The organism is Agitococcus lubricus (genome assembly GCF_003051055.1).
GTDB lineage: Bacteria > Pseudomonadota > Gammaproteobacteria > Pseudomonadales > Moraxellaceae > Agitococcus > Agitococcus lubricus.
In genome coordinates this window covers 57,672-115,342 of record NZ_QAON01000009.1, presented here as the reverse complement: position 1 = coordinate 115,342, position 57,671 = coordinate 57,672, and the positions used below count along the sequence as shown (strand labels likewise).

The following is a 57,671-nucleotide window of genomic DNA, read 5'->3' as shown; positions in this document are numbered from 1 at the left end:
AGAAACTTGACTTAACAAAACAGGATAAGCAGCTGGTGTTAATATAGTACCAGCAACAGGGGGAGCAGTGTTACTTGACGCTGTAGGACTATTGAATAATTTATCTAGAAAGCCTGCGTGGGCAGGCGCCCACGCAAGGATAACTGACACTAACAATAAACGAAGAGATTGTTGCATAAGTCAGAAGCTCAGACTCAAGTTATAAACTGATTTGAGCACCTACACTCATTACGTTACGTTTTGTATCGTATATCTGAACATCTGAACTACGGTCAGTAGCCTGAATGGACGCATTCCAAATCAACCAGCGACGCATTTGATAGTTAACGGATACACCATACTGAGACGAGTCATCAGTACGATTTTTCACACCAGCAGGTGCCTCATAGTCATCCGTTGAGAACCCCAGAGACACAACTGTATTCAGACGCTCAGCCCAATCATGCTTCCAACTTACACCATAATGTGTATTTTCCAAAGAAACATACGGCAAGGTAGCGTCAGATAAACGGTTACCACTATTTAAGTTAATAGAATCAAATTGTCTTGGCTGCCAGATAACATCAACATCCCAGCTGAATTTAGATTTGTCATCTAGGCCATCCACTTCACGTTTACTCTGACCTAAACGTAATTTACCTGTCGTTTGAGCAGTCCCTTTCCACTCAATACCCGCAAAAATACGGTTATCCGTTGAGTCTGGAGAACCACTTGAACTTTCATATTCAGTAGTTGCATGCTCAATATCAATTAAAAACTGGGTTTTAGGCATAAGACGTGCACGCAGACCAACGGAAGCAGACATACTGTCATTATCACGGGCTTTTGCAACTAACTCACGATCATAACGCTTTTGACTAGTACTCACATCGGCACGCAGTAAACCACGAGCATCTTTAGCACCATACTCAACCCCAGCACTTAAGGTTGCTAAATCAAACTTATCCACCTCACCGTAGGCGTATAGCTCAGTCAAACTAGAACCACTAGTAAAACCAACGCCACGCGCATCATGGGTCATCGCATAATTTGCACCCAAATCAAAACGTAAACGCGCGTTTGATTCAATATGTGCTTTCAAATCAAACAACTGATCAGCATAGCTATCATCGCTATCGTTTGCATAACTTGCTGCATTGATAGCATAAGTAGCAGAATACACATTCAAGCGATCTTGTGCGATAAAAGCAAAGGATGGGTTTAACGTTTGATAAAATGAACTGACTTCATCAGTATGGGTATTATAAACATTATCGTCATACACTGTTTGCGTAACGAGTGCTGGAACCAATACAAAGGAGCCAAATGGAATTGCTTGTGGTTGTACAGCCACTTGTGCCATTGCACCTTGTGCACCTAATAACAGGGCTAATCCTAAACCGGAAACACCCACACTCTTTTTGCTTTCCATATTTTTCCCTCGGATAGACTCAATCAGATAAGCGTTAATCAATCAAAACAATACGCGTTTTGACTGCTATGTAGCCAGATTCAGGGCGATTCTAGCATTATGACGAGTCAAAAGTCACCACTGAATACGCACATCTAGTATTCATGATTGGTCTACTTCCGAACAATCGTCATTTACACCTAATGATGATTTATATCATACCGAACAAGACGACCCTCAATAACTGTCTGACAATCTGACTTATAATTTGTATAATTTCTTCGTTAACTGTTGTTAACTGCTCGTTTATTAACCCTTTATCACGATTTAAGGCTTTTATTTTTTCTCAGCAGTGATAGTATATGCGCCCTGTGCGGAGAGTTGACCGAGAGGCCGAAGGTGCTCCCCTGCTAAGGGAGTATGGGCCAAAAGCCCATCGAGGGTTCGAATCCCTCACTCTCCGCCATTATTTTCTGTGGCTATTTTGTAACAGTCTACAAATGCAAAATAATCTCAGAAAATTACTTGACAGGCTAGCGAAAAACTATATAATTCGCCGCCTCATCAGCGCGCCCGTAGCTCAGTTGGATAGAGCACCAGGCTACGAACTTGGGGGTCGGGAGTTCGAATCTCTCCGGGCGCGCCACTTAAATCCAAAATAATACTCTCCTGCTTACGTTAAGCTAATATTCAAACTCTTTTCCAAAGAAGAATATTTTTTATGTATCTTACTAGACTAGATTAAAATGCTGCGCCTCTTGCAAATTGTAAAACAGACAGCAGCATCCCTTAATACTTAATACTTAATACTTAATACTTAATACTTAATACTTAATACTAGTTACTACATAAACGCAATATTATCGCGATGTATTAACTCCTCGTCACTCATGTAGCCTAGCAATACACTGATTTGCTCAGAGGATTGCCCTTTGATTTTTTCTACTTCTTCTGCGCTATAATTAATCAAACCGACTGCAATTTGTTTGCCTTGCTCATCCATACAGGCAATCACCTCGCCGCGTCCAAATTGTCCCTCTACCGCTTTGATACCCACAGGTAACAGACTACGCCCTTGCTCAACCAACGCTTTGACTGCGCCTGCATCTAAAATGACTTTACCAGCCGTTTGTAAATGCGCGGCCAGCCATTGCTTGCGTGCCGTGAATCGGTCATCATCGGGTAATAGTAAAGTTCCTAAACTTTCCCCCATTGCTAAACGCTGTAAAACTTGTGGACTTTGGCCACTAGCAATCACCGTAGCACAGCCCGAACGGGCAGCAAAACGGGCAGCACGGACTTTGGTAATCATGCCGCCACGCCCTAAGGCACCACCGCCGCCCGCCATCGCAAATAACGACTCATCCATCGCTCGCACTTCGGGTAACAGCGCGGCATCTGCGTTATAGCGTGGGTCTCGGTCAAACATGCCTTCTTGGTCAGTCAATATGACAAGAATTTCTGCTTCGACTAAGTTTGCGACTAAGGCTGCTAGGGTATCATTATCACCAAAGCGAATTTCATCTGTGGCGACAGTGTCGTTTTCATTGATGACAGGAATGACACGCCAATCAATTAACGTAGTTAATGTTGAGCGCGCATTCAAGTAGCGCTGTCGGTCAGCTAAATCTTCATGCGTGAGTAAAATTTGCGCTGTTTTACAATTGAACTCTCGAAAATGCGATTCGTAGGCTTGCACCAATCCCATTTGTCCTATGGCAGCACAGGCTTGTAGGTCATGTAAGGATTCAGGTCGACCATTTAGACCCATTCTGACCATGCCTTCCGCAACCGCGCCCGAAGACACCAAGACCAATTCAATACCTTGTTGCGCTAAGGCAGCCATTTGTGCGACCCATGATTTCATGGCTGCTTGGTCTAAGCCTTGGCCATTGGCCGTCAATAAGGCCGAACCAATCTTAATCACCCATCGGCGGGCTTGTCTTAATTTTTGGCGATTATCCGTCATGCTCTCAACCCTACTGTTATTTAACGCTGGTAGATGACTTCCATATCGCCATCATCATCGTCATCCCAATCTTCATCATCATCAAAGCCCGCTTCTTTACGAGCTAAGTATTGCGCCCGTTGCTGTGCTCGTAAATTTTGAATTTGTTCACGCGTTTCTGCTTCTAACAAACGGCGTTTTTCGGCTTCTGCTTCGGCAAACTCAGGATTTTCGGCCTCTAAAACCCTTTGTTCTTCAATGGTATCCATTAATTTATAACACACCTGCATGGCTCCCTCGCGGGTTAAGCCCGAGGTTCTAAAAACAGGCCCTTGCCATGCGAGGCGCTGAATAATATCTTGGCAAATCTCGTCTGCCTCTTCGGGAAATACTTGGTCAATTTTATTTAAGACTAACCAGCGCGGTAACATTGCCAACGCAGGTGAAAATTTTGCCAATTCTTCGGCAATCGCTTGTACATTTTGCACAGGGTCAGAACCATCAATCGGTGCGATATCGACTAAGTGCAATAAAATGCGTGTTCTTGCTAAATGCTTAAGAAAACGTACGCCAAGACCTGCACCACTGGCTGCCCCTTCAATCAAACCAGGAATGTCGGCCATCACAAAAGAACGATGCCTATCGACATCAACTACGCCTAAATTGGGGACAAGGGTTGTAAATGGATAATCAGCGACTTTGGGTTTTGCCGCCGATACCGCACGAATAAAGGTAGATTTGCCCGCATTTGGCAAGCCCAATAATCCGACATCCGCCAATACCTTTAGCTCTAAACGTAAATTGCGTGCTTCACCCGCATAACCAGAAGTCGCCTTTTGTGGTGAACGATTAGTCGAGCTTTTGAAGTGAATATTTCCCAAACCTCCTCGCCCGCCCTTGGCGACCAATAATTGCTGAAACGGCTCGACTAAATCACCGAGCACCTCTTGGGTATCCTCATCAACAATCGTGGTACCAACAGGAACCTTTAGAATAATATCTGCGCCGCTTTTGCCACTACAATTGGCACCACGACCGCCTTGACCACGCTCGGCGCGAAATTTGCGCGTATAACGATAATCGACTAAGGTATTGGCATCAGGATGCGCCTCAATAATGACACTTCCACCACGTCCACCATCGCCTCCATCAGGCCCACCAAATGGAATAAATTTTTCACGACGAAAGCTAGCGCAGCCATTACCACCTGTACCTGCTTCAACATAAATAATCGCTTCATCTACAAAACGCATGACGCTTTCGCCTTTTCCAATATTCAGTCAAGCATGTATTTGAGCCGTATATGCAATGGGCTGACAAACCGTTGCATCATGACAATACACTCAAGACATGGCATTGCTTTTCAGCAAACCCATAAATTCATAAAACAAAAAGCCCCGCATAAAACGGGGCTTTTGGGATTCACTTTGGTTTTTGCACAGTTGATGTGTGTATTTACATACAAGCACGTGTCATAGACCACGCAAATCCTGTCGATAAAGCACTAACCTTAGGCAGCCACTTCAACAACCGCATATTGACGGTTGAATGGGCCTTTAGTTACAAACTTTAATACGCCATCAGCTTTAGCAAATAACGTATGGTCGCGCCCCATACCTACATTCTCACCAGGCCAGAACTGTGTGCCACGTTGACGAACGATGATGTTACCTGCAACAATTTGTTGGCTGCCGTAGACTTTTACACCTAAACGTTTGGCCTGTGAGTCGCGGCCGTTACGGGTAGAACCACCCGCTTTTTTGTGTGCCATGACGTATATCCCCCATTAAGCACTGATAGCAGTAATTTTCAACTCGGTAAACCATTGACGGTGACCTTGTTGCTTACGGTAGTGCTTACGGCGGCGCATTTTAATAATACGCACTTTATCATGACGACCATGACCAAGCACTTCTGCTGTAACTTTAGCTCCAGCTACTACTGGAGTACCAATTTGAATGTTGTCGCCATTCACTACCATTAAAATATCTTCAAGAGTAATGCTTTGGCCTGGCTCTGCGTTTAATAACTCAACTTTGAGCTTTTCGCCTTCAACAACGCGATGTTGTTTGCCGCCACTTTTAATAACCGCGTACATAGTCGCCGACTCCGTAAATCTGCGGAGCTTCTTCTAAGCCCACAGTGATAAATTCGCAAGGTGCGAGATTGTATGCAAAATGCCCTCAGAGTGCAAGCATCTATTACGTTGTTATGCAGTTATCGCTAATTTGTGCACAATTCTGTTCGCTGACTGCTGAGTTAATTGCGAAATCCTCGCGTTGTACGATTGTGAATGGGCGTAATTCACAATATGCTTTCAATCATCAAAAAAAGATTACTTTTGGTTATCTATTTGGTTCAATACGTGTTCTCTAAAATATCTTAGGGCGTGTTGATTTTTTTGCGCCTGCTTATTTAGAGCGTGAGATAATCTAATTAAGATATTTTCAATACAAATATGGCTATTACATTATGAACTTCCAAGACATTTTGGCCACGGTCGCCACAGATTTTACGGCAGTTGACGACTTTATTTTGAATCATTTGGATTCGCGTGTGCCCTTAATTATGCAAGTAGGGCATTATTTAGTAGAGGGTGGGGGGAAACGTTTACGTCCATTAGTATGCTTATTGGCGGCTAAAGCAGCAGGCTATCAAGGCTCACAACATATTCCTGCGGCGGCAATTATTGAAATGCTACATACAGCGACGTTGATTCATGATGATGTTGTCGATGAGTCCGACTTACGAAGAGGTCGTGCCACCGTCAACTCGGCGTGGAATAATGCCACTGCGGTGCTCGTCGGTGACTTTTTGATTTCGCGTGCGTTTCAGTTAATTGTCAGTCTGAAAAACCAAACCATCTCTGAAATTATGTCTGATAGCACCTGTATTATTGCTGAAGGCGAAGTATTACAACTGATTAATCAGCGCGACCCTGATACGACCGAAGCACGTTATATGGATGTCATTTACGGTAAAACCGCACAGCTATTTGTGGCTGCCACCGAGACAGGTGCCGTTTTAGGCAATGAGTCTTATCGTGAAGCCTTAAAAAAGTATGCCATTCATTTTGGTGCCGCCTTCCAAATTATTGACGATGTGATGGACTACACCAGCTCTGCGGACATTATGGGCAAAAACTTAGGTGATGACTTGGCCGAAGGCAAACCCACCCTCCCCTTAATTCAAGCCATCAAAATGGCTGCTCCCGAACAAGCCGAACAAATTCGTAATGCCATTAAAACGGGTGGCTTAGCACATTTAGCGGCAATTATTGAGACGGTTAAAACCACAGGTGCGTTAGTTTATTGTCGCCAACGTGCTACAGAAGAATCTCAATTAGCCATTGCTGCGTTGGCTGACTTACCTGAGTCTATTTATAAACAAGCCTTAGTCGGGTTAGCCGAGTTAGCCCTTAACCGTGTCAGTTAACGACGTCTATCAGGCGGGATATAATCATTTGTTCCCGCCTCGCCACCGTTAGCATAACGGTATAAACGTGAACGTTGGTCACAATAATCCCCTCGCCCAATACCCTTGAGATAATGGTCATTTAACATGTGACCTTTTTTATTGGGAATGACAAAAATCGCGCCCGAGGTATCATGGTAATGGGCTAGTACACCAACACGCGCAAAAAAGTCTTTACCATTGGCAAAATGTTCAACATACGGCACGCTACGGCCGTATTGTGCTGTTAAGTTATGGTCAATGTGTAGGCTATCAGCGGCTCCACCAATACAATACACCTCTAACTTATGTGCATGTAAGCGTAGAATGGGGTCTTTTAGGACTTTACGGACTATATAACTCGCCACAATAGTGCCTTGAGAATACGTCGTTAATACGACTTTTTCATGACTTAACAAGGCATTTTTGACAATATTAAATGCAGGGCGAGATAAACGGCCATCTTTGCGCAAGGTTCTGGCGGTAATCGCCCCCCATAAATCACGAACTACGCCTGCTGTTGGCGTATGAATGAGATGAATAGGCCGCTGAAACGTGGCAACCATTTCACGCGCCTCCAGCAGTGCCATCGCTGGACTCGTACAAATACCATTAATAAAGAACCATTTACTTTGTTTTTTTTCTTCTGGCCATACATAGTCATGGGGAATTACCGCCAAAGTACCATAGGACACAGACTTACGTTCTGTTGGCACAACCATTTGTGCAATCACAGAAAAATAGTCTAAATAACTGGGATAACTCGAAGGCAAGAGCTCGGGATGTACATCTTTTTCTGTTTTTAACGGAAAAAATAACCAAGGTAATTCTGAGGCATGGGTTAAGACCAAACGTAGGTCTCGTAATAGGGGTTTACGCTGACGAACGATACGGTTTGCAACCACTGTGCTTTGAACAAAGACATTCTGTTTAGCGGTTATAGGGACAACCGTTTGATATTGGCTCATGTTTGTCTTCCCTTGGTTGATGTGGCCAGTTTAAAACATTACACAAATACGCAGGACGCATAATTGTCAAACAATACGGGGAGACAGACATCAACTTTAGCACACGTTATAAAATATATAACAAGGTCACTACGGTCATCATCATGACTAGCAATAATATAGCTAGCAAGAGGACATCCTCATGTGGCACATCGGCTGCAACCATGACATGCGGATTGACAATAGTTGGACTGGGTGCTAAAAACGGAGGGACTGCGGGTATGTTCGGCAGTGTTGCACGAGCGGCACTGACCACGCGTTTTGTTGAGTTGACCGATTCACTGGCTAGCCAGTCTTTACCTTGTAATAAAGACTCAATAATAGTACGGCGCTCTTTACGCCATGCTTCGTGGCTAACTTCTCCATCAGCCCAACTTTTTGCTACCTCGGCCAAACGGGCATTAGCTTTTGGATAGTCTGTTTTCATTTTACGCCTACGCCTCTGTTACTTTGATGATAATCAAAGAAACGTTATCTAGTGCTCCATGTGCTAGGGCTTTTTCCATCAGAATACGCACGGATTCCTCAGGTGTCTCTTGGACAATCAAGCTTGTCATCACATCTTCGCTAACTTCATTATAGAAGCCATCACTACACAATAAATACCAATCACCAGCTTGGACGGTAAATACACGGACTTCAGGATATAACTTTTCACCACCACCAACTGCGCGCGTAATCACATTTCGATGCGGATGGTAACTGGCTTGCTCATTGGTAATCATACCCGCATCTATCATTTCTTGAACTGCTGAATGGTCATGCGAAATACGGGAAAGCTGTCCTGCTCTTAATACATAAGCACGCGAATCCCCTGCCCAAATGCAAGCCCCCATCGTATCCGTAAAAAATAAACTGACGACCGTTGTGCCTAGTGTCCGCCCTCCAAGTGCTTCTTGACCATGACGTCTTAACTGATGGTTGACCAATAACAATTTATCTTCCATCGCATCGACAAAGTCTGCAAGGTCTTGATTCGGCTTAAGCTGCGATAAGGCGTTGACGACCGCTTGACTAGCCATATCGCCTGCTGCATGGCCTCCCATACCGTCTGCAACGACCCATAAGCCAATATCTACACGCGATAAGATGGAGTCTTCATTAATTTTTCGTTTTGCACCGACATCGGTTGCTTCTGCAGAAATCCACTTTAGCAAAATAGCATTCTCTTTATATAAACCGCTGATAAAACTATATCCACTAATAAGAAAACCTATAGGCTGACGCTGTTGGCCTTCCAGCATGTTGGCCAACCACGGTGCAATGCGTGAGCGCTATACTTATTAGGCCAAACAACCACTAAATTTACGGTATTTAATGATTGTTTGGATTTAGTAGCGTCGATAATCAGTGTCGCCGCAGTGGCCTCTATTTATCAAAACTACTTGAATGACACCCTAATGTTGTTAATTGTTTTGCTCTGTAATAACTGTAGTCGGTTTTTAGTTAGCTTGCCAAAACTACCGTTTTTTTGTCTAAAATGTAGCCATTCATTTGGTTTATAGCACATATTGACACGATAAATCTTCGTTTAGTACGCCATCTACCATTATTTATACAAGATGTATCATCTTAAACGATAGTAGATTTTGACTCTTTTTTTGCAGACTCAATAGCAAAACGTGAGACCACACCGTGTGCTTAACCTTAACAGGCTTCGTTATTTGTCTGTTATTTTTCAGATATACGATGCCTGTTTACCGTTATATGCACAAATCCTGTTATTTTTCGGGCTATCGTACCCCATAAATCATCTTTCGCTAAGCCAGCTCCGCTATTTTCGTTTTACACATTCTCCGACTCTGTACAGGCTGAGGCTGCATCTGGCATTTGCCGTGTTTTATTTAACTCGACGTAGCGCGACAATACCCCAACACATACTGATAATGATGGGAACTGACGCCGCAATCAAGGGCGAGAATTGATAAATCAAACTAGCATAGCCAGAAAAGTCTTGTAAATAGCGAAAGCCTAAGCCCGTTAAAATCCCTAAAATAATTCTCAGTCCCATCGTGACCGAACGTAATGGGCCAAAAATAAAAGAGCAAGCCACGAACACCATCGACATGGCGGCCAAAGGTGCTAATATTTTTTTCCAAAACTCTAAAAAATAGGAGCTTGCTGCCAAGCCTTGCCCTTCCAAATAATGTGCATATTGGTATAAACGACTGGGAGGGAGGTATTCGGGTGATACCGTCACTAACGCCAAAAAGTCGGGCGTTAACTCGCTACGCCAAATGCTATTAGTGAGATGCTGTTGTGTTGCTGAGCCGTTTGCAGCAAATTGGGCTTGACTGATTGATTGTAGTTGCCAACGCTGTTGCCCCAAATAATAGGCCTGCGCTGCAACTTGTGTTTGTACCAATTGACCTTGGGTATTCAGTTGGTAAAAACTAATATCACGTAATTGCCCCTTGATGTTTGCCTGCCGAATATGAACAAAGGTATTGTCTTGTTTTTGCCAATAACCTGTCAGTTCATCTTGATTATAATGATGGCCTAAGGCCTGTGCTTTATTCATTTCAGCCAATTGTTGGCAACGCGGTACGACATATTCCGTCATCGCAACACTCAGAATGACTAATAACATAATCGGTTGTAATACCCATGCGACAATTCGCCAGACGCTCACCCCTGCCGCTCGCATCACGGTTAGTTCGGAATGATTCGCCAATAACCCCAAACCGACAATGCCACCAATTAAAGACGCAACGGGCATCATGTCACACAGACGCCACGGTAAAGACAGCAAGGAATACCAAAGCGCTTGCGGTGCTTGATAATTCTGTTTTAATTCTTCTAATTCTGCCAAAAAGGTAAATACGAGGTCTAAACCCGTCAACAATAACAGAACAATTAAGGTCGCACTGAGCACGACACGGCTGACATAACGACTTAAGCGGCTCATGCTGTTGCTCCTTGTCGCCATAACTGATAACGCGCTTTCAAGTCATCCCATGTTAATAACAGCAGCGCCAGTAAAAAATAGGCCATATGCACCGTCCAAACGGCCATTTCGCCCACCTTGGCTTTATCAACTTTATTGCGCATCGCGCCAATAAACACCACAAAACTGATATATAACAAAATTGCGGGCAACAACTTGAGATAACGGCCTTGTCGAGGATTGACTTTGGCTAACGGTAAGGCCAACAACACGCCAATCGGTGCAATCAAGGGCATGGACCAACGCCATAACCATTCACCCAAAGCTAGGCTATCGTTGGCTTGTTGGCGTTGATAAATCGTTTGACTATCAAAAGCGCGAGCGCGGTCTATTTCTGGCTCGGTATTGGTTAACTGTAAGCGCATTTTATAACGACTAAACTGCAAACGACTGTATTGCACTTGGCCTGCCAACAACTCGTAACGATATCCATCAGTCAACGCAATATAAGTCTGCCCCGTTTGTGCATCAAAATAACGCGTTGCTGTTTTTGCCTGTAACCACACAGGCTTTTTGTTGGGATTACTGGGCTGACTGTAAAGCGTGACATCAAATAATTGGGTTTTATCTGAAGAGAGCGCACGGGCATATAACATATTGTCACCGATACGCTGAAATTGTTCGGGCTTTATGAGGTCAAAGGTATTACGATTGGCCTGTTGCTTAAATAAACGCTCATATTCCCAGTTGCCTTTAGGGGTTAAATAAAAGCTAAAACTAGCGATGATGAGGGTGACAACGAGCACTGTTGGACTGATAAAACCGAGCATTTGCCAACGGCTAATGCCACTCGCGGACATCACTGCCATTTCGTTATCAATATACAAACGGCCAAACGTCAGTAACACGGCAATAAATAAACTCAGCGGAATAATTAGCTCTAAAAAACCCGGCAGACGATATAATAAAACAGCAGATAACAGCTCGACGTCTAATTTGCCTTGGGCGGCCATGCCAAAAAATTTAATGACGCGCCCTCCCATCAGGATGAAGGTCAATAAAAGGGTAATAGCCACGGTGGTTATTAACAATTGCCCTGCTAAATAGCGACGAATAATCACTGTTTTCCTGCCTTGTCTGCTGTTAAAAACATTGCTAATCGGTAAACTAGTACCATAACACCAATATGATTCACTGATTAACTGAGGTTAGAATGGAATTTGCACTACTCCCTGCGGTGAACGCCGCACTTGTTAGCACCGACACCTTAATTATCGCCATGACCACAGACGGTCTGACGGCTACGGGTCAAGCCATTGATTTAATCAGTGGGGGTGCCTTAACATCCACCGTAAAGGCGGCGAATTTTGAAGCAAAATTAGGGCAAACGCTATCAGTCTATCACTTAAATCACATCAGTAGCCCTATTGTTTTAGTCGTTGGTGCGGGCGATAGCAAAGATTTTAATGGCCGTGCCTTACAAAAAGTCGCAAGCAGTGCCTATAAAGCACTCAATAAGCAAGTACAAAGTGCTTATAGCTTTTTGGCAGAATTGTCCGTTTTAGACCGTAGCCCTAGCCAAGTATTGAGCGAATTAAGCAAATCAACTTTAGAAGCTAGCTATCAATTTCAGACTTTCAAAAGCAAAAAAACCAGTAACAGTATTGAAAAAATGACTTTTGTGGTCGACGAATCTTTAGCCAACACCGCAGGTCAACAGGCCTTAGCATGGGGAGAAGCCGTTGCTTTAGGTCAAAATTTTGCCCGCGATTTAGGTAATTTACCCCCCAATGTTTGTCATCCAAGCTATTTAGCCGAACAAGCCACCCTGCTTGCCAAAGGCCAACGTAAATTAAGCGTTGAGATTTTAGGCGAAAAAGAGATGGAAAAATTAGGCATGGGCGCATTTTTAGCGGTGTCTAAAGGTTCAGAGCAAGAAGGCAAATTGATTGTGATGAATTACACAGGTGGCAAAAAAGGCGAAAAACCTGTGGTATTAGTTGGCAAAGGCATTACGTTTGATACAGGTGGCATTTCGATTAAACCTGCGGCTGGCATGGATGAAATGAAGTTTGATATGTGTGGTGCAGCTTCGGTTTTTGGTGTAATGAAAGGCATTTTAGCCGCTAAATTACCCATTAACGTGGTTTGTGTGGTCGCTGCTGCCGAAAACATGCCCTCTGGTCGTGCGACGCGTCCTAGTGATATTGTTACCACGATGTCTGGCCAAACTGTTGAAATTTTAAATACCGATGCCGAAGGTCGTTTGGTGTTGTGTGATGCCCTTACCTACGTTAAAAAATATGATCCTGCGATTGTGATTGATATTGCCACGTTAACAGGTGCTTGTGTGGTGGCTTTGGGTAAAGTGGTGTCAGGCCTATTTAGCCCCAGTGATGAACTCGCCAACGATATTTTACAAGCGGGTGAACAAAGTAATGACCGCGCATGGCGTATGCCTGTATTGCCTGACTACCAAGAATTACTCGACTCCCCCTTTGCGGATATTGGTAATATTGGTGGGCCTAATGGCGGTGCAATCACGGCGGCCTGCTTTTTAGCACGTTTTACCAAAGACTATACATGGGCGCATTTGGATATTGCTGGCACAGCGTGGTTATCTGGCGCGCAAAAAGGCGCGACTGGCCGTCCCGTTCCTTTGTTAATGCACTATTTGTCTCATCGTGCTAAAAGTTGATTTTTATTTGTTAACGCAAGCGAGTGTCGATGCTCGCTTGTTGACGACCTGCCGCTTAACCGCAAAAGCCTTAAGTGCAGGTCATCGTTTATTTATTCAAGCCGAAAATGAGGCCGATGCACTGGCCTGCGATGAATGGTTATGGACATTTAAACCCGAAACTTTTGTACCACATCACCGTATAGGGGATGGACAATTTATCCTTGCACCTGTTTTAATTGGCTTAAAAACACCACCCGAAGCGGATGGGATTCTGATTAACCTAAGCCAACGTCAGCCGCAAGGTCTTGCTCAATTTCAGCGTATCCTTGAAATCATAGGGCACGATGAAACAAGCAAACAAGCTGGCAGACAACGCTGGCAATTTTATAAACAACAAGGCTTTAGCCTAGATAAACATACCCTGTGAGTCCTTTATGGCTGTCGAATTAGGTAATAACTTTCCGCAACGCTGGCAGCGCGCGCCGATGGATTTTCGTCAAACCGTCTTTGACGAACTACAAGCGATTTGCCAATCACTGGGCGGTCAAATCAGTGAACGTATTATTGCTAACCCTCCCGTCAATAGTCCTTTACCACGGTCTGCTGCGTCTAATTTACCACCTGCCTCGCAGATTGAGCAGGAGCTAAAAAAACGCTTTCTACAAAATGCAGATGACTTAATTGAGCAACATCTCGATAAAGTAAGGATAGACTTACGTCGTTGGTTGCATGGTGAAATGAATCAACTATTAAGCGATAGCTTAAGCAAAACGAATCATTCATGATGGGCTATAGGCTGACTCGGCGTCCACACCTTGCGCTCATCGCGTTGAGCTTATGGCTGATACCTTGTGCAGCCGAGAGTGTTGATGAATCAGCCGCCCGTAAAGCAGGTGAAGCTGCTGTTAAGAGCGTTATTCCACGCAAAATCGACTACCACAAACTCAAATTTAGCTTGGTACCTTTTGGTGTTAAAGTTAAAGAGATTACCCTCTCCGAAAACGAACGTTTTGCCAACCATCCTTTACGCACATGGCCATTTTTTGCTCGCGCACAAGATGTGAGTTTAACGGCTGATTTATTACCATTATTTATTGGTCGGATTTCGGTCAATGACCTTGCGATTCAACACTTTCAAGCCAATATCTTAGTTGATAAAGATTATTCACTGAATATTGGCGATTTGTTGCAACAAAAGCGTGGCCCATTAATGAATTGGCTACGCATTAAAAACTTTCATGCCACTGATGGCTCGATCAATATTGTTGATGCTACGGCTGCACAAGGTGCCGCTAAATTAAGTTTTGATAATATTGATGCCCGTTTTACGGGTTTTGCTGTGAAAGAAAAATTTAATATGGACATTAGTTTGCGTACCCCACAAGCGACACAAAGCAATGTCAGCTTACGCGGCATGGCAGGCCCATTAAATAGTGTTAAAAGTAATCAAATGCCCATTGATGGGGTGTTAACCGTCAACGATGCCCCAATTTTACCCTTCTTAGCGTATGCACCCAAAAACCTAACCGCCTACCCTGTCAGTGGTGTGGCCTCCATGAAATTACAACTCAAAGGCAACACATGGGATGGCATGAGCTCTCAAGGTGGCATTCAATTTGAAAATATGGTGTTAGCCGCACCTGATGGTAAACAACGCGGCAAAGCCTTTAGTATGGGTTTGGATATTGGTCATAATGTTTTTAGCTTAAAACGCAATAGTTTAGACATCAACAACATGGCCATGACCATTCATGGCAACAAAATGACGGTTAATGGTGTGGTGCGTGGCATTCCTAAACAACCTGTGATGGATATTAATTTACGCGCTAACGGCTTAGAACCGACCAAAATGGAAGAAGTTTATCCTTTTGTGCGCGCCTATTTACCAAAAAACTTAAGTTATAGTGGCACAACTAATCTCAATATTGATGCCCAAGGTGATACCAATAATTTAACCGCGACTGGTTTGTTAGATTCGAGTGCTTTAGGGGTATTGTTGCCAGAAGTGTTTGAAAAGAAACAAGGCTCTAAATTAAAAGTCGATTTTAGTGCCAAACTTGTGCCTTCTCAATTTACCATTAAAGCCAGTGCCAAAGTCCAAGGCGAAGATATTAAAATGCTTAATGCGCGTTTGTTTAAAGATGGTTTACGTGCGGTATTGGCGAATCGTTTAACCACTAAACAGTTAGATAATGTCTTCAAAACCACCGAGCAACTGGCTATTAGTACGGTTGAAGGCGTGATGAATTATGAAAATAATTATATCCGTTTAGACAATATGCAACTAAAACAACTCACTGATAATCAAGGCATTGTCGCTGATGCAACAGTGACTGGCTCGCTGGCAGTAAATAGTTTGTTAGTGCGTTGGGATGTGAATGCACGATTGAGTAAAGAGCGCTCGCAACAGCTAGTTAAAATCGCTCCAAATTTAGCAACACTTACTGATAATGAAGGACGTATTCCTTTTGCTTTTAAAGTTGAAGGTTATTTGGATAAAGAGTTGGTAGTGTCTTTGCGGTAGATTTGGAGAGTTACCAAGATATGTTGAGCACACAAAACAATCATTTACTATATAGATTGAGTTTCGTACTTCAAGCCAATCGACATTCAGAGGAATTACATCATGCAATCACCTCACACTATTAGCCAAGCGATTTATTACCTACAATCTCTTTCACCCGAAAAAGCACAAGAAGCAATTGATTTTATAGAGTTTTTATACCAAAAAGAGTATAAAAACGTTCCAATAGCGCCAAAAAGCAATGAATGGGACTGGCTTAAAAACTTGCAACCTTTTGATAATAATTTTGAACAGGCGATTTCTGAAAAGCTGTGTATTCAACAACGTCCTAATCTTGATGATTTGTTTAGATGAAATTTTTCTTGATACTAATGCCATCATAGCCATGCACAAACATCAGGCTTTTAGAGACAGGCTTCAACAATATCATGTTCACGAATAGCGATTTCTGTGATTACACAATATGAACTTTACTATGGTGCTTTTAATGGTAGCCCACAGCATTTGCATCATAACTTACAAAAAATAGCGCAAATTCCTTTTGCCGTTTTAGATTTTACCCCTAATGATGCCAAACAAGCGGCTCAAATTAGACAAGCAACAAAAAATCAACCGATTGGTGCTTATGACCTACTCATTGCCACTCAAGCGATAGAACGTCAATTGGTATTAATTACCCATAATACTCGCGAGTTTATCCGCGTACCAAACCTACAACTTGATGATTGGTTGTAAAGTTTTTGAAATCATATAAACCCTGTCCATATAGAAAACCATAGTTATTGTATTGGCCGTTCACCCTGAGCTTGTCGAAGGACTTTCTGCCAATGGTTCGACAGGCTCACCATAAATCGGAGAAACGACACTCAAAAATAGCGCCATCCCTTGAGTCTCAGGCACTATTCTTCGTCCCAACCAAAGCTTTCTCCCATCTGCTCTGCCAGCTCTTGTTCAATGGTTTTAACTTGCGCCAAACTCAAGGTGCGGATTTCTATTATAGGGGTATTGAGTAGCTCATTAATCGCCAATAAAGCTGCTAAAAAGGCCTCTTCATCATGACCGCCTTTGAGCGTTAAACGCATATTAGATTCATCATATTTTGCAATTTTACTATGCCCTTTGATGACTTGTGTCAATAACATCGGTTGTGGGCTTAAGGCATCTAACGCCCCTGTTAAGACAATTTTTTCATTATCGAACTCATACATTAAATAACCCAGCTCTGCTATCAAGGCATCTTTGGAGGCGGCATATACTAAGGTCGTGGCAAACTCATCATATTGAATATAGTAGCTTTCTTTGTGTGGCAACCACACAGCAAAAAAGGCAGGCTCTTGCTCAAATGTCACTAATTGATACGCATGACAGCCCGCACGCTGGATAAACTCAAAGGTATCCTCATCGTTTAATTTATCGGTCAGCGTGTCTTGACTGAGCCAACCGTCGCCCAAAATATGTTCGCCACAACGTTCAAATACGAACTGGTCTAAAGCTTGCAAATCCTCCTCACTGGCATTAAATAGCGCATCTAACTCATGCAAAGGAAACTCACGGGCAGCATCTATTTCTAAACGTTTATAGGCCGCTTCTGCCTGTGCTTTATCATGGAAGACCTGCTGAATACGACTGCCAGACACATAAAAAGTTTCATCGTTATAGCCAAAAAAGTAAGCACGAATAACATAAGTAGGTTGACGCATTTGTTTTCTCCTTAACGAACATGAACTCGGTGTTGATATAATTTCTGAGCGCTCGGAGGTGGACTCATCGCATTATCCATCCACAACTCAAAACGCATGGCATTAAAAAATGTACTTGGGCTTAAATCAAAGTCGGCTATGACGGGATTGGTATGAAATATTTTGGGCAAAATATCATTCATAAACCAACTGTTATGGGTAATTAACAACGACTTTAGCTGTCCCGTTGACGATAATGGCGACAGCATGAGAGCAGATATTTGATTGTCTTGTATGTAATCTTGGTGAAACTTTTCGATGCGTTGACCTAAGTTTTTAATATCTACATCATCAATGGCAGCAACAAAATCGCCTAAAGTTGGAATGTATTTATTGTGAAAATCGACCAATAAATGGTCACGTTCGCACATATCCTTGATATCCACTGACTTTCCATCACTATTGATTAAGGTATGACCAAAAACAGGCACAATAATATGTTTTACTGCCCACATAGTATGAAAAATACGATGCCGCGAGTCAGGACATAACGCCTTGGTGCAATCAATAAAATCATGAATCGCGTAGTAATCTTCGGGTTGACCGCCCCAACGTTTTTGGGAAACACGACAATGTTGAATAGCATTCATAATCGGCTCGACTATCCATAAACAATTTATTTTGCAAATTATTTTTGTTTTATAACATGAATAGATGACGGTTGTGTGGGGCCGTTCACAGCAATACGTCATAGCATGACGTTGTATTTAGCCCATGCAAAATCTGTTACTATTACGCCAATTTTTAGATTTAAGTAGCCTGCTTAATAACACGGTATTAGCATAATCAACATTTAATCCCGTATTTCGCTACGCTACATACTGGCTACAACTACGTCCTTATTCTTTCGTTTTAATTCACGGTAATGTTATGACGCTCGACGCTACGTTTAATCCAAAAGACAGCGAAACTCGCTGGTATCAACAATGGGAAACTAACGGCTATTTTGCCCCATCAGGCCAAGGCAGCCCCTACTGTATTATGATTCCACCGCCTAATGTCACAGGTTCTTTGCACATGGGTCATGGTTTTAACAATACCATTATGGATAGCTTAATTCGCTATCGTCGTATGCAGGGTTACAACACCTTATGGCAACCGGGTACAGACCACGCAGGTATTGCCACACAAATGGTAGTTGAACGCCAATTAGCCGCACAAAACATCAGCCGTCATGATTTAGGCCGTGACAAATTTTTAGAAAAAGTCTGGCAATGGAAAGAACAATCAGGCGGCACGATTACTCGTCAAATTCGCCGTTTAGGTTCATCAGTAGATTGGACACGCGAACGTTTTACCATGGACGAGGGCTTGTCTAATGCCGTTAAAGAAGCTTTTGTACGTTTGTATCAAGATGGTTTAATTTATCGTGGTAAACGTTTGGTTAACTGGGATCCCAAGTTACACACCGCCATTTCTGACTTAGAAGTGATTAGCGAAGAAGAAAATGGCTCATTGTGGCATTTCAAATATTTCTTGGAAGATGGCAGTAACCATTTAGTCGTCGCCACTACCCGCCCCGAAACCTTATTGGGTGATACAGCCGTTGCGGTTAACCCTGAAGATGACCGCTATCAAGCGTTGATTGGCAAAAAAGTTCGTTTGCCAATTACTGGCCGTTTAGTGCCGATTGTAGCGGACAGTTATGTTGATAAAGAATTTGGGACAGGTTGCGTCAAAATTACCCCTGCCCACGACTTTAACGACTTCCAATTAGGCAAGCGTCACGACCTGCCCTTAATCAACATCTTTGATAAAGATGCCAACATTTTGGCGAATTTTGAGGTGATGGCCGCAGGCACTTTTGCTGATTTAGGTCAAGAAGCTGCACCCAGCGAATATGCAGGCTTAGAGCGTTTTGTTGCCCGTAAAAAATTGGTTAAAGAAGCCGAAGAAAACGGTTGGTTGGATAAGATTGAACCATACAAACTCAAAGCTCCTCGTGGTGACCGCTCTGGCGTGATTGTTGAACCGTGGTTGACTGACCAATGGTATGTTAAAGCCTCGGTATTAGCCAAACCTGCGATTGAAGCCGTTGAAGATGGTCGCGTAAAGTTTGTGCCTGAACAATACCAAAATATGTATTTTGCGTGGATGCGTGACATTCAAGACTGGTGTATTTCGCGTCAATTATGGTGGGGTCATCGTATTCCTGCTTGGTATGATGACAACGGCAATGTCTATGTCGGTCGCCATGAAGCCGAAGTACGTCAACAGTATCAGTTAGCGGACAACGTTGCCTTACGTCAAGATGAAGACGTTTTAGATACGTGGTTCTCCTCTGCTTTATGGACATTCTCCACCTTGGGTTGGCCAGAAGATACTCAAGCCTTACGCACTTTCCATCCAACCGATGTGTTGGTGACTGGTTTTGATATTATCTTCTTCTGGGTCGCACGGATGATGATGATGACCATGCACTTTATGAAGAATGAAGATGGCACACCACAAATTCCGTTTAAGACCGTGTATGTTCATGGTTTAGTGCGTGATGCTGACGGTCAAAAAATGTCGAAATCTAAAGGCAATGTGTTAGACCCTTTAGATATTATTGATGGTATTGATTTAGAGTCCTTAGTTGGCAAACGCACAACAGGCTTAATGAAGCCACAAGACGCGCCAAAAATCGAAAAAAATACCCGCAAAGAGTACCCAGAAGGCATTAACGCTTATGGTACAGATGCTTTACGTTTTACCTTTGCCTCATTAGCGTCAACAGGCCGTGACATTAACTGGGATATGAAACGTTTAGAAGGCTATCGTAACTTTTGCAATAAGTTATGGAATGCCGCGCGTTTTGTGTTAAGCAACTGCGAAGGCCAAGATGTTGCGGTTGACCACGACAATGTTGAACTTAGCGTTGCCGACAAATGGATTATTAGCCGCTTGCAGCAAGCCGAACAAAACGTGATTAATGCGTTAGATAACTTCCGTTTTGACCAAGCCGCCCAAGCGATTTATGAGTTTGTATGGAATGAATACTGTGACTGGTATTTAGAGCTGACCAAACCTGTGTTAAATGGCGATAGCAGCCCTGCCGCCAAAGCAGGCACACGCCGTACCTTGTTGCGTGTTTTAGAAACCATGTTGCGCTTAATGCACCCCATTATGCCTTATATCACCGAAGAAATTTGGCAGCGTGTGAAAGGTTTAGTGGGCAAAACAGGCGACAGCATTATGCTCCAAGCCTATCCACAACCTGATTTAAGCAAAATTGATGAACAAGCAGAAGCTGATGTGGAATGGATTAAAGGCGTGATTGCTGGTATTCGTAATATCCGTGGTGAAATGAATATTTCGCCAAGCAAGCCTTTACCGATTTTATGTCATAACGTCAGTGCGGCTGATGCCACACGTCTACAAGCTTATGAATCTCAACTACGCTTTTTAGCACGTTTGGACAGCTTAACGTTATTGGCGGCTGATGCCGAATTACCGCCTGCGGCCACTGCATTAGTGGGTGATATGGCAGTATTAGTACCGCTTAAAGGCTTTATTGATAAAGATGCCGAAGCTGCACGTCTCAACAAAGAAATTGCCCGTTTAGAGCAAGAAGTGGCGCGGATTGGTGGCAAACTCAGTAACGAAAGTTTTACTGCCAAAGCCCCTGCGGCAGTGATTGCTCAAGAGCAAAAGAAGCTCAACGATGCCAAAACAGCGCAAGCTAAATTGCAAGAACAGTTAGAAAAACTGAAAAACTTGTAATTATCAAAGAGCGGATTGAGTCCGCTCTTTTTTCTGTACACAGGACAAAAACAAATGATTAAATCGGTCAAAATAGAAAACTATAAGTCTATTCAGTCTTTAGAGGTCGATGTTGGTCGATTTAATGTCATTATTGGCGAAAACGGTGCAGGTAAAAGTAATTTTTTAGAAGCGTTGGTTTTATTTGGCGCAGCCGAAGCCAATAAATTAGATAATGAGTTTTTAGTATCTAGAGGAGTTAGAGCAACTTTAATGGTTTCTCAGTTTACTCAAAATATAGAGGCAATCAACTTATATATCTCTAACCAAGATAACAAATCACGCAGTACCTCTCTTATTTATACACAAGACCATTACCCTCATCAACTCACCATCAAACGCAATTTAGTACCTGATCTATCAATATTAAACAATGATATTAGAGAAAACATTCGAAATGTAATATTACAATTACCAGAAAACATTAAGGAACAATTCATTTTTACATCAGAAGAAAAAGAAACACTATTAAACAATATGATGATTAAACTGGCAAAAGATGTCGAAAATATCAACAGTTATTTTTATAGTATTCGCCAATTCATATTATACTCCCCCGAAAACACAGCCCTTCGTAACTTTTATCGTGAAGGTCAAATCGAGCCGTTAGGCATTAATGGTGAAGGTTTATTAAAACTCTTAAAAGTGATGCAAGAAAGTGAGCCTACTGCTTTTCAAGATGTATTAACCTGCCTTGAATTATTTGATTGGTTTGAGCAAATTGACGTACCCAAAGATTTAACTAGCTTAGAAGATAAAGTAAACATTAAAGACAAATATTTATCAGTCATGTTTGACCAACGCAGTGCTAATGAAGGTTTTTTATTTGTTTTATTTTATGCGGCCTTATTTTGCTCCCAATACACCCCTAAAATTTTTGCCATTGATAATATTGATGCCTCTTTTAACCCAAAGCTATGCACCGCAATTATCAAAAAATTAGTTGAATTAGCCAAAAAATATGACAAACAAGTGTTTGTAACCACACATAATCCTGCCATTTTAGATGGGATTGACTTAGGCGATGAAGAGCAAAAACTATTTGTTGCCTCTCGAAACAAACAAGGTCACACACGTTTTAAAACTCTCACTATCGCAGATAAGCCAAAATCATCAACAGGTGAACCCATTCGTTTATCAGAAGCCTTTTTACGTGGTTATTTGGGCGGCTTACCCAAAAACTTCTAGGAAGAAAGCAGCATGAAAATAGGCTTAATTTGTGAGGGAATCACCGACTATATTGTCTTAGAGAATTTACTTTGCAATTATTTAACCATTGATGATGAAGATATTAAACAACTACAACCTTTATTAGACGAAACTGACAAAAAACAGGCAAACTTTGGTGGTTGGGAACACGTTTTAGTATATTTACAGTCAACTGATTTTGTGAATGCCGTTGAAAATCATGATTATTTAATTGTTCAAATAGATACTGATGTTTGTGAACACAAAAACTTTGGTGTTAGTCCCATTTCTTTAGCCGACAGTAATCAAGCACAGTTTTATGAGTTGATTAAACAACGCCTCATTAGTCAAACTAATCAACGATATAGCAATAATTTTGAAAAATATGCGCAAAAAATTATTTTTTGTATTTGTATTCACTCTTTAGAATGTTGGCTGTTAATTCATTATCAAACAACACAAACCAAACAAGAAAAAATTACAGGTTGCGAAAATGCGCTAAATAATACACTTAATAAGCAAAATCTTGCCTACAAAAAAGACTATGCCCACTACAATAAACTCAGTCAAAAAATAAAACCTAAAGACATCGAATTAATGGCTAAACATTCATTTAGTTTTGGGCAGTTTTTGCGGCAAATTCAATTATTAAAAATAATCATGGTAGGTGATTAAATTATTACAGTTAACGATAAATATGGCACTGTTTACTTCTACATACTTCCTCCATAATTCTTCCTTAATATCAGCACTGTTTCGCCTTTTGTTTACATGGAGCGTCTATGCACACAAAACTCACACCGTTAAGCCTGATGCTGATGACGCCTTATTGTTTGGCCGCCGATACGCATACTCATACTGCCCCTGCGAATGAATCGTCTGTCTTTATCATAGACAGTCCTCTTGAGCCGATGGCTAACATCCCGCCTAGTCAACGGACTCAATTAGACGTGTATATCCGCGATGAACGCGATGACAACATGAATAATCAACAAGGTCGTTTGAGTCTTAATGTACCTCTGTCTGCTGAATGGTCAATACGCGGTGAATACATTCAAGGCTTACAAGCATTAAGCCACGAGCAAAAGGAAAATAATGCCCAACTTGCGCGTGTTGGCGTCAATTATGCATTAGGGCAACATCATCTTGGTTTAGCTATACATCAAGGCGAAGGTCAAGACCGTTATTATGGTGCAACACTCAGCGAACGCTATTGGTATTCGCGGGCACTGAGCCTAGAAACACAAATTGCTTATCGTGACTTTGTGCGAGAATCACCAGATTTGCAGTATTTGGGGACTCAAGACCAATTATTATTCAGCCTACGTTGGCAACAAAGTCGCTATCGTTTGCACGGTCAAGCGCAAATCACTGGTTTTTATAGTCAATCCGATAGCCATCTACGTTTAGGTCATGGTGATGGCATACGTGTTGAGGTCGCATATCAACTGTTTACTAACAATCCTCAGCATTGGTTGAGTCTTAGCACCCGTTTTGCTGACTATGACCAAGAACATGGCTTAAAACTTGGCTCAACACCGCTCCCCCCGATAGGGACTAAACCACCAGTCGGTAGCAAACCACCGCCACCCCCACCTGCGCCGTTATTAGTGCCTAAAGACGCCAAAGAGGTGGCACTGATTTGGAGTTATGGCCTGAATAACTCGCCACCACAAAAAATGCCAAATAAATGGCAACCTATTGCAAAAGTAGGGATTAGTACCAATGACGGGAAAGAGGGTTATTTATATAGTCTGGGTTGTGAAGGCTTTGTCATCGGTGATGATAAATTGACCTTAAGTTATGGTGAACGTAAAAACAGTGCCAGTGGTGAACTCAATCAAACAGAAGACCAAACCATACAACAAGTCGAGTTGCGCTATCAAAAACTGTTTTGATAGCACAAAACGGGGTACGTTTGCTGGACGTTGATTACAGCCTGACTCAGACTTGCCAATTGAACCAAATCCCTGTCGCCACCCCGACCATGATGACAATCGCAAAGAGCCAAATCAACCAAGTGGGCATAAATAAGGCTTCTGTCGACTGTTCTGTCTCCGTTAGCAGTGCAGGCATATTGGTTTTGGTGGGATTTTTTACGCTTTTAGGGCTAGGCTGTGCGTTTTTTGCACTGAACTCTAAACGAATATTACGATGTGTTTGCTGTTCGTTTGCGGTACGGCAAATTTCTTGCTCCGAGCTATAACGCGATGCCTTACAAATCACCATAAAGGCAGGCTCTAACTGCTGTAACAGTAAGGGAATACTGAGCTGCTGCGCTTTTTTGAACACATTCTCACTCACGCCCAACAACAGCATAAAATGTTTAATCGGTCGTGAGCTGGCATCGCAGTGATGAGGGTCAAAAAAGGCTAAGGCTAAGGCTTTACCCCCCTCGTAGTTAATTTCGACATGGCGCAAACCATGCCCACCAATTTCAAAGTTCGGAAACGCCCCTTCCAATAAATCCACCCATGTCTTACCAATCGCGGGGGGGGCTAATAACACTTGATAACCTGCATCAACACCACAGGTCATCCAAACTAATTGGGTGTCTAAGGCGATATTTTCAGTCCGAGCACTCATTAAGGACTCACTCTCAATAACGGCACATAAAAATATTTACGGTTTTCGGGCTTACTCAGCGCTAATTTCAAAATGGCTTCTGCGGCTTGTAAGCTATGGCCTTGCTGTTGTTGACTATCCATTTCTTTTTGTAAATCCGTAGCTTGACCATTGAGCCACGTTTCGGCTTTGGCAAATAATAAATCTGCTAACTCACGGCTAGAACGGTCTGGCCATTTAGCCAAAAATTGACGTAAGACACTAAAAATAGCCTGTAATGCACCACGGTCGGCACTGCCAGCAAAAATACGCTTTAATACCGCCGATTTTTCGATTTGCTGTAATTCTTTTTCTAAAATAGTACGTAAGGCTAAGGGGGCAATTAAATCCAAACCAATATATTTATTGATATCAATAATTTTTTGCCCCGAACCCAATACCGAAGAAAACAACAAATAATTCATACCAAATGAAGGACAACCCGCCTCACCCAAACGCTGACGGAGGGTATCGAGTTGGTCACCCGCATAACGATTGACAAAATCAGCAAAGTCGGCGGCTGTTAAGTTGTTTTCTAATAAATCTGCTTTACTCAACGCCATCACCCACACCATGTCACGTAATTGTTGATTACGTTTTTTTCGACCTGCGGTTTGCCTGAGTAAATTTGCAATCTCATTGGTCATGTGGGCTAAGTGAGCGCGTAGGTATTTTTCTCCGTGTTTATTCAGCTCTGCGCCATCAATCACCAAAAAACAAACTTGGCTAGTGACCATCCGTTTTAGACATTCATCACGCTGTTTGCGCTCTTTGGCATCCGCAGGCTCTCGCTCCCACCACTCTCCAGGATAATCTAACCATTGAATTTCTAAGGGTACGCCTGCACAGTCTTGAACGTGCATGTGAAAACGATAGGCAGAGGCACGTTTGATGGTTGCTTCAGGAAAAAATCCTTCACATAAGCCTTGATATAAGGCATTTAAGCGTTTGGAGTCGGCAGAATCAGGCGTACCTAAATAGTATTGATGTTCTTTTTGCCAGCGGCTGCTTGCCATGTGTCCTAAGTAGCTCGCGAGTAATGTCGTTTTACCGCTACCACGTCCACCTAAAAACGCCACCTTTAGCGTTTGTAGGGGTTTATTTTGTCTGGCCATTATATGTACAGCCTAAAAGATACTAAAAGTCAACGATGGGAGTCTGATAGCCAATTGCGTACATGGCGTATCGCTAGAGGGAGTAATTTGCCTAATTGTGGGTCAGGACGCAAGCATTAGCGAACACTATCGCCCCTATAGCGCAACAAAAAAATTACGAATCTGTGTCTTTGTGACCAAAATGCTCCTCACTGTCTACATTTTGCACATGGATTCTCCCTCAAATCTCGTGTTATGGTAGATAAAATTTAATCTAGAAAAATCGTTTGTGCCAAGGAGTGCGGTCGTGACCATCCCTTTTTACCAAGTTGATGCCTTTACTGATGAACGCTTTAAGGGCAATCCTGCCGCTATTTGCGTGTTAGATAAATGGCCAACAAGGTCTTGCTTACAAGCCATTGCTGCCGAAAACAATCTTTCTGAAACAGCCTTTATTTGCGCACAATCTGCTGGGTATGCAATTCGCTGGTTTACCCCTACTACCGAAGTCGATTTATGTGGCCATGCGACGTTAGCGGCCGCTTATGTGGTGTTCAATCACTTAAACCCTCAGCTGAGCCGTGTTGACTTTAACAGCCGTAGTGGCCTATTAACGGTTTATAAAGACGAATCAGGCTGGTTGACGATGAACTTTCCGAGTCGACCTGCGCAAGTTTGTGCACCGCCACCTGCACTTATTGCAGGGCTTGGTCATAGTCCAGACCTCACATTAGTTGCTGACGATTATTTGGCCGTGTTTGAAGACGAAGCCACGATACGTGCATTACAGCCCGACTTTGAGCTATTAAAACAATTGGATAAACGTGGAGTGATTGTCACGGCACGGGGCACAGATTGCGATGTGGTAAGTCGTTTTTTTGCCCCCAATTATGGGATTAACGAAGACCCTGTGACGGGCTCCGCACATTGTACATTAACGCCTTATTGGTGTGAGCAACTGCACACTAATGACCTTGTCGCCAAACAAATATCTGCTAGAACTGGTAGTATACGTTGTGAATTACGCGATAATCGCGTCTGGTTATCAGGACAAGCAGTGCTTGTCATCGAAGGAGTCTTGCATTATGGATAATATGCACTATAAAACCCATTTACCTTTATCTGCTATCGGTGCTTTAGCACTGGGTCAAAAAATTCAAGCCATTAAAATTGTACGCCAAGAAACGGCCTTAGACTTAAAAACAGCGAAAGAGCTTGTTGAGGCTTATGAGCGTGAACACCCAGACATTCGTCCCGTTCATCAACACACGCAAAGTCAATCATTAATCTGGTTGTGGCTGTCTTTGATATTATTGTTGTGTGGTGTAGCAAGCTGGTTTTGGTTGAGTCACTAAACATAAGGCTGCTTGGCAAAAGGCATTGTCTGTCCAGACAATGCCACTCTCTGCCACACTCAGAGCGTCAAAATCGTGGCGACTTCTTCAGAAGCATAAAAAGACGCTAAATGTCGTCTAATGATGGGTTCTAAAAGCTGCTTTTCTTGTAACATAGCCAAAATAGGCGGGGCAAAACGAATCGCATCGTCAACCAACATATCGCGTTTAATACCAACCTCTTCGAGTAAAACATCTAAGGTTGTATTGCCATAGCGGTTAAAAAAGGCATCAATCCCTGCATCTATCAACACTCTAAAATACTCACTGTCTCTAAAATCGCGCCAAAACTCATAAAACAAGACACATATTTCTTCGACATCTAAACTGGTCAATAGTTGTTGATAGGTACTGATGGGTTGCGTTTTTAGGCTATCCCAAATATCCAATATGCTATCGCGTAGTCGTTGTGTATCGATATGAGCCAACACAGTTTCACTTTCCGATAAAATACCACTCACCGCTTTATGCACATACTGACGTAAATTTAATTCAATTTGATATTCAAGCTCAGGCGGCATTTTGGTCAGCAGTTGTTTACTCCAAGACCACACGCTACGTGCCGACCTCCCCCCTACACTTTGCTGTAAATAATCACGCAGACCAAAAAACAAAATATCGGAGGCCAATGCGGCATAAACAGGGTTAATCAGTAATTCGTGTAACAGGTGATGACGCAAGCTATCCAATTCTAATAATTTATCCAACAGTTGCTCAAAATGCCTATCGGGCATAATGTCATTTAAGCAAGTATATTGATGAATGCTGTGGCCATGTAAGGTACGGGCAATATCGCCAATAATATCAAAGACACCCGCGCCTAAATCCAATTCAATGGCATAACGGTGTACTGTTTCTTTAATCATGTCCGCAGTCACACACTCTGCTAAGGTCAGGGCAGCCGCATGACTCAGAAAAAAGTCAATTTCAGCCTGTACAACAACGGCAAACTCCTGACTGTGTAAACGTTTGAGGGTAAAGGCGACTTGGGCATCTAATAAGGCTTGAGCTTTGGGATGAATGGTGACTGTCATTATTGAATTCCATGCAAGTAAAGGTCGTCTAGACTAATCATAACCCAGTCCTTATCAATAGCGTGACAATTCACAAAGTTTTCTATCGTTAGCAAGCCGTCGATGCTTTAAGCATATTCGTTTAGCTTTTGTCCCTTGCTAAGTGTTAGCAAGCATAGTATGTTAGTAACAGATACCCCTCTCTGTATGACTTTCAGTGTTTAAGCGCTATCCACCACCCTAGGGATAACTTGACACTGCAACTCGGCTTTCAGTCAGTTGTCCCCCACAACGGGAAAAGCAACGAACGATAGCAACACAAAAATGCCCTGCCCAGCCTACTGTTGTGTAGATAAGCTATTTTGTGTCGCCACAACAGCATGCGTTTAGACCAAACGTATGTAAAATCTAGACCGCTATACACTATTCTATGTTGGTAAACAGTCGCTCTGCACTAAGACAGTGCTGATTTAGCTGCGTTATTGCTGTTATCCGATTATCTTTGTGTTTGGCGTCTATTGACAAATCATGCGTTTAGTACTTTTCTAGCGCATCAAATTTTCAGAAAGTTATGTGTCACTACCAGCACTATTTTAGGGCTCAACATCACCGCCCTAAATGGCTTTGTTGATACATACCATTCTGTCTTAACTGTATTTGGACGAATAATCTACTCCCTATAGGTTATTGGTGATTTTATTGTTGTAATGCTGACGGCATTACATTTAATTGATGATGAGGCTTGCTATCAGCAAGAAAAACTATGGATGAGGCATTACGTAAAGCCGCTTTAGATTATCATGAGTTTCCACACCCTGGTAAAATTTGGGTAACTCCCAGCAAACAATTAACGAATCAACGCGATTTGGCCTTGGCTTATTCGCCCGGTGTGGCTGCACCGTGTTTAGAAATCGAAAAAGACCCAAGCACCGTCTCGCGTTACACCGCACGCGGTAATTTGGTTGCGGTCATTAGTAATGGTACCGCCGTTTTAGGTTTGGGTGATATTGGCCCACTCGCCTCTAAACCTGTCATGGAAGGCAAAGGCGTTTTATTTAAAAAATTTGCAGGGGTTGATGTTTTCGACATCGAAATTGATGAACGTGACCCTGACAAATTAGTCGAGATTATTGCCTCTTTAGAGCCAACGTTTGGCGGTATTAACTTAGAAGATATTAAAGCACCTGAATGTTTTTATATCGAAAAGAAACTCCGCGAACGGATGAAAATTCCTGTATTCCATGACGACCAACACGGTACCTCTATTATTGTGGGTGCAGGCCTATTAAACGCCTTAAAACTGGTTAACAAAAAAATCGAAGACATTAAAATTGTTTGCTCTGGCGCAGGTGCAGCAGCGATTTCTTGTTTAGATTTATTGTGTGCGATTGGCGCGCGCCGTGAAAATATTTATGTGGCTGACTCTAAAGGCGTTTTACACTTTGGTCGTCAAATGGACGAGAGTAAAGCCAAATATGCCCAAGAAACCGAGGCTCGTACTTTAGGCGACATTCTTAACGGCGCAGATATGTTTTTGGGCTTGTCCACCGCAGGTTTAGTGACACGCGATATGGTCGCCAGTATGGCCGATAAGCCTATTATTTTTGCTTTGGCTAACCCTACGCCCGAAATTATGCCCGAAGAAGTCAAAGCGGTGCGTTCGGATGCCATTATTGCGACGGGTCGTTCTGACTATCCCAACCAAGTCAACAACGCGCTATGTTTCCCCTATATTTTTCGTGGCGCATTAGATGTAGGCGCAACCACGATTAACGAAGCGATGAAAATTGCCAGTGTCCACGCGATTGCGCGTATGGCACACGTTGAGCGTGATGAAGTGGCGTATGGTGAACCCAACAGTTTTGGTGCGGAATACATTATTCCTAAAGCATTAGACCAACGTTTGATTATGGAAATCGCGCCTGCGGTTGCTAAAGCGGCGATGGATTCTGGTATTGCCACTCGCCCCATCAAAGACTTTACCGCTTATCGTCAACGTTTGTCTGAGTTTGTGTATAACTCTGCCTTTATTATGAAGTCTGTTTTTGCTCAAGCAAAAGCTGCACCAAGCAAACGTATTGTGTTTTGTGAAGGTGAAGATGAGCGTGTATTACGTGCCGTACAAATTACCGTTGATGAAGGTTTGGCGCATCCACTATTAGTGGGTCGTGCGAGCGTAATTGACAGCCAAATTGAAAAATTAGGTCTACGTATTCGTGCAGGCAGCGACTTTACCTTAATTGACCAAGACAACTTGCCCCACTACGAAAAATTCTGGAACTATTATTACGACTTAATGTGTCGTCGTGGCATGGGTGTAGAATTAGCGATGCGTGAAGTGCGTCGTCGTAGTACTTTAATTGGCGCATTGTTAGTTCAATTTGGCGAAGCCGATGGCATGATTTGCGGTACGTTTGGTCACTATCATCTGCATTTAGATTATATTGAGCAAATTATTGGCTTAAATGCCAATGCCCAAAACTTTTATGCGATGAATGTGTTAATGACCGAAGACCGCAATTTATTTATTGCTGATACTTACGTTAACCCAGAACCCACTAGCCAACAAATTGCTGAAATGACCTTATTGGCTGCCGAAGAAGTACGCCGTTTTGGGATTGTGCCTAAAGCCGCTTTGTTGTCACATTCTAACTTTGGCACAGAAAACACCGCCAGTGCCATTAAGATGCGTCAGGCTTATGCCTTGATTCGTGCCAATGCGCCAGACCTCGAAGTCGATGGCGAAATGCACGGTGATGCGGCCTTAAACGAAGAAATTCGTAAGGCCACTTTCCCTAAATCTAATTTAACAGGTAATGCTAATTTATTAGTGATGCCAACCTTAGATGCAGCCAATATTGCCTTTAACTTATTAAAGACAGCATCTGGTAGTGGTGTCACCATTGGTCCCATTTTGTTGGGGGCGGCTAAACCTGTTCATGTGTTAACACCATCGGCTACAGTACGCCGTATTGTCAATATGGTGGCGTTAACCGTGGCGGAAATTATCGCTAAAGAAGCCTAAACACCCTATCAGCAAGGTAGCAAACGCTACCTTGCTATTCTGACTGTTAGCTCACACAATTTTAGTCTATTATCCTAAAGCCGTTCGCTATACTGTAAGCAGTGTCTCAGTAGACAGGATAATCTAAAAGCAGAGCTGATTATGACTAAACAAGGTATGTCAGAAGCCATTAGCCCCGCATATACTCAGGACGAGTTGTTAGAGCGCATCGCCTCATTGGAGCACGAAAATGCGCAGCTCCGCTCACGTCTACGTACCACAGAAACCATCATCGACAATATCCCCGTTGCGGTTTTTGCCAAAGATGCCCGTGACAACTTCAAAATCACGTTATGGAATAAAGCCGCAGAGCACTTATTTTCGGTTGCCGCAACCACGGTTTTAGGTAAAACCACACAGGAGTTATGGCCACACGATGCCGAGCTATTTGCCATTGATGATATCCGAGTTGCTATCGAACAAACGGCCATTAATGTGCCTGTTGAGCCATGTATCACGCCACGTGGTACGCTCCTACTGCATACCCAAAAAGTGCCTATTATTAATCCTGAAGATGGAAAAACAGACCTCACCTTAGGCATTTGCGAAGACATTACCGAACAACAATTCAGTAAATTAGAAAATGAAGCTCGCTCTGACATTTTAGCGATGATATTAATGGATGCGCCGCTCAATGATATTTTAGCCGCACTGGTTAAACATGTAGAGCAACAGCATAGCCCCATTTTATGCAGTATCTTGTTACTTGATGACACAGGCAAACACTTACATTTAGGCGCAGCACCCTCTTTGCCGTATTGTTACTTAGAGGCGGTTGAAGGTGCGCCGATTGGCGCAACGGTGGCTTCATGTGGCACAGCCGCGTATTTGAAAAAACGGATTATTGTCTCAGATACCCAACACGACCCCTTATGGGCAGACTATCGTGAATTAGCTAAGCAAGCAAATATCAATGCGTGCTGGTCAGAGCCGATTTTAAATAGCAGTGGCAAAGTCTTGGGTACGTTTGCCATGTCACACCATGAGGTTTACATCCCGTCTGTTGCAGATATCAAAACTATTGTCAGTGCCGCCCAGCTCGCTGCCCTCGCGATAGAACGTAAACAACACGAGATGCGTCTTAAAGAAAGTGAAGAACGCTTTCGCATGTTATGGGAAACCACGACCGATGTGGTCTTAGTGTTAGATGCTCAAGGTCAGATTTTATATTCTAACCCTGCTATTAGTACGGTATTTGGTTATCATCCTTTACATGTCTTACACGAAAATATCAGCCTGCTACAACCTCCGCATTTACGTAAAGCCCATTTTCAAGGCTTTAAACACTACTTAGATACAGGCCAACGTAAACTGGATTGGCGTACCGTGGAGTCGTTAGGCCTACATCAAGATGGCCGACAATTTCCTATAGAAATTGCCTTTAGCCATGTAGTGATTGATAAACGCTCACTATTTGCAGGTTTCATTCGGGATATTAGTGCCCGTAAAGAAGCCGAGCAGTTATTGGCAGAACGTACCGAGCAATTACAGCTATCTAATGCACAACTGCAACAACTCACCGTAGAACTTGAGGCAAAAGTCGCGGCTCGTACTGCGGAGCTAGAGCAAGCCCTTGCCAATGCTAACGCAGCGACACAAGCGAAAAGCCAATTTTTAGCGATGATGAGCCATGAAATCCGTACACCTGTCAACGGCATTATCGGCATGGCACAACTATTGGCCATGACGCCAATTAACGAAGAACAAGGTATTTTTTTACAAACTATTCAAAGCAGTAGTCATGCTTTATCGTTACTGATTAATGACATTTTAGATTTATCTAAAATTGAAGCAGGCAAATTGGAGTTAGAACAACGTGCCTTTGCGCTTCTAGACGAACTAAACAGTATTTTATTGTTATACAAGCCCTTAGCCGACAAAAAAGGCCTCTCTTTACAGGCAAAATGGTCTGCTACGCTGCCTGCTGTGATTATCGGCGACCACTTACGGCTACGGCAAATTGTCTCTAATTTATTAGCGAATGCCATTAAATTTACGCCCGAAGGGCAAATTATCGTGTATGCAGAAGCCGATACCCGCTCATCTCCCCCACGTTTATTAATGCGAGTGCAAGATTCAGGGATTGGTATTCCTGTTGAACGCCAACATCGTCTATTTCAAGTATTTTCACAGATAGACTCCTCAACCACACGACAGTATGGCGGAACAGGTTTAGGTTTGGCCATCTGCGCCCGTCTTGTTGAAGCGATGGGTGGCAGTATTCAGGTACAAAGTGAGTTACATTACGGGTCTAGCTTTAGTTTTGATATGCCGTATCAAGAAGGCTCTTTAGAACCGACAAATAACGATGAGACGATTGAAGAAGTGCCCGACTATATCCCAACCGTGTTAATTGTGGATGACAACCATACGAATCAACTGATTATGAATGGCTTTTTGCGTAAGTTGCATATTGAAGCCGATGTCGCCAACAACGGCATTGAGGCGATTGCTAAGTTTAAGCAGCATTTATTTGATATCGTGTTTATGGATATTCAAATGCCCGATATGGATGGGATTACGGCGACACAACATATTCGTAGCATGCCTCTAGAAAAACAGCCTTATATTGTGGCATTAACCGCTAATGCGTTTGCCAGCGATAAAGCACACTGCTTAGCGATGGGGATGGATGACTTTTTAGCTAAACCATTTTTATTTGAACAAATCAAAACGAAGATTCAACATGTGCAAGCGGCTAACATAAAAGGCACTAGCCGCTAAATTTTAGCCTTTTCCCTATCCGTCCAATCTCATGGCACTAGGTCTATTACTCATGACTTTATAGGGGCAGGCTTTTCAATAAACGGCAGTAAAAATAAGACACTTAAAATGAGTATTGACAATAACAAGGTCACATCATTAAAGGCTAAGGTAGTAGCTTGTGTCGTTAATTTCTGCTGCAACAACGATAATGCCGCTTGCGAGCGCTGCTCACCTAAATCGCTTGCGATTGCCATGCTGCTTGCTTCTAAAAAATGCTGTACTGCTGGCCGAGCGGGGTCGGTAAAACTGGCTAACTGCTGCCAATGAAAGGCAAAACGCCAGTCCATAATGGTATTAATTGCTGCCAAACCTATGGCGCCCCCCATATTACGCGTCAGATTAAATAACGCACTGCCATTTTTTAACTCTGTGACGGCTAAGGTACTTAATGCCAACTGCGACATGACAATCATGGCGCACATCAACCCCACACCACGCATAATTTGTGGCCAAAACAATTGCTCCATGCCTGCCAAAGACGTTAAATGCGAATTCAACCATACCCCACTGGCCGCAGTGACTAAACCCATACCGACAAGGATACGTGTATCCATTTTTGCCGACAGTCGGCCAATATGGGGGGCTGTTAAAAACATCGCAATGCCCATGACCATCATAATTTCGCCAATTTGCAAACTATTGAAGCCTCGCACTTTACCTAAAAACATGGGGATCAAATACACCATGCCATATAAGCTGACACCGACAACAAAGGAAATGACCGAGCCAACAGCAAAATTTCGATTGGCAAATACACGTAAATTCACTATCGGGTTAGTATGGGTCAAACTACGCCAAAAAAAGATAACGCCCGACACAAGGGCAAAGATGGCACTCATTAGCACGGCTTGTTCATTAAACCAATCATGGCGCGGGCCTTCGTCTAAGGTATATTCTAAGCTCCCTAAAAACAGAGCCATCGCTGATAAACCTAGCCAATCCATGTTGTGCCATAACGACCAATCGGGCTTATCGATATCCAAGTAAGACCAAACGATACTGGCAATGATGAGAGCAGGCGCAAGATTGATTAAAAACATCCAATGCCAAGAAAAATAATTCGTTAAAAAGCCACCCAGCGTTGGGCCAACCGCAGGGGCTAAGGTAGAGGCCATACTCACTAAAACGATAGGCGTGGTACGTTTGTCTGGCGGGAATAATAAAAATAATGCCGCCATCGTGGTTGGAATCATGCCGCCCCCCAAAAAGCCTTGGAGCGCTCTAAAGACAAGTAATGAACCCAGATTCCATGCAAAAGCGCAAGCCAAACTTGCTAAGGCAAACCCCACCGCACTGATGACAAAATAGACACGGGTTGATAACAATCGAGACAAATAACTGGATAAAGGAATCGCAATGACTTCTGCAATCAAATAACTGGTTTGCACCCACGCTATTTCGCTTTGACTGGCACTCATGCCTGCCTGTAATTCGTTGAGCGAACTTGCCACAATTTGAATGTCAAGTATCGCCATAAAATTGCCAAAAATTAAGGCACAAAAAGCAATCCAAGCCCGCCGATAGGCCACTGTACTGGATACTGTGGCGCTCATTTGAGGCTCACCGTCACTTGTGCAGACATACCAGACTTTAATAATAGTCCGTCGTTTGGCTGGTCAAGTAAAATCTTAACCGATAAGCGCTGCACTATTTTATTAAAATTACCCGTCGCATTATCGGGTGGCAACAAGGCAAACTCAGCACCAGAGGCAGGAGCAATACTGTCAACATGGCCTGTAAATATTTTATCCTGATAGGCATCGACGCTAATTTGGGCGCGTTGTCCGACTTGCATGTGCGTGAGTTGGGTTTCTTTGAAGTTTGCTTCTACAAACACATCGGCCACGGGCACAATCGCCAATAAACGTGAACCTACCGCCACACGACTACCTAAACGCGCGCCTAAATCCCCCACGACGCCCGCAATAGGCGCTTTAATTTCCGTCGCGGCCAAGTCTAACTCGGCTAAGGCTAAACTGGCTTTTGCCGCCTCTATTTCCGCCAAGGCTTGCTCTCGACCCGTCCCCACAGCAGCTTGTTGGGCTTGTGCCGCAATAATCGCCGCTTGACTACGCTCGGCATTGGCTAAGGCACTTTGATAGGCGGCATTGGCATTATCTAAACGCTGCTTGGTAGCCACGCCCTCTGCTACCAATGTTTTTGCCCGTTCTAGTTCTAATGCTAAACGTGTGACCTCTGTTTTTGCGGCACGTAAATTGGCCTGTGCTTCCTGAGTCAAGGCCTTTTGCATCTGATTTTGCTGATAATTTATGCCTAAAGCGGCCTGTTTCATCGCTAATAGTGCGCGGGCATTTTCTACTTTTGCTTTGTAGTCGGTATTTTCTAAACGTAGCAACACCTCACCCGCACGCACACGTTGATTATTTTTCACTAATAATTCAACAACCTCCCCTCCTACACGCGGCGTGATAAAGGTGGTTTCTGCTTTGATATACGCATTATCCGTAGATTCCTGATAACGACCATACATCGCCCAATACGTGCCTAATCCTATGCCCAAAATAAGCAACAATCCCACAATGACAAAGGGCAGCTTATTGGTGCTTGGTTGACTCATGATGGCAACTCTCTTGTATTCTTAAACCATGTTTGATAATGTACTGAACAGTACAGTTCATTTCAAGCCCTTATCGAGAGCTTTAAGACGATATTTGGCCTGACAAATGCCAATAGGTTTACGTCAGTTAGCCATGAATCATAGGGTCGAGTGGATTGATATTTTGCGTGCGCGTGGCGTTAATGGGTAAAATAGCGCAACGAGTTTTTCTGTTATTCAACAACTCTTAACACGGACTTTACGCAACCAAGGTGTGTCACTGATGATAAACGATAATCATAAACTCACTTGGCCTTGTTGTCCTGCGACCTCGCGCGGAGAACAACGGCGGGACGCTTTTTTACAAGCGGCACGCGCTATTTTTTTAGAAAAAGGCTACGCAGGCACCAGTATTGATGAGGTTGTACAACGTACAGGTGGCTCTAAAGCCAGTGTGTATAAATATTTTGGCAGTAAAGAAGGCTTATTTGCCGCCATGTTTGCCGAACGTTGCCAAGCCTTTCTGGCGCAACTGGAAATTCCCAATGATGTGAGTGATGATTTAGAGCAAACATTAACACACTTTGCACAGCGGGTGTTAAGCGCTTCTGTGGATGCCGAGCGTATTGCCATGATTCGAGCCTTAGCTTCCGAAGCGGCACGTTTTCCTGACCTTGCGCACATGGCCTACAACACAGGCCCCAAATATGGTTTAGGTTTACTGGCTGACTTTTTGGAACGACATCACCACGCAGGGGTGATTGATTGTCCACATCCTCACATTGCAGCGATTCAGTTTATGGAAATGATTAAAGGCCATGTGCAATGGCGAGCTTTATTGGGACTGTCCCCTTTTCCCGAGCATATCGACCGTGATGATTATGTCAAAGATGCGGTACGAACCTTTTTACGAGGCTATCAAGCATGAAGTTAGGCGCGTTTATGCTGTTATGTATTCCCTTATTTGCCCAAGCACAAAGCCTTGCTGAAGCTGTTGAACAGGCACTGATCTTTCACCCGCAACTACAAGCAGGGCAACAACAGATTCAAGCGCAAATAGCCGAGGTACAACAGCAGCAAGCGCAGTTAAAACCGCACGTGATGCTGACAGGTGAATGGGGTCGTTCCCGTGTAGATACCCGTGCTCCCTTTCCTGAATCAGGTTTACGTTGGCCTAACCAGCTTAGTTTGGTGGTCAATCAATCATTGTACAGTGCGGGCGCGTTAGACACGGCGGTTGATATGGCCAAACTCCAGTTAACTGTCAGTGAAACAGCGCAACTACAACGCCAAATCACGATTGCCATGCAAACGATTATCGCTTATGCCGCCATTGGTAAAGACCAATCGTTAATCAATTTATACCAGCAAACCGTGAATACCTTAAGTCAAGCACAACAAGATACGGTTAAACGCTTCAATGCAGGCGAAGTCACTCGCACCGATATCGCCTTGGCAGATGCACGCCTTGCCGAAGCCAAAGCGCAACTCAGTCAAGCGCAAGCGCAACTGGTCATTAGTGAAGCACGTTTTCAGCAGTTAACAGGGCAAGTCCCACAACAGATTAGCCTACAGTTACCAAATATCCCTCTACCTGCCAACTTAGAAGCAGCCTTAGTACTGGCACAACAATCGCCACGCTTGCAAAGCCAAATGCAACAAGTCCAACTCAAGGAAAAAGCCATTCAACTCGCCGAAAGTGACGATAAAGCCCGTATCAATTTACAGGCCAGAGCATCCAGTCAAGACAATACGGATTTTGGCTATGAGCGCATGAGTACGTGGGGCGTTTTTGTACAGGCGCAACTACCGCTCTATCAAGGCGGGCGGCCACAGGCATTAATCCGCAGTGCTCAGGCAGAATACCTTGCCAGTCAACAACAACTCATCGATGAGCGCGCGACGATTCAACAAGACATGACGAGTGCATGGCAACATTGGCAAGCGGCAAATGCACAAGTCCCTGCGTATCAAGCCCAAGTACAAGCGGCACAAATCGCCCTCCTTAGCACACAAAAAGAACTACAGGTCGGCACACGTACCACACTTGATTTATTGAATGCAGAGCGCGAATTATTGGCTGCAAAAATCAATTTGTTATTAAGTGAACAAGAGAGAGGTCTGGCGTCTTATCAAGTGCTTTCAGTCATCGGTGATTTATCGGTATTAACGCCAGATACACGCCAGCTATCAACCAACAAGACACAAGAGACACAATATGCCCACACTTTTTAAGCACAACAGCGCCCTGTCAGCAGCAGACTTTCGCGTTGAAGGTCATGCCTGTGCAGTCACACTACCTGTGATACACACGCTGGAAGAAGGCATCGATTTTTCGCCTACACATCAAGCGCAGGCGTATTTTCAACAGCACTACTCGCCTCAGATAACACAGGCGTCTGTTGATGTTGCGCCAAATATGCCGCCATTGCCGCAAAAATCGTAAAACAACTTTCTAACACCTCTTCAAAGGGGTAACTAAAGCCACTGTGTACCCAACGCATGACAATATGGATGTTAGCGCCGTTTAAGCCCGACGTGACTAACTCGACATTCACGCCTTCTTCTGGCAAATGCGGAAACAAAATACGGCCAAACTGTTGCAGCATGGTATCAAAGGTACTCATGGTCTCCATAATCAGGGCTTTATTTTCAAAACGCACATGGGGAATATCAATAAATAAAATACGCGCAATACGCGCATCCTCAGACACATACCGTAAAAAAGTGGTCAACCCCAAACGAATCAACGCATTGGGGGCTTGTGTTCCTGCCGACAAGACTTTGCTGATAATCGTATTTTGCATATCGGTAATTAAACGCTGATACACCGCGACCAACAAGGCTTCGCTATTCTTAAACGACTCATAAAAATAACGTTCCGTCAATTTAGCTTCAGCACACAACTCGCGTACGGTGACATGATAAAAACCATGTGTGCCATAACATTGTAATGCGGCCTCTAAAAACTTTTGTTGGCGCTCCGCTTGACGTTGTTCGGGACTGACACCACGAAAACTACGTTTTTTCTTACCATCAGACAATGATTCAGTCATTTTTGTAAAAAAACTCTCTATTTAGGGCATTCATATGTTGACAACATATATTGTCAGATTATAAATTTGACAACAATCGTTGTCTAGTTTGGTATACACATAATGCACACAATTGTTCCCGATTACCAAGTGGTTGTTATTGGCACTGGTTTTTCTGGCTTAGGCATGGGGATTGCCCTCAAAAAAGCAGGTTTTAACCATTTTACCATTTTAGAAAAAGCCGATGATGTCGGCGGCACATGGCGTGATAACCATTACCCTGGTTGTGCCTGTGATGTGCAATCCCATTTATACTCTTTTTCGTTTGAGCCAAATCCTAATTGGACACGCATGTATGCCCCGCAACCCGAAATCAAAGCCTATTTACAACATTGTGCGCGTAAATATGGTCTGATGCCACACATCCAATTTGGGCAAGCCGTTAAAACAGCCGTCTATGAAGAAGAACATAAATTATGGCGTTTAGAAACCGCCAGTGGTCAAACCATTTTAGCCAATGTCGTGGTATCGGGTATGGGCGGTCTAAGTACTCCTGCTTATCCATCCATTAAAGGCTTAAGCAAATTCAAAGGCGTACAGTTCCACTCTCAAGATTGGCAACACGACTATGACTTAACAGGCAAACGCGTTGCCGTCATTGGTACAGGTGCCAGTGCTATTCAGTTTGTGCCACAAATTGTGCCTAAAGTCGCGCATTTAGATTTGTATCAGCGTACACCACCGTGGATTATGCCTAAACCCGACCGTGACATTACACGCGCTGAACGCACTCTATTTAAGTATGCACCACAAACCCAAGAAGCGATGCGTAATGCCATTTATTTACAACTAGAAAGCCGTGTTTTAGGTTTTGTACTTAATCCGCGCGTGATGAAACTGCCCGAACTGCAAGCTCGTCGTCATATTCGTCAAGCCATCAAAGACCCCGTATTACGAAAAAAAGTCACGCCCGATTACGCCTTTGGTTGTAAACGTGTGTTGATTTCTAACGACTATCTCCCCTCTTTAGCGCAAAAGAATGTAGATGTTATCACCCATGGGATTAAAGAAGTGCGCGCGCACAGCATTGTGGGCGATGATGGTGTAGAACGTCCAATTGATGCGATTATTTTTGGCACAGGCTTTAAGGCACAAGATCCCATTCCACGCGGGGCAATTTTTGGTAAAGGCGGTGTCGATTTATTAGACACATGGCAAGAAGGCGCACAAGCCTATTTGGGCAGTACTATGTCGGGTTTTCCCAATTTATTTTTATTGATGGGTCCCAACACAGGTTTAGGTCATAGCTCCATGGTATTTATGATTGAGTCACAAGTGGCTTATGTCATGGACTTTGTTAAGAAAATGCAGAAATACGGCTGGAAAGAAGTGGATGTTAAAGCCGAGAGCCAACAGAGCTTCAACACCGATTTACAAGAGAAATTAGGCGGTGCCGTGTGGAGTACAGGCTGTCAAAGTTGGTATGTCAATGCCAGCGGTAAAAATACTACCCTTTGGCCAGGCTTTACCTTCGACTTTAGACGCAAAACGGCACGTTTTGATGCTCAAAATTATCAGATTGACCGCTAATTTGGCCTAAACTGCTTTAATCCCTTGGGGACAGAGTTGTTATGATTCGTCCCCTGTTCACCACATACAGCACGATTTGTCTTGGGGACACTGGTGCTACAACCTAGGTAATTATCCATGAAATCATTTGCAAATAAAGTCGCAGCAATCACAGGGGCAGGCTCAGGCATTGGTCGTGCATTAGCCTTAAACCTCGCTAAACAAGGTTGTCATTTAGCCTTAAGTGATGTGAATGAAACAGGCTTAGCAGAAACCGTCGCCCAAGCCAAAGCCTTTGGCATCAATGTCACTAGCCAAAAATTAGATGTTTCCAATAAAGATGGCGTCCATGCTTGGGCGGATGCCGTCGTCCGTGACCACGGCAAAGTCAACTTAATTTTCAATAATGCAGGGGTGGCGTTAGGTAGCACCGTTGAAGGCATGAGTTATGATGAATTAGCATGGGTCATGGACATTAATTTCTGGGGTGTGGTGTATGGCACCAAGGCATTTTTACCTTACTTAAAAGCGTCTGGTGAAGGCCATATTATCAATATTTCCAGTATTTTTGGTCTTTGCTCTCAACCCTCTCAAAGTGCTTATAACGCCAGTAAATTTGCGGTACGTGGCTTTACCGAAGCACTACGCCAAGAATTAGATATCGAAAATGCACCAGTCAGCGTCACTTGTGTTCATCCAGGTGGTATTAAAACCAATATTGCTAAAGCCGCTAAAATGAATGACAGCATTAAGAGCATTGGTTTGAATCCGTCAACAAGTACACAAAACTTTGAAAAACTATTCAGAACCACACCCGCAGAAGCAGCCAATGTGATTCTAAAAGCGGTACAAAAAGACTCTCGCCGTGCCTTAATTGGTTCTGATGCTTATGTGGTTGATGCCATGCAGCGTTTATTGCCAACAGGCTATCAAAAAATTGTATCTTTAAGCACCAAATGGATGGGCTAAACGCCTTAAGAAGGCGAAAGAAATTTCGCCTTCTTATCTCAAGAGGGATTATCTCAGGCTGATAGTTGATTGTAAAAATATAGTGAGCATACAGATATAATCAGGCGCTATAAACAATCTTATTCTGCGTGGATATAAGTCAACATACTTTTGAACAAGACCGACATCGCTTCCACCACGACCTCACGCGGCTGTTCGTAACCACTATGTACCCAATCTTTCACTGTCTCACTGACAGCACCAATGAGTCCCATACACATACTACGTGCCACCGCGTCTGAGACCGACAATAGAGGTACATGCGTTTTAGTAAAGATGAAAATGATGTTTACAAAACGACGTAGTGCGACATTATATACTGCATCTGCACCAGGGCTGACGCCTAATATTTCAATCCATACCACGCGTGCTAACACAGGATCTTCTGCTGCCTGAAAAAAAACATCCAGACCGTCACGAATACGCGAACTAAAATCGCTCTCCGCTTGTGTCGCTAAAGCCATGAGCATACGCCGCTCTAATTCATCAATCAGATTTTGATAGACCGTCACCAGTAAGGCTTCAATGGTAGGGAATGACTCATAGAAATAGCGGTCTGTTAGCCCTGCTTCCGCACACAGTAGGCGCACAGTCGTCTTTCGGTAGCCGATGGTGCCAAATAATTGCCGACCAGCATCAATAAATTGCTGACGCCGACGAGCTACCCGCTCTTCTGGCGAAATGCCCGCATAACTGCGAGTCGTGGATGGTTTGCTTGGATTTTTCATATTTATATCATAAAGGCTATTTTAGCTGATTAGCAACACTTGAGGTTTAGTCAAAATCTGACGACAATTGTCATCAAAATAGTTGACGACATCTGTCATCAGATTTATATTAGCCCACATCAATCAATACTAAATAAACAAATGACTCCAATATGAGGGCAAGACATGCAACACGATATTCTCATCATCGGTAGTGGTTTTGGCGGACAATGTGCAGCGATTAATCTATTGAAACGTGGTATTACCGACTTTAAGATACTTGAACGACGAGGGTTTATGGGCGGTACATGGTGCCAAAATAGTTATCCAGGTGCTGCCGTCGATGTGCAATCTCCGCTCTACTCTATTTCCTTTGAACCCTATAAATGGACGCAGATGTTCGTGGAACAGGCTGAACTAGAGGAATATACGCATTTCATCATCAATAAATATTCGCTACGTGAACGCACCCTCACACATTGCAACGTCGAACATGTACGTTGGGATACGATCAGCCAACAGTGGATACTGACAACTAGCCAAGGTGAACTACGTGCGCGTGTGGTCATCAATGCCTCTGGTCCCTTGAGTACCCCTGTGATTCCTAAATTCGCTGGTCGGGATAGCTTTCAAGGAATTAGCTTTCATACGAACAACTGGAATCACGATGTCAGTCTCAAAGGCAAGCGCGTCGCGATTATTGGCAGTGGTGCATCAGCGGCACAAGCAATTCCAGCTATCGCACCTGAATGTGGTCATTTGCATGTTTTTCAACGTACGCCACATTGGGTCATGCCACGGCCAGATCGTAAGTTTTCGGGCTGGCAACGCGCTTTACTGGGTATCAAACCACTGCATAAAGCCCTACGTACACTCATCTATTGGGAGTTAGAGACCCGTGTTATCGGTTTTAAGTATTCTCCTTGGGGTCTTAAACAATTCGCCGAAAACGTTGCTCGTAAACACATAGAAAAGCAGATTGCCGACCCCGAATTACGGGCAGCCGTGACACCCGATTACACCATTGGCTGTAAGCGTATTATCTTATCCAACACCCTGTATCCAGCCCTTTGCCGTGACAATGTCACGCTACATACTAAGGGTTCAGGAATTGCCGAAATCACACCAACAGGCATCCTCACCACAGATGGTCAACATATAGAACTGGATATCATTATCTACTCAACGGGCTACGATGCGACGGACGGAGTGATTAGCTACCCTGTTATCGGCAAAGAGGGTCGTTCGCTCAAAGAGTTTTGGGCGGAATATCCTCGCGCTTACTTAGGTACGACAATGCCAGGTTTCCCCAACTTTTTCGTGGTAACTGGCCCCAATACGGGGATTGGCCATACCTCTGCTATTTTCGTAATTGAAGCTCAAATGAATTACATCATGAAAAGTTTAGATGCGATGAAACAGCGTCATAAGGCGGTGATGGAAGTCAGCTCTGCCGCAGAAGCCGACTATACGCAGATGATTCATACAGAAATGGAGCAAACCGTTTGGAAGTCTGGGGGGTGTCATAGCTGGTATCAATCTAAAAGCGGTCACGTGATTGCGATGTTTCCTGGTTTTAGTTTCACCTATCGACTGATGGCGAATCGCTTCAAACCTCAGCATCACGAATTCTCTTAAGGAGCAAATCATCATGAACTTAAAAGATAAAATTGTGGTTATCACGGGTGCTGGCTCTGGTATGGGTCGCGCTTATGCCAAAGTTTATGCTGAAGCTGGCGCACACTTAGCACTCAACGACTATAACGCCAGTGCTTTAGCTGAGACAGTAGCGCTCTATGGCAACCCCCAGACTATCAGCTGTAGCTTTGATGTTGCAGACCGCAGTGCTATGTTTGCGTTCGCAGAGCAGGTACTCAAGACCTTTGGCCGTGTGGATATTGTTATCAATAATGCAGGTATTTTGGGTGGTTTTAAGCCTGTTTGGGAGCTAACACCTAGCGAATTTGAACGTACCCTAAGTATCAATTTGGGCGGTGTAGTCAATGGCACACAAGCCTTTTTGCCCGCCATGCTGAAGGCACAATCGGGGCAAATCGTCAATGTCTCGAGTATTTTTGGCCTGATTGGCGCACCTAACCACGGCGATTACTCAGCAAGTAAGTTCGCAGTACGTGGTTTTACCGAAGCTCTGATGACCGAATTACAAGAGACAGGCGTGACTGCTCATTTAGTGCATCCAGGAGGTATCGCCACCGATATTTGTAAGATAAACGGCGAAGAACAAGCATTCAGCAAACATTATCTTAAGACCAGTGCTGAAGATATTGCTTACCACGTTCGGACAAAGCTAAGTAAAGGCAGTGCCAAAATTGTTTATGGTAAGGACTCACTCAAAACATGGCTGGCTTCTAACTTTATGCCCTTAAAGTGGTTAGCTAAACTTGTATGGTTTGACATTAAGCCTGTCCTTGACCCTAGCCCCTACAACAAGGTACGTCGCTGATGAAAAAACTTCTACTCCTTGGCACACTCGCAGCCGTTGGCATCACGACAGTCGCAACTTATCCAGCACTTGGTGGCTACGCCTATCATTTAACAATGGCAGCAGAACGCACACTCTATGGTTTAGATAAGTCAAGTGTCGATGGTGGCGATATCCGTCTCGTCACCCTACAAGGCGGCGTACAAAATGCCCCCGCCGTCATCATGATTCATGGTTACAGTGCGGATAAAGACGTATGGATACGCTTCGCTAGACATTTCACCGACCGTTATCGGGTCATTATTGTCGATCTTGCAGGTCATGGCGAAACGGGTTTCGATAGCAAACTCAAGTACGATACGACCAGCCAAAGCAGCCGTGTACTCCACGCGATGAACCAGCTAGGCATAGAACGTGCACATATTATCGGTAACTCAATGGGTGGTTTTATTGCTGCACGCTTAGCACACGACCATCCTCAACGCATCCTGAGTGCAACCCTAATAGATGCTGCTGGCGTTACTTCGCCTCGTCCTAGTGTCATGGGAAAACTTTTGGCAAAAGGTGAAAATCCTTTTCTATTTAGTGACCGTGAAGGATTCTACCGTTTCTATCCCATGACGATGGCTAAAGCACCGTGGATGCCAAGTATCACCTTGGACTGGATAGCTGACCAATATATTGCGCGACAATCACAGCTAGCGCGTATTTTTAATGACTTTCACAATGTTAACTTATTGGACAATCAGCTAGCCGATATCCGTGTGCCTACTTTAGTCATGTGGGGTGCAAAGGATGAACTGGTGTCAGTGAGTGCTGCGGATGTTTGGTGTCAGGGCATTGTTGGCTGTCAACAAGTGATTTATGACGACCTCGGACACATGCCCATGCTTGAGGCTCCAACACGCAGTGCGCATGATGTGCTAGCTTTTATTGAAAAGCAAAACAACACCGCACCAGCTAACAAGTAAGGTTTGTAAGGCCTGTTGATGTTTTGATTATCAAGAAACATCCGACTCAAAATATCAACAGCACCTAAGATATGACCAAAAAATAAGGTCATATCTCCATTTCCAAACATCACTGCTATACCATTAGTGCATCTACTTACTCCGATGTTCAAATACGCCCATCCAGTCATCGGGCAAGACCTCGTAACGTAACTCAGCAATCCGTTCTAAATACATATTGTAAAGTTTACGCTCAGGGTCTGACTTATGTAATTGGCGTAATATTTTTTCGGCAGCATCCCACTCGCGGCTATAATAATGCGCTAATGCCTGATTATACTGTTCTACCCGCTTCAAACGGCCTTCACTCGCGTCTTCTAAGCGACAGACAGGCTCATACACACACACAGGCTCACGCTTACCTTTGACAATAATTTTATCCACTAAACGATATAAAAATTGGGGGGCTAAGTCGTATGTGCCTTCGCCAACCAAAAGTTTGACACCATAAAATTTGGTGATACTTTCTAAACGCGAACCTAAATTGACCGAGTCGCCTAGTACGGTATAGGTACGGCGATACATCGACCCCATGTCGCCCACGTTCATAAAGCCTGTGTTAATCCCGACCCCAATATTGACTTCTGGCAAGCCTTTGGCAACAAAAATAGGTTTGAGCTCATCTACTTTATGCAACATCGCTAAGGCGGCATCAATCGCATGTTCGGCGTGATGAGGGTCAAGTAATGGCGCGTTCCAAAATGCCATCACCATATCACCAACATATTTATCAATCGTGCCATTATGCTCAAAGATAATCCCCGTAATGGGGGTAAAAAACTCATTCAGCATCTGTTTGAGTTTGGTCGCTTTTAAGCCTTCTGAAATCGTCGTAAAGTTACGAATATCCGAGAACAATACGGTCATGTGGCGGGATTCACCTTCTAAACCTGCTAAGTGATGATTCTCTAACATTCTTTCCACATGCGCAGGTGGCACATACTGACCAAATAAGGTTTTTAGCTCCCGCTTTTGGGTATTGGTTCTTAAAAAACCTGAGCCAATATTGAGTACGGCAATACTAAACGTGGATAACACCAAAATAGCTAAAGGCAAGTCATAATGTGCCGACTTCCATGCTGCCAAGTTAGTTAATATCAATACCGCTAACCAACCCCCTGCTACGGCCAACATAAAGGCAGGTTCTAGGCGCGGTAAAATCCAAATAAATACCAAACCACTGACTAAGAGAATAATAAAGGTCAAACCAGGTTCCCAATCTGGCCGATAATATGAGGCATTGTAGCTATCTGTACTTTGAATAATCGCATCGAGTAAATTGGCATGTACCTCAACACCCGGATAACCTGTTTGCAAAGGCGTGGTTCGTAAATCGGTCAAGCCTAACGCTGACGTACCCACTAAAACAATTGCATCTTTTAAGATGGGAATAGCATTGGGATTATTGAGTATATCGGTAGCGGACAAATAAGGATAACTGCCCGCTTTGCCCTTATAAGGAATTAAAGCCATTCCCGACTCATCGGTATAGAAGGTATTTTGGCCAATAGCTAGCGATTCAATACGTAACTGGTTCCCGCTTTTTACGGTTTGTAATTTCACATAGGGCGCATTCAAATATTGGCGAGCCAACTCTAAAGATAACGCACTGTATAGACCATTCTCATAACGTAAAATTAACGGCGAACGGCGCATAACACCATCTGCATCTGGCAGAGTACTCACAAAGCCTGCACCTAAGGCTTTATCTGCCAATTGTGGTAATAAACCCGTAAAATCGGGCATGAAGTTAATACTTAAGCGTTTTTGGTCTTTATCTTCGATTTTCATAAAAGGCGCAGGTAACACCCCTGCATGAATACCGCCTGTATTATGCAAAAAATAACCAAGCACCGTCTGTTTAGCAATGACATTAGCAAATTGGGTATCGCCATCTAATTGCGGAATGAGCTGTTGTAACTCTGCTTGTGCACTGGCACTGACTTGCCCATGCGTCAGCACTTGGGTGACAGGATTTAGCTCTGGCTCAGAAAAAACAACGTCAAAACCAATTAGCTTCACTTGTTGACGTTCTAAGGCCGTCACGAGGTCAGCTAATTTACTACGTGACCACGGCCAACGCCCTTCTTTTTTGAGGCTTAACTCATCAATATCAACAATCACAATAGGTACACGACTGTCGCGTTCTGGCGGTAAAGCCTGAAAGCGCCAGTCATAGACTAGGTTATCCAAGCGGCGTAACGATTGGTCGGCCACACTGTGTGGTTTATTTAAGGCAATAATATCTACTATTAAGAAAAAGCCTAAAATAACTAAGCCCATCCAAATCGGGAGTTGTTTTAACTGTTGTTGTAAGACGCCCCACATAAGATTTACATCCTTTTTATTAGTCCCCACGTTGTTAGCAGGAATACATCATCGTCAATTCGGATTTCAGGGTATATATATCATCACTATTCGTTGCATGTTGTGTTTTGTCTGCGTCACTGTTTATCGGCCACGCAACTCACAGGCAAAACCTCAATAGGCCGTATGTATTATCCACCAAATATTAACGCAGTTTATTATCTGGCTGTAGAGGCGGTCAGGACTTTAATGCTGAGCCTAGTACATTAGCTCCATCACTATGCCGCTCGACATATATTTAGCCCATACGCTATATTGACGCTTAGGTCAGTCAATGCTGCATCCATCACAGATTGGCAGCGATTATCAAGAAAAAAGCCCCGTTTTGTCTCACTATCACGTTATAATAATGTCAATTCAGCACGGAATAAGTGGCCTTTGACGCGACAATCACACCCTCATTTTGTCGCCCACGCTTGTCTGAATAATCGTTTATGCGGTCGCTTATCACTCTTTATTGTTTATAGATGATGCTAGTTTGCATTTTATGACATAGTATGTGTACAGTCATAACACATATTTGAAAAATTAGCAGACAAAACGCCATGGCGAATGATACAGCCAATGACAGATTATCGCTCAATTTTCTAAGCTCTATTTTCGTGCTCGTTCACTAAGGCTATTATTACGATGCAACTAGACGCTATATGGGAGACCATGTTTGCCCTAGGTTTTATCCTAGCTTCTGGCCTATTTTCTGGCTTAGTGCGTCATCCTTGGCCGCTGCAATGGCGTAATATTCTCTTTATCGTCAGTCAATCACTCTTAGCATTCTCTGTCGGTCAATCGTATATCAGTGACCTCGTTCCGCTGATGTGCGCACTACCGATTTTAACCTTGAGCGAACAAGTACGTTATTTGTGTCAACCTCAAGGTTTAGATAAAAAGATTGTCTATACCTACTGGGCCATTATTGCCACTATTTCTCTCAGTTTATTAGTGATACCAACAGCCTATGCCTTTGGCGCAAGTACGGCACTCAGCGCTATTTTGCTTGTGTGTTTGTTAGTCACCATTCATACCAAAGATATTTTTCAGCGCGTACATATTCAATTATTACTGACCTGTACCTTATTGATTGTCTCGGCCAACTATCTTTCTTTAAGCCAAGCCTATTGGCAGAGTGGTTCTGAGGTCATTCATTTTTTAACCTTATTGAGTATTGCGGCCAGTGTTTTTATTAATCAATGGGCCATTTATCAACATGCACAATACGAAAAACAACACTATGCTCATGATGAGTTACCCCGACCTGTTGAAGCCAACAGCGAAGAACATCAGCAAATCTTGTTAGCACTCAGTCATGACATGCGCACGCCCTTAAGTGGCATTTTAGGTATGGCGGAATTATTGCTCGAAACGCCGTTGAGCCCTGCACAACGAGAATACGCACAAACCGTTCAATCGTCTGGCAACGCACTCTTACACTTATTAAATGACCGTTTAGACGTTGGTCATGCTCAAGGCCAAAATCTCACCATTTTAGAAGAAGTCTTTGATGTTGCCGAATTACTCAATTACTGTTTAGATTTATTTAAGGGGCAGGCCGATGATAAAAATATTGAGCTGGTTGGTTATTTAGACTCCGCACTCCCCAAACAAGTGATGGGCGATGCCGTACGTTTGCGGCAAATTTTGTCGCGTTTAGTACATAACGCCATTCGTTTTACCGAAACAGGCGAAGTGGTCATTAGTATTAAAAGTACGATTTGGCAAAATGATTTAGGTATTCAATTCAGTGTTCAAGATACGGGCATAGGCATGACAGAGCAACAGCTCATCACCGCTTTTGTGCCACAAGTGCGGCAAGATAGCCATAATGTTTGGCATATTGGCCCTGACTTATCCACTTGCCAACAATTAGTTGATGCCATGGCAGGCCAACTCCAACTCGACAGTTCACCACACGAAGGAACAATGGTGTGGTTTGCCCTCCCCCTCAAAACGCCAAGCAGTGTTTTTACCGATTCTACCACCGAGTTTATTGCTTCATTTGCAGGAAAACGCATGCTGGTGGTTGACGACAATCGCACCGTCAGCAAAGTATTAGCCGAACAAGCCACACAATGGGGAATGCGGGTTAGCTCTGCCGAAAGTGGGACAGAAGCACTGGCCGTTGCTCGTAATGCCGCTAATTTAGGTCAAGCCTTTGATGTCATTATTATGGACTATCAAATGCCAGGTATGAGCGGCTTACAACTGGGCGCACGACTCAAAGAAGACTCGTTAATTACCAACGATGTGATTTTGATTATGCTGACGGGCTTACGTCAAAACAATATTCAAACCTTAGCACGTAACGCAGGCATTCACCGTGTCATTAGCAAACCCGTGACCAGCAAACAACTCAGGCAAGCGATTAGCCAAGAGCTGAAACGGCTACAAGGAGTCAAGCCACCCGAATTACACAATACCAGTGCACAATTGGGACGTATTAAAGTGTTGATTGCTGAAGATAACCAACTCAGTCAGAAAGTGATTCGTGGCATGATGCAAAAACTCGGCATCGACCACAGCATCGTCAGTAATGGCCGCGAGGCGGTACAAGCGGTGATGCGCGATAAATTTGATATTGTATTAATGGATTGCGATATGCCCTTTGTGGATGGTTATAGTGCCGCCCAAGAAATTCGACGCTGGGAAAAACAAGAGCATCGCCAGCCCTTGCCTATTTTGGCTCTGACTGCCCATATTTTAGATGAGCAAAAACAAAAAGCGATTAACTCGGGCATGAACGAGCACTTAAGCAAACCGATTGAGTTAGGTGATTTACAAAATGCGCTCTTGCGCTGGACTTAAGTTAAGGGTCGACCCAAAAGCCATATCCCTCGGCTAGATTTTCTGGCAATAAAGTTCTTAGCTCCATCGACTGTGTCGTTAATGATGCAATGGTCGCCATATTAGTTTTACTATATAAAGTCAGTTTGGCTTGTGCAAAAGGCGTAGCTTTTACGACAACACGGCTGCCCGTCGGTTGTGGCACATGCCATCCTGCCCATGCGGTTAAGCGGGGATTTTGGCCATTCACGTCTACCTCTAAACCGTAGTCTTGATTGCTAAATTGAATACGCCATCTAAAATTGTCTAGCGCTTCTAACTGATGCCTAAAACTACGACTGAGCTGCCTAAAGTTATACCATCGACCATAAACATATAATGAGGCCATACTCAAATAAGGGGTTTTTAGCACCTGCCCCACGTGTAATCGACTGCTCAAACCATAAAAATAAGCGTCTTTATCTTCGGCAAAATGGCGGCCTTGTGCAGAGGCATATTCCAGTGGATAACCATGTCCTGCATAGTGATGATTCGTGCCTAAAAACTCACCCGCAATATCTAAGGCATGATGCTGTATTTTGCCTAAATATTTTAATTGTCGGTCACAAATTGAGACTTGCTGCCTTGGCCATAGGCGATTGATACATAAATTAGGAGGAAAACTGTGTACCGTCTTATCTTGACGATATAAACGTAAACTCCAACTGATAGAGCCTTGACTGGTGTGTAATTTGCCACGCAGGTTATCGCGTTGAATGGTAAAAAACGAGCCAGAACCTAAACTGAAGGTACAATTTTGCCAATCTTTGAGCAACAAGAGTTGTTTTTCTTGTTCGGGACGGAGTTCTTCTTGCTCAGACACACAAATTGTTTGTCGGGTTTGGCGGTCAAAACACAATAAGGACACTTCTAAGTGACCTCTAGCCAACCACGGTCGACTGAAGGTATGCCGTAAAATAAAGGCATAACGCTCGTCTGCACTGACGCCGCGAAAGTCAAAACTTTCGTATAAGCCACGGTGTGTCGTTTTAGCCTGTATCTGAAGGGGCGCAACCATAAAAACGGATTCTCAACGCAGAAGTAAATTCAATAATATGGGATTAGTTGCCAAAATTTGCCTCTAAGCGAAAGATAATCGCGGATACGACATCCCAATCTTGGTCACGATAGCGGGTTAGATGAGGCTCTATCTCATAATATAACCAGTGACGCCAAAACGATTGTCTATACAGAATAAAAATGCCATCACTTTCAACTTGCCAATGCGGCTGCTGTACACCGTCGACCACGATACCATAGGAGATGGTTTTTTGCTGCGCCAAACGATGCAAAATACTCCAATCTTCTGACCATCGTAAGCCCACAGGGTCTGGTTCATCCTGCCAATATTGCAGGGCATTCCCCCAGCGAAATACCGTTTTATCGTTTAACAAGCGCTCTATTTGTAATTGAGAAACACTCTTAGTTTCTTCTTTCAGGCCATAACGTAGCGTTTCGGTAAAGTTCATCACCGAATTATCACTAATGCGCCAGCTTCGTTGTGCGCGTACACGGGCAAATATATCGGGTGTAGAATGTACACCAATATCAAAGCTGTATTTTACCCGAGACAAGGTGTCGGGTATCCAGCGAATGGCCGCGCTGGTTTTAGGCTCTTGAGGATTATTTAACTGATTACGCTCTGGGTGTAAGGTGTCTTCATCATCACTCACCACTAAACGTAGACGTTTACGCGCATTTGGCAGTACGGCAGAGGCTCTAAAACGTAGTTTGGCACTCAAGCCCTCCCCTTCAATCCAATTGATATCGTTAATCACTCGCAGACGGATTTTGGCTTCATTAGGTTCATGCCAGTGACCAAACAAACTGTCAAACCACTGTGCTGTCATCGTTGTGCGGTTAGATAACAAACAATGCTGACTATCTACCCACCCCAAAAAACGGCCTTCGGCATCACGATGAATACAATCCGTTGGCTCTGGTGATATTGAATTGTGGGTTGTCGGAGGCACGGTGGCAGTGGGATATGGAGAATCAACGCTCGATAAATTATCTGCCATCGTGGGTGATATCATCACATAAAATACGAAGCCTATAGCCCATTTAAACTGACACGGTTGCACACTATTCCTCGAATACTTTGGTTATGACAACATAAGATTTTTCTTATTAACACGCATACGCATGATAGCAAAATATAACCATAACATATTCCTAACTTAGGCTTGTAAACGTATATTGTTTTCCATAAAAAAAGGAGTGACTAGCACTCCTTTTTGTATCAGACGTTAATCCGACTTAGAAATAAGCCATGTCAAAATCCATCATCACGTCAGAACCTGCTTTAATGCTGGCAACACGCGACTTTAACTCTGGCAACATACGAGTGACAAAGAATTTCGCCAAACGTAATTTATCGGCATAGAAAGTATCGTCTTTACCATCTGCCGCCTTAGCAATTTTGGCAAACATATAGGCAAAGTTTAGCAAACCAAAGGCGTGCAAATAATCTACAGCCGCCGCATTGATTTGGTCAGGATTTTGCTGCGATTGCTCAATCACAAATTGTGTCGCACTTTCAATATCTTGAATGGCTTGTTCTAAAGCATCGTGCATAAAGGTCAAGTTAGCATGACTTGCTAAAGTGGCATTAAATTCACGCATTTCAGCAATTAATGGCGCAACAAAAGCACCGTTGTTTTTGGCTACTTTACGACCCATTAAGTCATGGGCTTGTACACCGTTAGTACCTTCGTAAATTTGAGCAATACGGGTATCACGTACCCATTGCTCTAAGCCCCACTCACGAATAAAACCGTGACCACCTAACACCTGTTGACCTTCGATACAGTTTTCTAAACCTTTGTCGGTCAAATAGGCTTTTACCACAGGCGTTAATAAAGCAACGCGGTCAGCGGCTAATTTACGCGCAGCTGGGTCATCACTAAATTTGGTCACGTCTAATTGTTGTGCGGTGTATAAAGCAAAAGCGCGACCTGCCTCGTTGTTGGCACGGATTTTTAACAACATACGGCGTACATCAGGATGTACTAAAATGCTGTCGGCATTTTTTTCGGGCATTTTGGTACCAGTTGCCGAGCGACCTTGTAAACGGTCACGTGCATAAGCAGCCGCATTTTGGTAAGCCGCTTCGGAAGCACCTAAACCTTGAATACCCATGGATAAACGTTCGTAGTTCATCATCACGAACATGGCGGCTAAGCCTTCGTTAACTTTACCAATTAAGAAGCCCGTTGCACCGTCAAAGTTCATTACGCAGGTTGCAGAGCCTTTAATACCCATTTTGTGTTCAATAGAACCTGCACCCACGGCATTACGTTCGCCAACACTACCGTCAGCATTAACCATAAATTTAGGCACTAAGAATAAGGAAATACCGCGAGAACCTGCAGGTGCATCGGGTAATTTAGCCAACACTAAATGCACATGATTTTCGGTCATGTTGTGTTCGCCACCGGTAATAAAGATTTTAGTACCCGTGATTTTGAATGTACCGTCAGCTTGTGGTTCAGCTTTAGTGCGGATAATACCTAAATCAGTACCCGAGTGTGGTTCTGTTAAGCACATGGTGCCAGACCATTCACCAGAGTACATTTTGGGCAAATAGGTGTTTTTTAACTCTTCACTCGCGTGTTGAGCCATCGCCATACCTGCACCAATGGTTAACAAAGGATACAAGGTAAACGATGGGTTAGTTGCAAATAACATTTCATCGGTTAAAACGGTAAGCATTTTGGGCATGCTTTGACCGCCAAACTCTTCTTCTGCACCCAAACCAATCCAACCGCCTTCGGCATATTGTTTAAAGGCTTCTTTAAAACCTGCTGGAACAGTGACCACACCATTGTTAAAGGTACAGCCCTCTTCGTCACCACTACGGTTAATGGGTAATAAAATATCTTCGCTAAACTGAGCCATTGCTTCCAAAATAGCGTTCACGGTATCGGCATCAACATGACTCAATTGCGGCGTATTTTGCCAAAAACTATTGGCATCTAAGACTTCATTTAAGGTGAACTGCATATCACGCAGAGGCGCTTTATAAATTGGCATATTCTTTCCTTTCATTTTCCCTTGTTTCAGGGAGGATTAGGGAGGGATTCGTAAAAAAGCCCGCTGATTAGCGGGCTTGTTCAGCACTCTGTCAAAATAAGCCGTGCGACTTAGAATGCAAAACCATCTGCGGTCATTTGCATTAAAGTTTCTGCACCGCCATCAATCACTTCAACATGTGCTTTAGTGCGTGGCAATATTTTCTTAAAGTAGAATTGCGCAGATTGCACTTTTGCTTGATAGAACGCAGCATCGCCTTCACCAGCCGCTAACTTAGCTTGGGCAACTTGCGCCATCCATGCCCACAAGTAAGCTAAAGTAACATAACCAGAGAACATCATATAGTCTACGGCGGCCGCACCTGCTTCGTCGGCATTGCTCATGGCTTTCATACCAATACGCATAGTCACATCACCCCACTCTTTATTGAGTGCAGCTAATGGAGCAACGAATTGTGCCATATCGGCATTGCCTTCGTTGGCTTGGCAGAATTTGTGGATAACTTTGGTAAAGTTACGGAGCATTGCACCTTGAGTTTGTAATACTTTACGACCCAATAAATCTAAGGCTTGGATTTGGGTTGTACCTTCATACAATAAGGCAATACGGGTATCACGAACGATTTGTTCCATGCCCCATTCACGAATAAATCCGTGACCACCGTATACTTGTACACCGTGGTTTGCAGCCTCATAACCCACTTCGGTTAAGAAGGCTTTGGCGATTGGGGTCAACAAGGACATCATATCATCGGCTGCTTTTTTAGCTTCAGCATCGGCAGAGCCTTGTACGATATCGTTGTAGATAGATAACCAATACACTAAAGCACGACCACCTTCCGCAAACACTTTTTGGGTTAAAAGCATTTGACGTACGGCTGGGTGAACGATAATTAAATCGGCTTCTTTTTCGGGGTTTTTTGCACCCGTTAAAGAACGCATTGCGGTACGGTCACGTGCATACTCTAGGGCGCCTTGGAAAGAACCTTCAGCCGCAGCAACACCTTGAATAGCCGTACCAATACGGGCGGTATTCATAAAGGTGAACATGCAGTTTAGGCCTTTGTTTGGCGGGCCAATCAAGAAGCCTGTTGCACCGTCAAAGTTCATGACACAGGTTGCCGAAGCCTTAATACCCATTTTGTGTTCGATAGAACCACACTTAACCGTATTACGCGTACCCACACCACCATCAGTCGTTGGTAAGAATTTAGGCACGATAAATAAGGAGATGCCTTTAGTGCCTTTAGGCGCATCAGGTAAGCGTGCTAATACAATATGGACGATGTTGTCGGCCATGTCATGTTCGCCCGCAGAGATAAAGATTTTAGTCCCTGTGATTTTGTAGCTGCCATCGGCTTGAGGTTCGGCTTTCGTACGAATAGTGCCAAGGTCAGAACCTGCGTGAGACTCTGTTAAACACATAGTACCTGTCCACTCACCAGAGATTAATTTGGTTAAGTAAACTTCTTTTTGGTGAGCATCGCCGTGTGCTTCAATCGTATTGATTGCGCCGTGGGACAAACCAGGATACATACCCCAAGACCAGTTAGCTGTCCCCATCATCTCGCTCATCGCGATACCTAATGAAGGAGGTAAACCTTGACCACCGTGCTCAACTGGAGCAGA

General features: G+C 43.6%; 48 protein-coding genes and 2 tRNA genes (2 of these 50 cut by a window edge). 25 read left to right on the top strand and 25 right to left on the bottom strand.

What is annotated here, in order from left to right; genetic code table 11:
- Both C8N29_RS10360 and C8N29_RS10355 read right to left on the bottom strand, forming a co-directional pair.
- Positions 1–177, bottom strand: the start of a protein-coding gene (locus C8N29_RS10360) for a polysaccharide biosynthesis/export family protein (protein ID WP_107865991.1). It extends 456 nt beyond the left edge of the window; the window shows 177 of its 633 coding nt (coding positions 1–177); its start codon is at positions 175–177; its stop codon lies off the left edge, out of view.
- A gap of 22 nt (positions 178–199) precedes the next feature.
- Complete coding sequence (locus C8N29_RS10355) at positions 200–1,411, bottom strand: outer membrane beta-barrel protein (RefSeq protein ID WP_107865990.1); 1,212 nt, start codon at positions 1,409–1,411, stop codon at positions 200–202.
- A 354-nt stretch (positions 1,412–1,765) separates the two neighbouring features.
- Here C8N29_RS10355 and C8N29_RS10350 point away from each other — a divergent pair.
- Positions 1,766–1,856 (top strand) — tRNA-Ser (locus C8N29_RS10350).
- A gap of 103 nt (positions 1,857–1,959) precedes the next feature.
- Positions 1,960–2,036: transfer RNA gene (locus C8N29_RS10345), tRNA-Arg, on the top strand.
- Between the two features lie 198 nt (positions 2,037–2,234).
- Here the strand turns inward: C8N29_RS10345 and proB are convergent.
- The 4 genes from proB to rplU all read right to left on the bottom strand — a co-directional run bounded on the left by proB (position 2,235) and on the right by rplU (position 5,436).
- Positions 2,235–3,359 carry a glutamate 5-kinase gene (gene proB, locus C8N29_RS10340; protein ID WP_107865989.1) on the bottom strand — a complete coding sequence of 375 codons (1,125 nt, stop codon included), beginning with the start codon at positions 3,357–3,359 and terminating at the stop codon, positions 2,235–2,237.
- 20 nt (positions 3,360–3,379) lie between these two features.
- Positions 3,380–4,591, bottom strand: a complete 1,212-nt coding sequence (cgtA, locus tag C8N29_RS10335) for an Obg family GTPase CgtA (protein ID WP_107865988.1) — start codon at positions 4,589–4,591, stop codon at positions 3,380–3,382.
- 257 nt (positions 4,592–4,848) lie between these two features.
- Entirely contained in the window at positions 4,849–5,109 is a 261-nt protein-coding gene (gene rpmA / locus C8N29_RS10330; RefSeq protein WP_107865987.1) for a 50S ribosomal protein L27, read from the bottom strand.
- A gap of 15 nt (positions 5,110–5,124) precedes the next feature.
- Positions 5,125–5,436: a 50S ribosomal protein L21 gene (rplU, locus tag C8N29_RS10325; RefSeq protein ID WP_107865986.1), complete on the bottom strand. Its 312-nt coding sequence runs from the start codon at positions 5,434–5,436 to the stop codon at positions 5,125–5,127.
- A 374-nt stretch (positions 5,437–5,810) separates the two neighbouring features.
- On the opposite strand from rplU, the gene C8N29_RS10320 reads away from it, so the two are divergent.
- Positions 5,811–6,773 carry a polyprenyl synthetase family protein gene (locus C8N29_RS10320; RefSeq protein ID WP_107865985.1) on the top strand — a complete coding sequence of 321 codons (963 nt, stop codon included), beginning with the start codon at positions 5,811–5,813 and terminating at the stop codon, positions 6,771–6,773.
- Here C8N29_RS10320 and C8N29_RS10315 read toward each other — a convergent pair.
- The 5 genes from C8N29_RS10315 to lptF form a co-directional block, all read right to left on the bottom strand.
- Positions 6,770–7,759: a hypothetical protein gene (locus tag C8N29_RS10315; RefSeq protein WP_107865984.1), complete on the bottom strand. Its 990-nt coding sequence runs from the start codon at positions 7,757–7,759 to the stop codon at positions 6,770–6,772. The genes C8N29_RS10320 and C8N29_RS10315 overlap by 4 nt on opposite strands.
- A gap of 106 nt (positions 7,760–7,865) precedes the next feature.
- Positions 7,866–8,225: a hypothetical protein gene (locus tag C8N29_RS10310; protein WP_107865983.1), complete on the bottom strand. Its 360-nt coding sequence runs from the start codon at positions 8,223–8,225 to the stop codon at positions 7,866–7,868.
- Positions 8,226–8,232: 7 nt separating this feature from the next.
- The gene (locus C8N29_RS10305) at positions 8,233–9,042 is read right to left on the bottom strand and encodes a PP2C family protein-serine/threonine phosphatase (protein ID WP_107865982.1); all 810 of its coding nucleotides are present in this window, start codon (positions 9,040–9,042) and stop codon (positions 8,233–8,235) included.
- Between the two features lie 596 nt (positions 9,043–9,638).
- Positions 9,639–10,706 carry an LPS export ABC transporter permease LptG gene (lptG, locus tag C8N29_RS10300; protein ID WP_170106960.1) on the bottom strand — a complete coding sequence of 356 codons (1,068 nt, stop codon included), beginning with the start codon at positions 10,704–10,706 and terminating at the stop codon, positions 9,639–9,641.
- Positions 10,703–11,806: an LPS export ABC transporter permease LptF gene (lptF, locus tag C8N29_RS10295; RefSeq protein WP_170106959.1), complete on the bottom strand. Its 1,104-nt coding sequence runs from the start codon at positions 11,804–11,806 to the stop codon at positions 10,703–10,705. Before lptF ends, lptG begins: the two co-directional genes overlap by 4 nt.
- 92 nt (positions 11,807–11,898) lie before the next feature.
- Between lptF and C8N29_RS10290 the strand changes: the two genes are divergently transcribed.
- The 6 genes from C8N29_RS10290 (at position 11,899) to C8N29_RS10265 (ending at position 16,624) form a co-directional block, all read left to right on the top strand.
- A complete protein-coding gene (locus C8N29_RS10290) occupies positions 11,899–13,383 on the top strand; it encodes a leucyl aminopeptidase (protein WP_107865979.1) in 1,485 nt (494 codons plus the stop codon).
- Between the two features lie 7 nt (positions 13,384–13,390).
- Positions 13,391–13,792: a DNA polymerase III subunit chi gene (locus C8N29_RS10285; protein ID WP_170106958.1), complete on the top strand. Its 402-nt coding sequence runs from the start codon at positions 13,391–13,393 to the stop codon at positions 13,790–13,792.
- Positions 13,793–13,799: 7 nt separating this feature from the next.
- Complete coding sequence (locus C8N29_RS10280) at positions 13,800–14,150, top strand: hypothetical protein (protein ID WP_107865977.1); 351 nt, start codon at positions 13,800–13,802, stop codon at positions 14,148–14,150.
- Entirely contained in the window at positions 14,147–15,889 is a 1,743-nt protein-coding gene (locus C8N29_RS10275; RefSeq protein WP_107865976.1) for an AsmA family protein, read from the top strand. The genes C8N29_RS10280 and C8N29_RS10275 overlap by 4 nt, the downstream gene beginning before the upstream one ends.
- A gap of 102 nt (positions 15,890–15,991) precedes the next feature.
- Positions 15,992–16,243 carry a hypothetical protein gene (locus C8N29_RS10270; RefSeq protein WP_107865975.1) on the top strand — a complete coding sequence of 84 codons (252 nt, stop codon included), beginning with the start codon at positions 15,992–15,994 and terminating at the stop codon, positions 16,241–16,243.
- Positions 16,244–16,312: 69 nt separating this feature from the next.
- The gene (locus C8N29_RS10265) at positions 16,313–16,624 is read left to right on the top strand and encodes a PIN domain-containing protein (RefSeq protein WP_107865974.1); all 312 of its coding nucleotides are present in this window, start codon (positions 16,313–16,315) and stop codon (positions 16,622–16,624) included.
- 164 nt (positions 16,625–16,788) lie between these two features.
- Here C8N29_RS10265 and C8N29_RS10260 read toward each other — a convergent pair whose 3' ends face one another.
- Together C8N29_RS10260 and C8N29_RS10255 are read right to left on the bottom strand one after the other, a co-directional pair.
- A complete protein-coding gene (locus tag C8N29_RS10260) occupies positions 16,789–17,589 on the bottom strand; it encodes a hypothetical protein (RefSeq protein WP_107865973.1) in 801 nt (266 codons plus the stop codon).
- An 11-nt stretch (positions 17,590–17,600) separates the two neighbouring features.
- The gene (locus tag C8N29_RS10255; RefSeq protein ID WP_107865972.1) at positions 17,601–18,218 is read right to left on the bottom strand and encodes a DUF6915 family protein; all 618 of its coding nucleotides are present in this window, start codon (positions 18,216–18,218) and stop codon (positions 17,601–17,603) included.
- A gap of 280 nt (positions 18,219–18,498) precedes the next feature.
- Between C8N29_RS10255 and C8N29_RS10250 the strand changes: the two genes are divergently transcribed.
- The 4 genes from C8N29_RS10250 to C8N29_RS10235 all read left to right on the top strand — a co-directional run bounded on the left by C8N29_RS10250 (position 18,499) and on the right by C8N29_RS10235 (position 24,458).
- On the top strand, positions 18,499–21,333 hold the full coding sequence (locus C8N29_RS10250) for a valine--tRNA ligase (protein ID WP_107865971.1): 2,835 nt from the start codon (positions 18,499–18,501) through the stop codon (positions 21,331–21,333).
- A gap of 54 nt (positions 21,334–21,387) precedes the next feature.
- Entirely contained in the window at positions 21,388–22,560 is a 1,173-nt protein-coding gene (locus C8N29_RS10245) for an AAA family ATPase (RefSeq protein WP_107865970.1), read from the top strand.
- Between the two features lie 12 nt (positions 22,561–22,572).
- Entirely contained in the window at positions 22,573–23,235 is a 663-nt protein-coding gene (locus C8N29_RS10240) for a phage tail protein (RefSeq protein WP_107865969.1), read from the top strand.
- Positions 23,236–23,342: 107 nt separating this feature from the next.
- Positions 23,343–24,458, top strand: a complete 1,116-nt coding sequence (locus C8N29_RS10235) for a hypothetical protein (protein ID WP_107865968.1) — start codon at positions 23,343–23,345, stop codon at positions 24,456–24,458.
- Between the two features lie 46 nt (positions 24,459–24,504).
- Here C8N29_RS10235 and C8N29_RS10230 read toward each other — a convergent pair whose 3' ends face one another.
- Positions 24,505–25,146: a hypothetical protein gene (locus C8N29_RS10230; RefSeq protein WP_107865967.1), complete on the bottom strand. Its 642-nt coding sequence runs from the start codon at positions 25,144–25,146 to the stop codon at positions 24,505–24,507.
- Positions 25,146–26,279, bottom strand: coding sequence for a TRAFAC clade GTPase domain-containing protein (locus tag C8N29_RS10225; RefSeq protein WP_107865966.1), 1,134 nt, complete (start codon positions 26,277–26,279; stop codon positions 25,146–25,148). The genes C8N29_RS10230 and C8N29_RS10225 overlap by 1 nt, the downstream gene beginning before the upstream one ends.
- Positions 26,280–26,565: 286 nt before the next feature.
- Between C8N29_RS10225 and C8N29_RS10220 the strand changes: the two genes are divergently transcribed.
- Both C8N29_RS10220 and C8N29_RS10215 read left to right on the top strand, forming a co-directional pair.
- The gene (locus C8N29_RS10220; RefSeq protein WP_107865965.1) at positions 26,566–27,351 is read left to right on the top strand and encodes a PhzF family phenazine biosynthesis protein; all 786 of its coding nucleotides are present in this window, start codon (positions 26,566–26,568) and stop codon (positions 27,349–27,351) included.
- Entirely contained in the window at positions 27,344–27,613 is a 270-nt protein-coding gene (locus C8N29_RS10215; protein WP_107865964.1) for a ribosomal protein L7/L12, read from the top strand. Before C8N29_RS10220 ends, C8N29_RS10215 begins: the two co-directional genes overlap by 8 nt.
- Positions 27,614–27,672: 59 nt before the next feature.
- On the opposite strand, the gene C8N29_RS10210 is transcribed toward C8N29_RS10215, so the two are convergent.
- Entirely contained in the window at positions 27,673–28,686 is a 1,014-nt protein-coding gene (locus C8N29_RS10210; RefSeq protein ID WP_107865963.1) for a hypothetical protein, read from the bottom strand.
- Between the two features lie 742 nt (positions 28,687–29,428).
- On the opposite strand from C8N29_RS10210, the gene C8N29_RS10205 reads away from it, so the two are divergent.
- Complete coding sequence (locus C8N29_RS10205; protein WP_107865962.1) at positions 29,429–31,690, top strand: NADP-dependent malic enzyme; 2,262 nt, start codon at positions 29,429–29,431, stop codon at positions 31,688–31,690.
- A gap of 141 nt (positions 31,691–31,831) precedes the next feature.
- A complete protein-coding gene (locus C8N29_RS10200) occupies positions 31,832–34,453 on the top strand; it encodes a PAS domain S-box protein (RefSeq protein ID WP_107865961.1) in 2,622 nt (873 codons plus the stop codon).
- A gap of 50 nt (positions 34,454–34,503) precedes the next feature.
- Here the strand turns inward: C8N29_RS10200 and C8N29_RS10195 are convergent, their stop codons facing one another.
- Positions 34,504–36,048, bottom strand: coding sequence for a DHA2 family efflux MFS transporter permease subunit (locus C8N29_RS10195; protein ID WP_107865960.1), 1,545 nt, complete (start codon positions 36,046–36,048; stop codon positions 34,504–34,506).
- On the bottom strand, positions 36,045–37,073 hold the full coding sequence (locus tag C8N29_RS10190; protein WP_107865959.1) for an HlyD family secretion protein: 1,029 nt from the start codon (positions 37,071–37,073) through the stop codon (positions 36,045–36,047). The genes C8N29_RS10195 and C8N29_RS10190 overlap by 4 nt, the downstream gene beginning before the upstream one ends.
- A gap of 262 nt (positions 37,074–37,335) precedes the next feature.
- Here C8N29_RS10190 and C8N29_RS10185 point away from each other — a divergent pair, with 262 nt between their 5' ends.
- Together C8N29_RS10185 and C8N29_RS10180 are read left to right on the top strand one after the other, a co-directional pair.
- A complete protein-coding gene (locus tag C8N29_RS10185) occupies positions 37,336–37,980 on the top strand; it encodes a TetR/AcrR family transcriptional regulator (RefSeq protein ID WP_107865958.1) in 645 nt (214 codons plus the stop codon).
- Positions 37,977–39,287, top strand: coding sequence for a TolC family protein (locus tag C8N29_RS10180; RefSeq protein WP_107865957.1), 1,311 nt, complete (start codon positions 37,977–37,979; stop codon positions 39,285–39,287). Before C8N29_RS10185 ends, C8N29_RS10180 begins: the two co-directional genes overlap by 4 nt.
- Positions 39,288–39,391: 104 nt before the next feature.
- Here the strand turns inward: C8N29_RS10180 and C8N29_RS10175 are convergent, their stop codons facing one another.
- Entirely contained in the window at positions 39,392–40,108 is a 717-nt protein-coding gene (locus tag C8N29_RS10175) for a TetR/AcrR family transcriptional regulator (protein WP_107865956.1), read from the bottom strand.
- Positions 40,109–40,210: 102 nt separating this feature from the next.
- Between C8N29_RS10175 and C8N29_RS10170 the strand changes: the two genes are divergently transcribed.
- Together C8N29_RS10170 and C8N29_RS10165 are read left to right on the top strand one after the other, a co-directional pair.
- A complete protein-coding gene (locus C8N29_RS10170) occupies positions 40,211–41,677 on the top strand; it encodes a flavin-containing monooxygenase (RefSeq protein WP_204509322.1) in 1,467 nt (488 codons plus the stop codon).
- Between the two features lie 117 nt (positions 41,678–41,794).
- Positions 41,795–42,625, top strand: a complete 831-nt coding sequence (locus tag C8N29_RS10165) for an SDR family NAD(P)-dependent oxidoreductase (protein ID WP_107865955.1) — start codon at positions 41,795–41,797, stop codon at positions 42,623–42,625.
- A 119-nt stretch (positions 42,626–42,744) separates the two neighbouring features.
- Here the strand turns inward: C8N29_RS10165 and C8N29_RS10160 are convergent, their stop codons facing one another.
- Positions 42,745–43,392, bottom strand: a complete 648-nt coding sequence (locus C8N29_RS10160; protein ID WP_107865954.1) for a TetR/AcrR family transcriptional regulator — start codon at positions 43,390–43,392, stop codon at positions 42,745–42,747.
- Between the two features lie 165 nt (positions 43,393–43,557).
- Here C8N29_RS10160 and C8N29_RS10155 point away from each other — a divergent pair, with 165 nt between their 5' ends.
- The 3 genes from C8N29_RS10155 to C8N29_RS10145 are packed head-to-tail and all read left to right on the top strand — an operon-like array spanning position 43,558 to position 46,785.
- The gene (locus tag C8N29_RS10155) at positions 43,558–45,009 is read left to right on the top strand and encodes a flavin-containing monooxygenase (protein WP_107865953.1); all 1,452 of its coding nucleotides are present in this window, start codon (positions 43,558–43,560) and stop codon (positions 45,007–45,009) included.
- 13 nt (positions 45,010–45,022) lie between these two features.
- Positions 45,023–45,835, top strand: coding sequence for an SDR family NAD(P)-dependent oxidoreductase (locus C8N29_RS10150; RefSeq protein WP_107865952.1), 813 nt, complete (start codon positions 45,023–45,025; stop codon positions 45,833–45,835).
- Positions 45,835–46,785, top strand: coding sequence for an alpha/beta fold hydrolase (locus C8N29_RS10145; protein ID WP_107865951.1), 951 nt, complete (start codon positions 45,835–45,837; stop codon positions 46,783–46,785). The genes C8N29_RS10150 and C8N29_RS10145 overlap by 1 nt, the downstream gene beginning before the upstream one ends.
- A 132-nt stretch (positions 46,786–46,917) precedes the next feature.
- Here C8N29_RS10145 and C8N29_RS10140 read toward each other — a convergent pair whose 3' ends face one another.
- Positions 46,918–49,152 carry a CHASE2 domain-containing protein gene (locus C8N29_RS10140; RefSeq protein WP_107865950.1) on the bottom strand — a complete coding sequence of 745 codons (2,235 nt, stop codon included), beginning with the start codon at positions 49,150–49,152 and terminating at the stop codon, positions 46,918–46,920.
- 696 nt (positions 49,153–49,848) lie between these two features.
- Between C8N29_RS10140 and C8N29_RS10135 the strand changes: the two genes are divergently transcribed.
- Positions 49,849–51,990 (top strand): response regulator, encoded by a 2,142-nt coding sequence (locus tag C8N29_RS10135; protein WP_170106956.1) that lies wholly within the window; start codon positions 49,849–49,851, stop codon positions 51,988–51,990.
- A gap of 1 nt (position 51,991) precedes the next feature.
- Here the strand turns inward: C8N29_RS10135 and C8N29_RS10130 are convergent, their stop codons facing one another.
- The 4 genes from C8N29_RS10130 to C8N29_RS10115 all read right to left on the bottom strand — a co-directional run.
- Positions 51,992–53,026, bottom strand: coding sequence for a hypothetical protein (locus C8N29_RS10130; protein ID WP_107865948.1), 1,035 nt, complete (start codon positions 53,024–53,026; stop codon positions 51,992–51,994).
- Positions 53,027–53,069: 43 nt separating this feature from the next.
- Positions 53,070–54,029 (bottom strand): hypothetical protein, encoded by a 960-nt coding sequence (locus C8N29_RS10125; RefSeq protein WP_107865947.1) that lies wholly within the window; start codon positions 54,027–54,029, stop codon positions 53,070–53,072.
- A gap of 238 nt (positions 54,030–54,267) precedes the next feature.
- Entirely contained in the window at positions 54,268–56,043 is a 1,776-nt protein-coding gene (locus C8N29_RS10120; RefSeq protein ID WP_107865946.1) for an acyl-CoA dehydrogenase C-terminal domain-containing protein, read from the bottom strand.
- 110 nt (positions 56,044–56,153) lie between these two features.
- Positions 56,154–57,671 carry the 3' portion of an acyl-CoA dehydrogenase C-terminal domain-containing protein gene (locus C8N29_RS10115; RefSeq protein WP_107865945.1) on the bottom strand. 282 nt of this gene lie beyond the right edge of the window, so 1,518 of the gene's 1,800 nt are visible here — the last part of the coding sequence; its start codon lies off the right edge, out of view; its stop codon occupies positions 56,154–56,156.

Excerpts from the sequence above, each read along its gene's own strand:
- C8N29_RS10355 (WP_107865990.1), bottom strand. The coding sequence starts at position 1,411 with ATGGAAAGCAAAAAGAGTGTGGGTGTTTCCGGTTTAGGATTAGCCCTG.
- proB (WP_107865989.1), bottom strand. The coding sequence starts at position 3,359 with ATGACGGATAATCGCCAAAAATTAAGACAAGCCCGCCGATGGGTGATT.
- cgtA (WP_107865988.1), bottom strand. The coding sequence starts at position 4,591 with ATGCGTTTTGTAGATGAAGCGATTATTTATGTTGAAGCAGGTACAGGT.
- rpmA (WP_107865987.1), bottom strand. The coding sequence starts at position 5,109 with ATGGCACACAAAAAAGCGGGTGGTTCTACCCGTAACGGCCGCGACTCA.
- rplU (WP_107865986.1), bottom strand. The coding sequence starts at position 5,436 with ATGTACGCGGTTATTAAAAGTGGCGGCAAACAACATCGCGTTGTTGAA.
- C8N29_RS10320 (WP_107865985.1), top strand. The coding sequence starts at position 5,811 with ATGAACTTCCAAGACATTTTGGCCACGGTCGCCACAGATTTTACGGCA.
- C8N29_RS10315 (WP_107865984.1), bottom strand. The coding sequence starts at position 7,759 with ATGAGCCAATATCAAACGGTTGTCCCTATAACCGCTAAACAGAATGTC.
- C8N29_RS10310 (WP_107865983.1), bottom strand. The coding sequence starts at position 8,225 with ATGAAAACAGACTATCCAAAAGCTAATGCCCGTTTGGCCGAGGTAGCA.
- C8N29_RS10305 (WP_107865982.1), bottom strand. The coding sequence starts at position 9,042 with ATGCTGGAAGGCCAACAGCGTCAGCCTATAGGTTTTCTTATTAGTGGA.
- lptG (WP_170106960.1), bottom strand. The coding sequence starts at position 10,706 with ATGAGCCGCTTAAGTCGTTATGTCAGCCGTGTCGTGCTCAGTGCGACC.
- C8N29_RS10290 (WP_107865979.1), top strand. The coding sequence starts at position 11,899 with ATGGAATTTGCACTACTCCCTGCGGTGAACGCCGCACTTGTTAGCACC.
- C8N29_RS10280 (WP_107865977.1), top strand. The coding sequence starts at position 13,800 with ATGGCTGTCGAATTAGGTAATAACTTTCCGCAACGCTGGCAGCGCGCG.
- C8N29_RS10275 (WP_107865976.1), top strand. The coding sequence starts at position 14,147 with ATGATGGGCTATAGGCTGACTCGGCGTCCACACCTTGCGCTCATCGCG.
- C8N29_RS10270 (WP_107865975.1), top strand. The coding sequence starts at position 15,992 with ATGCAATCACCTCACACTATTAGCCAAGCGATTTATTACCTACAATCT.
- C8N29_RS10260 (WP_107865973.1), bottom strand. The coding sequence starts at position 17,589 with ATGCGTCAACCTACTTATGTTATTCGTGCTTACTTTTTTGGCTATAAC.
- C8N29_RS10255 (WP_107865972.1), bottom strand. The coding sequence starts at position 18,218 with ATGAATGCTATTCAACATTGTCGTGTTTCCCAAAAACGTTGGGGCGGT.
- C8N29_RS10250 (WP_107865971.1), top strand. The coding sequence starts at position 18,499 with ATGACGCTCGACGCTACGTTTAATCCAAAAGACAGCGAAACTCGCTGG.
- C8N29_RS10245 (WP_107865970.1), top strand. The coding sequence starts at position 21,388 with ATGATTAAATCGGTCAAAATAGAAAACTATAAGTCTATTCAGTCTTTA.
- C8N29_RS10240 (WP_107865969.1), top strand. The coding sequence starts at position 22,573 with ATGAAAATAGGCTTAATTTGTGAGGGAATCACCGACTATATTGTCTTA.
- C8N29_RS10235 (WP_107865968.1), top strand. The coding sequence starts at position 23,343 with ATGCACACAAAACTCACACCGTTAAGCCTGATGCTGATGACGCCTTAT.
- C8N29_RS10230 (WP_107865967.1), bottom strand. The coding sequence starts at position 25,146 with ATGAGTGCTCGGACTGAAAATATCGCCTTAGACACCCAATTAGTTTGG.
- C8N29_RS10225 (WP_107865966.1), bottom strand. The coding sequence starts at position 26,279 with ATGGCCAGACAAAATAAACCCCTACAAACGCTAAAGGTGGCGTTTTTA.
- C8N29_RS10215 (WP_107865964.1), top strand. The coding sequence starts at position 27,344 with ATGGATAATATGCACTATAAAACCCATTTACCTTTATCTGCTATCGGT.
- C8N29_RS10210 (WP_107865963.1), bottom strand. The coding sequence starts at position 28,686 with ATGACAGTCACCATTCATCCCAAAGCTCAAGCCTTATTAGATGCCCAA.
- C8N29_RS10205 (WP_107865962.1), top strand. The coding sequence starts at position 29,429 with ATGGATGAGGCATTACGTAAAGCCGCTTTAGATTATCATGAGTTTCCA.
- C8N29_RS10200 (WP_107865961.1), top strand. The coding sequence starts at position 31,832 with ATGACTAAACAAGGTATGTCAGAAGCCATTAGCCCCGCATATACTCAG.
- C8N29_RS10195 (WP_107865960.1), bottom strand. The coding sequence starts at position 36,048 with ATGAGCGCCACAGTATCCAGTACAGTGGCCTATCGGCGGGCTTGGATT.
- C8N29_RS10190 (WP_107865959.1), bottom strand. The coding sequence starts at position 37,073 with ATGAGTCAACCAAGCACCAATAAGCTGCCCTTTGTCATTGTGGGATTG.
- C8N29_RS10185 (WP_107865958.1), top strand. The coding sequence starts at position 37,336 with ATGATAAACGATAATCATAAACTCACTTGGCCTTGTTGTCCTGCGACC.
- C8N29_RS10180 (WP_107865957.1), top strand. The coding sequence starts at position 37,977 with ATGAAGTTAGGCGCGTTTATGCTGTTATGTATTCCCTTATTTGCCCAA.
- C8N29_RS10175 (WP_107865956.1), bottom strand. The coding sequence starts at position 40,108 with ATGACTGAATCATTGTCTGATGGTAAGAAAAAACGTAGTTTTCGTGGT.
- C8N29_RS10170 (WP_204509322.1), top strand. The coding sequence starts at position 40,211 with ATGCACACAATTGTTCCCGATTACCAAGTGGTTGTTATTGGCACTGGT.
- C8N29_RS10165 (WP_107865955.1), top strand. The coding sequence starts at position 41,795 with ATGAAATCATTTGCAAATAAAGTCGCAGCAATCACAGGGGCAGGCTCA.
- C8N29_RS10160 (WP_107865954.1), bottom strand. The coding sequence starts at position 43,392 with ATGAAAAATCCAAGCAAACCATCCACGACTCGCAGTTATGCGGGCATT.
- C8N29_RS10155 (WP_107865953.1), top strand. The coding sequence starts at position 43,558 with ATGCAACACGATATTCTCATCATCGGTAGTGGTTTTGGCGGACAATGT.
- C8N29_RS10150 (WP_107865952.1), top strand. The coding sequence starts at position 45,023 with ATGAACTTAAAAGATAAAATTGTGGTTATCACGGGTGCTGGCTCTGGT.
- C8N29_RS10145 (WP_107865951.1), top strand. The coding sequence starts at position 45,835 with ATGAAAAAACTTCTACTCCTTGGCACACTCGCAGCCGTTGGCATCACG.
- C8N29_RS10140 (WP_107865950.1), bottom strand. The coding sequence starts at position 49,152 with ATGTGGGGCGTCTTACAACAACAGTTAAAACAACTCCCGATTTGGATG.
- C8N29_RS10135 (WP_170106956.1), top strand. The coding sequence starts at position 49,849 with ATGTTTGCCCTAGGTTTTATCCTAGCTTCTGGCCTATTTTCTGGCTTA.
- C8N29_RS10130 (WP_107865948.1), bottom strand. The coding sequence starts at position 53,026 with ATGGTTGCGCCCCTTCAGATACAGGCTAAAACGACACACCGTGGCTTA.
- C8N29_RS10125 (WP_107865947.1), bottom strand. The coding sequence starts at position 54,029 with ATGGCAGATAATTTATCGAGCGTTGATTCTCCATATCCCACTGCCACC.
- C8N29_RS10120 (WP_107865946.1), bottom strand. The coding sequence starts at position 56,043 with ATGCCAATTTATAAAGCGCCTCTGCGTGATATGCAGTTCACCTTAAAT.